The sequence below is a fragment of the Chitinophaga sp. MM2321 genome, assembly GCF_964033635.1.
GTDB lineage: Bacteria > Bacteroidota > Bacteroidia > Chitinophagales > Chitinophagaceae > Chitinophaga.
The window spans coordinates 4,036,997-4,094,667 of record NZ_OZ035533.1 but is presented as its reverse complement, the minus strand read 5'-3'; the positions used below and the strand labels follow the sequence as shown (position 1 = coordinate 4,094,667).

Sequence of the window (57,671 nt, the reverse complement as noted above, 5' to 3'; positions counted from 1 at the left end):
GCTTGTTATATGGACAGGGCAACCCGGGAGCAGTAACTACCTACCGGCTGAATAAGATTGGGGGGCTTGTAAAAACATCTGATTTCCAGACGGAAACGGTGCAGGTTTTTACCAAAGTGAATGATGATCTTTTATTGATGAAAGTACCCCGCAGCGGTAATGAGTTTGCCGCTATGTTCCGTATCAGTGCAGATTCTTCGCGGATTGTGGGCGAAAAGCAGGTAAATATTGTGGAGCTGGCCGGCAATGGCGAGCGGGCGCATTTTACCTGGGCTACACAGGTAGGTGATAAAGTTTTTGCACCTTATATGAGCATTAAGGGATGTTGCAGTGATGCCTTTGGTACGGCATATCCCGACAGCGCCTGGGTTGCGGTGTTTTCATATCCTGATCTGAAGCTGGAAAAAGTAATCCGGGATAACCGCACCAGTTTTATAGGCGCTTATTTTACCGATGGTATGGCGGTAGTGGAAAACGGAGATGTATATGCATTTTCACCTTCCTCAGCTACTAACAACAGTATCCCGGTTTCTACAAAACCTTCTGCTTTTATACGGATACTCAAAGGCACCACTGAGTTTGATAAAAGCTACTTCTTCAACGTACAGGAGATATCAGGCGGGCATCATATTTCTACACAAACGTATATGGGCAATGGCAAATTTTTGCTGATGATGTATGGAGATGCAAATGCATTAACAGGTGATAAGAAAATGGCGCTGATAGATGTTTATGAAAAGAATTTCTCCTGGGTGAAAGGTGCGCCGGACCATATTCTATCTTCTTCGGCGGCATATAATAACAATACGGTTTCCGCCGATGGTAAAATGGGTTATATCGGTCTTAATACCGCTGATGGTAGCTGGGTGTACAAAATTGACATTGCTACGGCAACGGCTACACGCGGACTTAAAGTAGATGGTGGCAAAATAACGGCTATCACCAAAATGGATTACTGATTTTGCAGGAAAGCTCCGGTAGTTGGTATTAGCGGATGTATGCAGGAAAAAAACTTAAGGTCATGACTTTTGTCTCAAAAAAAACAGCTGGAAAGAAAACAAATTCACGGTCGCTGTTCTATCGTATTTCAGCATGGCTGCATTTGTGGCTGGGGCTTGTATCAGGTATTGTGGTCGTAATTGTGTGTCTTACCGGCTGTATATGGGTATTTAACGAAGAAATTACCGGGTGGATGGAACCCCATACTTTTATAGCTAAGCAGGATAAAGCCATTATCAGTCCTTCACAGATTATAGCGATTGCCGGGAAGGAGTATCCGGGCAAGCAGGTAGGATATGTGCTGTATCGGGAAGGAAAAGTGATTGAAGCCAATATCGGTGGCAGAAGGGGAGGATCTACCCTGAAACTGAATCCCTACACGGGTGAAGTTATCAGTAAAGTAGACCGCAAAGAAGGCGAGGTCAGCTTTTTTCGATGGGTATTGAATGGCCACCGGTTTTTGTGGATGCCTTTTAAAATAGGCCGGCCTATTGTAAATTATAGTACGCTCATCTTTGTCATTACCCTTATCAGTGGTATGGTATTATGGTGGCCAAAGAAGTGGAATAAAAATACCCGTAATCAGAGCTTTAAAATAAAGTGGGGCGCCAGCTTCAAACGGGTGAATTATGATTTGCACAATGTATTTGGGTTTTATACCCTGCTGCTTTTATTTGCGATTGGTATAACGGGTATGGTATGGGGAATAGAATGGTTTAGCAAAGGACTGTATTGGGTGACAGCTGGTGGTAAACAGCTGCCGGCAATGACAGAAGTAAAATCTGATTCATTACAGGCGCCCAATAGAAAACATACACTGGCGGAATCGATGGATATTACCTGGCATAAAGTAGCCGCTAATAATGCCACAGCAACTGGTTTTTATATGGGTTTTCCCGATACGGCCAGGTTACAGTCTACTATATCTATTATTGTTTATCCCAGTAAAGGACAGTATTATAATAACAAGCGGTATGTTTTTGATCAGCATACGTTGGCAGAACTGAAAGGCAATAAGCTGTATGCAGAAAGTTTTGAGGAAGGAACTTTTGCTACCAAACTACGGCGTATGAACTACGATATCCATGTAGGGAGCATCTTAGGGCTTCCCGGAAAATTCCTGGCTTTCTTTGCCAGCCTTATTGGCGCTACCTTACCAGTTACCGGGTTCCTGATATGGTGGGGGAAAAAGAAAAAGAAGAAACCGGAGAAAACCGTGGTAAAGAAAGCGGCTGAAAAGGCGATGCCGGTATGATGAGCCATTAGCAACTAATTTAACCCCGGAAAGAGCAGCGCCCCTTTGGGAATTATTCCAAAAGGGGCGCCGTATTTTATAAATAGAAACATTTAAATCATGGTGCAGCTAGTTTGTCCGTTCTTTTTTGCCGTTCCGCAATGATATCTCCCAGTCTGTTGAATAATCCTTTCACTTCAACATCTTTGCTGAGCGCCATTTCCAGCCAGGCGCCCCCGCCTTCATAGTAGGCAACGGGGAGGCTATCCCATGCACCGTATTTCTGAAATTCGCTGATGTAATCGACGTACTTTTTACGGTAGGCGGATTGGGTCATCAGGCGGTTGTCAAATTCCATTTCCAACGCCATGTTGTGTTTTTTCGAAAAATCAATGGCGCCGGTAAGGATGGAGTAGGGGGATGCAAGATTAAAGAAGTAATTGGGTTGCTGATAGGCAATATCAAATCCCATTTCCTGCCAGTTGGCCGCACCGGTAGCCCCGTAATAAGGAATCCAGTAGAAACGCTGTTGTTTGGATTGTATAAACTTTGCTACGGTGGGTAAGATCTCTGCTGCGCCGGTATTCTGTTCGGCTACCCAGTAGAATCCCATCAGTTCTATGTGTTTGAAATTGGCCGCTTTCCATTTCGCCAGCGCCGTTTCCACGTACCAGTTGCAGGCTGCTATCCGGTCTTCCGTGTTTTCAAAACTGAGTTGCTTACCATTGAGTTCTCCCCAGTTGGTGAGTTTGCGGATAGGTTCTGGCAACGTGAGTACTACCTTGCGTTTGCGGGTGGGTTGGATATTCTTTTTTGCGAGACTGTCCAGCACATCTTCGAGTGCATGTAGTGCTTTACCGGGTTCGAAATTTCTGTCGAGCAACCATTCCCATTCTTTTTTTCCGGCAGGTGTGGGCTCATAGCCTTCTGCATATTCATTGCCCATGCCATCTTTGAATTCGATGAACAGGAAGCCGTCAAACAACCATTCGGGGCCTTTAGCCGTGTTGCGGAAAATGTAGGGTGCCAACTGATCTTTGGTCCAGGGTTGCCGGTGTGTGCCACCCTGATAGATCAGTGCAAGATCGGAAATGTACGTAGCCGGAAGTGTAGGCTTTTCCGGTACTTCCGGTGTAATGATCTTCTGTTGATCTTCTTTACAGGAGGTGGTTGCAGGTAAGGCCGCCACTGATATGATCATCATTAAAAGGAAAGATATTTTAAGCATATCGATTTCTTTTTTTAAGGTAATTGGTATAATAATATGTCTGCGGCACGGAAATTCTGTGCATCAAAACCCAGGTGGGAGGGTACCAGAATAGTCTACTTTACGGACGGTGGCAGCAGCATAGAAAGTATCAATGGCAAAAGAGTCCGGACGGAATAAAGTACGGTAAGAAAAATCACTACCGGGTTGATAGGCCTCCAATACGGTGGAGGATTCGGTGAGTGGTATTTGCAATAAGTGCTGTACTCCGCTACTGTTGGTAAATGTCACCTCCATGCCGATTGTTGTTTCTTCCGCCTGGCTCCAGTTGATAATAGCATTCCCGTCGTCTTTTAATTCAGCGTCGGTGATGGCCCTGTTGAGCAACCCGCTTTTGTAATTGGGGCCATAAGACCTGCCGGTAATGTAAGTAGGTACGGAACGGATGCCTGCTGTATTCCAGGTGTAGACTTCAAAACTATAAGAGCCTTCCGGCATGTTGGAGAAAAGGTACTCCATGGAATCAATACCGCCTGTTCTGTTTACAGGGATGACAACAGAATCACTTTTGCTGTTATAGTAGATCGTTACACCGGATATTTTGGGATCTGCTATCAGTAGCCAGGAAAGTTTTATCCTGTCGTCTCCGGAAAGGGCTTTAAGCGAATCTACTTTCCCGGTGTAGGTGAGTTCCTTGTGGCCGGTATAATCGAGGTATTGGTCCATTTTTGTGCAACCAGCCACCACGCATACACCCAGTAGTATATAAAGTATGTTGGATATTTTTTTCATGCTGAATATTTAAATCTGAACAATATGATTATTGGGTATCACCCCAGAAGGTGATTTCTGAGAAACTGAGGTTACCGAGCCCCTGCCAGTTCTCCAGGCATTTTATCCGGATGTACCGGAAAGGAGGCAGCCCGTCAGGGAAATTTGCCTGATCACCTCTTAACCATACTTCCTGATCTGCGTCTGTATATTGTTCCACAGGAAGACCGGAAGGTTTTATCTGTTCATAGTACAGGATCTTTGTCCAGTTATTCCAACTACCGTCTGCCGGTGGATTATCAGAACCCCAGAGCTCATATTTCCGCATGCCCCTGTTGAAAAAGCGGTAGTAGTGGTTCAGGCGGAAACGGCTGATATGCGTAGTAACACCCAGGTCGATGGTGATATGAACAGGCTTACCATCGTCAGGGGCATTAGTGGTAACGTTTAGCCAACCGTTGCCGTTGCCATCATAGGGATTGCTGAAAGTGGATGACCATTTTCCGTCCCACGCAAAACGTTTATTGACGTTCCATTCTGAGGCGTAGATAGAACCGTCTCCAGGGAATGTAACATCCCGGAACTTGGATTTATCCAGCATTTTTTCAAATAGTGGTGTGAGCTCCTCATACAGGGTATCCGAGGTGTTGCCCCATTTATCCCGGATAAAAACGCCGTATCTGTCTTGGGTAGCACGCAATCCGCGGAAAGTATAATTCCCTTCTTTGAGGTTGGAATAATAAGTATCCAGTAATCCGAATTGTTGCTGGATTGTATCCTTTCCACAGAAGCCGATTTCCAGATCAAGCCCGGTAGGATTTTCAAATTTAACGTTGATACCACCGAAATCCGCTTTCATCACGAAGGATTTGTATACTTCTGTAAATGGTGGTGGAAGTGGGTGGATCGTTATGGTTACCGGTTCAGACTTTACCTCACTTTTATTCACGGTATATAGTTTTACTTCATAAGGGTCTGTATCGCTGAGTCCTTCTACCAGGATAGAGTTGGTATAGTAGGAAGCCTTGAATTGTCTTGTTATACCCCGGTGTGTAGTTACTTCCGCCAGTACGTATAAAAGATTGGAATTACCAGGAAGTGAATAGGTGATTTTTGCACCACCCGGTGTGGGCGCTGAAACAGGTTTGATTACCTGTTCCGGTGCTGTCGGATCATTTTCTATGGGCTTGAGTTTTTCCTGTTCACAAGCTGAAAGCAGCAGGCTTGCAAAAAGAAAGTAAGTATATAGCTTCATGATGTTTGTATTAAAATTTAATGAGGAAGATTACCATCCGGGATTTTGCACCAGGTTAGTGTTAACGGTGAGGTCGTATTCCTTGAGCGGCCACAGGTAATCCCGTGGCGCCACGAATGTCTGGTTATGCAAAGTCTTGGGACGATAGTACTCGCTGGTAACGCGCTGAAACACATCCCAACCTACTACTGGCTGGTTTTGATAGGCGACGGCCTCTTTCCATCTTCTGATATCCCAGATGCGGGAGCCTTCGAAAGCCATTTCTATGAGCCGCTCCTGGTGAATAATACTCCGCAATCCTTCTTTGGTCGTGTATTTACCCGGGCTGGTGGAATAGTTGGACCAGGATGCTACTACGCCCTGGAGTCCTGCTCTCTGCCGTACTTTATCCAGCCATATGATCGCTTCTGTGCTTTTACCTGTTTCGTTCAGGGCTTCTGCATAGAGCAGATAGAGGTCTGCGAGGCGCATTTCCGGCCAGGGGTAGCTTTCGGTGGTGAAACCTGTACTGGTTTGCGTGTATTTCCAGTTCACCAGCTTCTTGGGCCAGTAACCGGTTACAGAATAAAATTCATCATGCTGCTTGCCTTGTGGTTGTCCGAATTTTGCCTGAATAGTCCAGGCGTTTTCATCTGTACGGTTACTTTGCAGGAACCATACACCTCCGTCAAATCCGAGGCTGGCATAGAAACGGTTTTCACGGTCGAAGTGAAGACGTGCTGTAGTTTGGCCTTCCTGGACATTGAAACGCTCATCATGGGTGGCTGTTCTTAATTCGTACCGGCGACTGTAATTCCAGGTTTTATCTTCATTGATAGGAACGCCATTGTTGCTGTAAAAGGTTTCCGCCATGCGCATCGTGGGCGACAGGTAAGAGCTGAGATAGTTACCATCTGTAAAAGAAGGATCTATTCTACCGATGATACTATACTGCTGGAGTGTATTATCTGTACGACCAGATAAAGACCAGATGATTTCTGTATTCCACCTTTCTGTTACGCTGCCCCGGATACTCAACTGGGTAGTAGTGCCGGGTGAAATCGTCACAAAGGGATCTGCAAATTCATATAGTTTTATACCCACACCTGCACAGGTTTGAAGGGCTGCGTCACATGCCGCTGCTGCTTTTTCCCATTTCGAAGGATCAACGGTGGGATTGAATAAGAGCTGCCCACTTTTGTCTTTAAAAGAAGCATAGTCCGGGTTGCCATTAAAAAGTGGGCTGGCCGCCATTACCAGTAATTTCGCCTTCAGCATTTGCGCTGCGGTTTTGGTGGCTCTCCCCAGTTCTGTTCCACGGTTGGTTATTTCTGCGGGTAATTCATTGGCTGCTTCATCGAGCAGTCCGCTGATATAATCTACCACAAGATCTACCGGTTCCCGTTTTACCTTTACCTCGTCTGGTGTGGCAGAAATAGGGAGATTTTTATCCGTGATGGGAATAGGTCCGTACATCCGTAACAGGTAGAAGTGATAATAGGCTTTAAGGAACTTTACTTCTGCTATCCACCTCTTCTGCATAGCGGGGTCGAGATAGGCAATGTGGCGGGTAGACTCGCCATCCATCATGTTTTCAAGGAAGATATTACAGTCGCGGATGGCCTTGAAGTAAGGTTTGCCATGATTTTCCCCGTCCCAGAAATTCACTAAAGGACTCACGATATTTTGTTCACCCAGCGAAATTTTCCAGGGAGATTGATAGGAGTAGTTGTTCCACCGGTACGTCCACATATCATCTGCTCCCATAAAGAGGATATTGGAAACCGGACCAGCATCAGGCAGATAAGAATAGCAGGTATACAGGTATTTTTCTGCTTCCGTTTTATTGGAAAAGGCATTATCGAGGGTTACCATATTATCCGGCACAATGTCCAGGAAAGATTTTTTACATCCTGTGAATAGTAGTGCTGCTGATAATGCCATCCCACATATACTGTATAAGAAAGTTCTTTTCATGTTGAAGTAATTAATCATTTTGATCGCTTAAAATCCGATGTTCATTCCTATGTTGATGACCCGTTGAACCGGGTATGCGAGACCATTACCTCCCATTTCCACATCCCATAGTTTGAATTTGCTGAGCAGGAACAGGTTGAGTCCATTGGCATAGATGCGACAGGTGCTCAGGCGATATTTCCGCATGTAGCTGTCTGGCAGGTTATAAGCGAGTTCCATTGTTTTAAGACGGAGAAAAGCGCCATTACGCATCCACCAGTTGGAGGTTTGCAGGTTATTGGCCTGCATTTCATGGCTTAACCGGGGCCAGAAAGCGTAGAGGTTGCGGTTATCCTCAGACCAATGGTCGTCTGCTACTACCTGTAATAAGCCCTGTTGCTCTGCAAAAGGAGAAATTGCACGGGGATTAATAAACAGGGAGGAACGGCCGGAGCCCTGGAAGAAGGCGCTGATATCAAATGCGCGGTAAGTGAATGTAAAGCCGAAGCCATAGTTAATTTCCGGAACTGTTGGATAACCCATTGGCACTTTGTCCAGGTCTGTGATCTGTCCGTCGCCATTAATGTCCTGGTATTTGAGATCTCCTGCCAGATAATTTCCATAGTTCTGCCGGGGTGAGTTAGCTACTTCATGTTCATCTATAAAATAGCGTTCCGCTACCAATCCCCACGTCTGTTTGATAGGATATCCTATAGCCGACAGGTACCGGTTTTGCTGCGGATAATTCGGTTCTTCATTGACCAACATTTTACTGGTGGCATAAGTAAAGGTTCCGCGAATGATCAGGGAAGTGTTTTTATTAAAAGCATGTTTGTAATCTCCTGACATGTCTATTCCTTGTCCTGCTGCTTCGCCCACATTGGCTTGTGGTATAGCATTCAGTCCTAAGGAAGTAGGAATGTAGGCACGGCTCATCAGGATATTGGTACGCTTCTCCCGGAAAAAATCTGCTTCCAGGTGAAAACTTTTAAATAGTTCCAGTTCAAATCCCAGGTTCGTTTTATAGGCTTGTTCCCAGGTAATATCTTTGTTTTCATAACGACGGATGGAAACACCGGGTTTACCTTCTGTGAAATTTTCCCCAAACGTATAGGATTTGCCAGGATCGTTGATGACTACATCCGATAAATAGAAAAAGCGGTCGCCTTCGTTCCCGATCTGATCGTTCCCAACCAGTCCGTAAGTACCTCTTAATTTCAGGCGCGACACAACCGGTAACAGGGCTTCAAAGAATTTTTCATTGCTCACGTTCCAGCCGGCACCGATGGAGGGGAAGAAACCAAAACGGTGGCTTCTGTGAAAACGCTCGGAACCATTGTAACCGAAGTTAAATTCTGTCATCAGGCGGTTATCATAATCGTAAGTCAACCGGCCGGAAAGCCCCTGGTTACGGTGTGGAAGGGACATGATCAATGTTGTCTCATTGGCGGATAGCTGGTTGTTCATAATAGTGATCAGCATCGCACCGATATTATGTTTCTCCCTGATCGTAGTATTGTAATTCAGCGCCGCTTCCATGTAGGTATATGTGTTCAGCACTTTTATACCCGGCGTATAATTGAGGTATTCCGTACCATCTTTTTCATTCAGCAATGTAAGGCCCCGCATGCCTTCCTCCGGATCTATGCTGGCACTGTAATAGAAGGGATGATACTGGCGGCTCATATTGAAAAAGGAGTAACGCTTGGTATAGGTCATCAGGCGTGCAGAAAGCCCTTTCGTCAGAAAATGAAGGTCCTGCTTCAACTCCAGTTGTGCAATGAGTGTAGAGCTGGTTTCCTGTTGAAATCCAGCTACGGAATTAGCGAAGGGATTGTTATAAAAACCACCATCGCCGGTTTTCATGTTACCAAACAAAGGATGTTTTTCATCCGGCGCGAAGCTGGAAGGGAAATAGGCAGGAAACAGTACGGGATTGGCTGTCATTGCCTGTCTGAATATTTCAGAACCACCTCCTATTGGGCCGTTATAATCATTGAAGCGACCGGAAGTTCTCACGATAGCCTCAGTGGTGGGCGTGAGTTTTATGTTAATATTGGAACGGATCTCGTAGTTGCGGGTTTTGACATTACTGTTGAAATTATTTTCCGAGATGCTGCGCAACACGCCGTTATCAATATTGTAGGTGCCGGAGATATAATATTGCGCGCGGTCTACGCCGCCGGTTACGTTGGCGTTATACCGCTGGTTGTTGGTATTGTCTTTCGCCAGTTGTTTGATCCAGTTATTATTTGGATAGAGATAGGGGTCGTCTCCGGCAGCGGTATGTGCAATCTTGCTTTGCGCATATGGCCTGCTGGTAAGTGGATTCCTGGTCAGCACTGCTTCATTGGCGAGATTCATATAATCGATGTTATCTGCCAGTTTAAAATTACTGGTATTGGAAGAGGTGGAATTCTCTACCCGTACATTGAATTTTGTATCTCCTTTCTGTCCGGATTTAGTGGTGATCAGTATCACCCCGTTTGCGCCCCTGGCGCCATAGAGGGAGGATGCGGTGGCATCTTTCAGGATAGAGAAACCGGAGATATCATCTGGTTGTATGCGGGCGAGATCGTTGGTCGTCATTTCCATTCCATCAATCAGGATGAGCGGATCTACTTTACCGGTACCAAAGGAAGTAACGCCGCGGATAAAGAATTCCGCATTATCTTTTCCCGGTTCCCCACTGCGCTGGTAAGAAATGACACCGGCCAGCCGTCCGGCGAGCATCGTGGTAAGGTTGCTGGTAGGACCTTTCAGTTCTTTGGGGTTAATGGTGGTGACAGCGCCGACCATGCTCGTTTTCTTTTGCGTGCCGAAAGCAACGATGGCCACTTCGCCCAGTTTACTGTCTATTGTTTGCAGGATAGTATTCAACACGGTACTCCGGCTGATAGCTACCTCTTTCTTTTCGAACCCGATAAAACTGAACACCAGTATATCCTTCATGGGTATACGAAAACTATAGTTGCCGGCAGCATCTGTTTGTACTCCTTTCTGCGGGGCCGATTTCAGCGTGATAGATACCCCGGGCAAAGGTAGCCCGGTAGTATCGGTCACCTTACCCCTGATGAGGATACTGGTATCTGCTACAGTGGCATCGCCCACGCCCGTTGGCAGTTCGTCCCATTCTTTTTCTTTGATGATGATGGTTTTGCCGATAATAGAATAGGTAAAAGGTTTGTTTTTTAAACAAACTTCCACCGCTTCCCCCAGGGATACATTGGATACGGCTATATCAATATCCTGCACCTGTTGCAGCATTTTTCGGTCGCCGATAAAACTGCAGCCTGTTTGCTTCCTGATGGATTTAAGTACTTCCAGCAGGGATGCATCCTTTTTATAAATGGTTACTTTCTGAGCAAAAGCCCCGGCAGTAACCTGTAAGGTGGCTGCAATCATCAAGACCAGTGTCAATTTCATAAACAACAGTGTTGTGGCAGGCAGGCGGTATACCCACGCGCCAGGTTTGACCTTTCGTTTAAAAAGCATAATTTTGATGTGCTTGGTTTAATTTAAAAAATTTCATTCAGTCCATTGGGTGGAAGGATTAGTTCAGGCAATACAAATCCGGGCGCGTCGTAAGCGCGCCTGTATTTTTTACCTGCTCCTTCATGTTTGTTGAGGAATTACATCATATTTGTTTGGTTGATACTGTTGGTGACGTACGTTTAAGGCTGCACAATTATTTCATTGTTCACTGTTTTGAAATGGATTTTCCCGGTCATCTCCAGCATTTTTAATACGGCTGTTAAATCTTCTTTCCGGGAAATATCTCCTATAAAAGCTTTGCTACTTATATTTCCTTCGTAGGATACGCGTACATCATACCAGCGTTCAATCTGCCGCATGATGCCCTTGATATTGTCATTGAAGATAAAGCGGCCATCTTTCCAGGCCATTTCCTGTTCCACGTCTGCTGGATGTATCTCAAAACCGGTATCGTTGTGTTGCAATACTGCCTGCTGACCAGGCTGCAGTGTTTTTATGGCGGTACCGCGGGACACTGCCACGGCGCCTTCTGCCAAAGTGGTGCGGATGCAATCTTCTTCGGGGTACGCCATGATATTGAAATGCGTGCCCAGTACATGCACCTGCATATCTCCGGCCTTTACAATGAAAGGTTTCGCCGCGTTTTTTGCTACTTCAAAATATACTTCTCCTGTCATCTCCACTATTCTTTCATTGCCGGTAAATGAAACCGGGAAACGGATAGAAGATGCTGCATTCAGAAAAGCCCGGGTACCGTCCTGCAACAACACTTCGTATTGGCCGCCACGTGGGGTGGCCAGCGTGTTGTATGCCATTGTTTCCTGGCCATGCTGCGGGTTATATTGTAAAACCCCTGCAGTTATTTTCAGGATCTGGCCCTTTCCGGTCAGTGCTGCGTTGCCGGTGCTATCCAGTTCTACTATGCTGCCGTCCGCCAGTTGCAATGTCGCTTTATTGCTTCCTGGCCGGGTGGTGTGCGCATATGTTCCGGTTGGCTTTTTTTTATGTTGCTGTTGCCATATCATATAGCCGCCACTTAGCAGCAACACCGTGATGGCAGCTGCATAGACCAGTTTCTTCTTCCAGTTCAACAGGGATACAACCCCCGGTTCCTGCTGATCAATTTCTTTCAGGATGCGGCCCAGTAATTGTTTATCTGCCGGCAGCCATACCCGTTGTTGTTCCAGGAGTTCCGTATATTCAACCAGCAGGCCTTGTACTTCCTGTAGTGGCTGACTGAAGATCCATTGCTCAAATGATTCATGCTCCTCCGGGGTATAGTTCCCGGCAGCAAACCTTTCCACAAAATGTCGTGCTTCATCTTTATTCATTAGAAAGCTTGATTTTTGTTACACCTGCAGATATAAGACACCCGGGGTGAAGAATAAGACAGGTCAGGGATTAATTTTTTTTTATTTTTTGAATAGCGAGAGAAAAATAACCAGGGATACGGTAAGATCTCCGTGCTTCTGAAGATATTCCCGGATAAAATCCGATGCTGCGTAGAGGTGTTGCTTTACAGCAGAAGTAGATATATTTAACTGTTGGGCAATTTCATGTGTATTGAGCCCGCTTTCATGGTTCAGCCTGAAAACTTCCTGCCGGCGTTTCGGGAGTTTATTAATGGCGTCTTTTGCGATTTCATAGTATTGTTTGTATTGCAGGAGTTCGTTAGCGTCAGCATCTTCGCGTGTATCTGCCGATGTCATCAGGTTATGCACCCGCATCTTTACTTTGCTGCTCCTGAAATAATTGAGTACCTGGTTCCGGGTAACCCTGAAGAGGAAACTGCGCAGGGACCTGATTCCTGCGAGGGTATCCCTTTTGAGCCAGATTTTGGTGAATACATTCTGGAGAATATCTTCCGCATCTTCCCTGGAGCGGATAAACAAATAAATATACCGGTACAATTCTCCCGCATACTGTTCATACAGTTGTATGAAAGCAACTCTTTCTCCCTTAACCAGGCCATCCAGTATATCAGCTTCAGTAGATAAATTGTTCATATCCGGTGTGCGCAATAATTGATGCCGTCACTTTGCAGCAGTTATTTTTACGGCCTTTAAATTTAGTCAAAAGGGTTTGAAATCCAAATAATTGGGGATTTTTTGGTTGGTAAACAGGTCTTAATAAAAAAATAAAAGAGTTTTTTATCTTTTATTATGGTGGAATATTATACCTTTGTTTTGAAAAAGGAAAATCAATGTTTTCAAAGACCTGCGAATATGCGATTCGTGCGATGATTTTTATTGCACACAAATCGAAAGATGGTAATAAAGTTGGGATTAAAGAAATTGCAAAAGGGATTGACTCACCGGAATCTTTTATTGCCAAAATATTACAGGATCTGAGCAGGAAAGGGCTGGTGCAATCTCTAAAAGGACCAAATGGCGGTTTTTATCTCGATAATAAATCTTTAAAATGTTCATTGGCTGATATCGTAACAGAGGTAGATGGGGATAAACTTTTTTCCGGTTGTGGGTTAGGACTTAAACAGTGTTCAGAATCCCATCCATGTCCCATCCACCACGAGTTTAAGAAAGTGAGAGCAGAAATTAAACAGATGCTTGAGAAAGCAAAGTTGGGTGAATTTACCGCCCAGCTGGACCTGAACCTCACATTCCTGAGACGGAAATAGTTTTTTTTGATATAATAAAAGATAAAAAGGTATTAATATCGTTTAATATGAATAGAAGAAAATCAGCTGGCATTATCTTTTTAACCTTTGTCGCTTTCCTGGCACAACCTTTATCCGTTTGTGCGCAGGGCATGAGTCCCTATACCTTTTCCTTTCATTCAAAAGAAGCACGGTTAATGGTCCTGTACGGACTGCTGCTGACATTGATCCTGGTTGTACTGGTACTCAGCAACAAAGTGAATAAGATGCGGGCTGTAAACAAAAAGGAGCGGAGCAAAGAAGGGGCGCAGACCTTTAAGGAGTATTTCAACGACTTTAGCAGTGAGCAGATCGATGCCTGTCTGCAATACAAACAAAGAAAAAACAAACACCCGCAAAGTGGCAGCGGCGCCTCATCCGCATTGCTGGTACTGGGACTGACAAGCATCTTTACTTTTTTCAGTAACAGTGTTTCAGCACAGGGAGAGGCATCTCCCTCCCTGTTGAACGAACCGGGGATCATCATTACCATTGTACTCCTGCTGATTCCCATCATCCTGGGGGTTATCTTCCTGGTGACAAAAGTGATGTATGCGTTAAAGCAACACCGCAACAAACTAAACCTGGAGGCAGCGGAGAAGCTGGCAGCTTATATCAGTACCCAGCCGGAGGAGGAAATAGAAGCGGCCTTAAAGAAGCGTAAAGCCGCTTTGGACTACCAGCTGAAAAACCAGGAACTGGCCGGTTCTCATAAAGCCGAAGATGAAAAAGGCTTGCTGCACATCAATGTTAATAAAGGATTGCCCATAGTGGCTATCAAAAAGAAAGCAGTAAAACGCCCCAATATAGATCCGGCGCTGTCCAGGCTTATACTTTGGTATATTGGCTGTGCTACCTTCTGGCTGCTGTTTGGCACCACGGTGGGAGAATATATCGGGATCAAATTTGTGGCCCCGGATGCAGACCACGTCAGCTGGTTAAGTTTTGGCCGTTTACGTCCCGTACATACCAATGCAGTCTTCTGGGGCTGGGCATCACTGGGTATGCTGGGCCTGGGATATTACGTGGTACCCCGGGTAAGCAACACGGCGCTGGCGAGTCTTAAAAAAGGCTGGTATACCCTTTACCTGATCAATGCGGCGGTTATTTTAGGTACCCTCTGCCTGTTGGCAGGGATCAACAACGGCGGTGGTGAATACCGTGAATATATATGGCCGGTAATGCTATTGTTTGGTATCGGGCTGGCATTAACACTGGTCAACTTTTTACAGACCATCGCCAGGCGCACCACCAAAGAAATTTACATCGCCAATTGGTATATCGTTTCTGCCATCATTTTTGCCATCGTGATAGCGGTGGTTGCCTATGTTCCTTACTGGCAGGACGGCCTGGGCGAAACCATTATCCAGGGCTATTACATGCACCAGGGCGTAGGCATGTGGTTCATGTTATTTACTCTGGGGATCGTTTATTATTTTCTGCCGCAGCAACTCAACAAGCCTATTTATTCCTATAGCTTAGGGATCCTTGCCTTCTGGACGCAGATCCTTTTTTATACGCTGATCGGTACGCACCATTTTGTATTCAGTGCTATTCCCTGGTGGTTACAAACCATTGCTATTGTAGGTAGCGGCGGGATGGCGATTCCTGTGATTGCAGGTACCACCAACTTCCTCATGACCTTTAAAGGCGCGTGGTATAAGATTAAAGACAGTTATACGCTGCCGTTTTTCCTGGTAGGGATCATCTTCTATTTCACGGGGTCTATGCAGGGCACCGCAGAAGCCTTCCGCTCCACCAACCTGATCTGGCACTTTACCGATTTCACGGTGGCGCATTCTCATCTCACCATGTACGGTATTATCTGCTTTTTCCTTTGGGCGGCTATTTATGCTGTAGTACCGCGTCTCACCGGTAAAGAGGCGCCGCAGATAACCATCGGCGCCCATTTCTGGCTGGCACTTATCGGGATGCTTTTTTATACCATCCCGTTAATGTATGGCAGCACGCTGAAAGGACTGATGTGGTTAGCCGGCAAGCCATTCATCGACAGCGTGGTGATGATGGCGCCCTACTGGCTATGGAGGGCAATCGGCGGCAGCCTGATGTGGTTGTCTCACCTGTTCTTTGCATACAACATGTATAGGATGCTGGTAAACGATGGCGTGGTGGATGTAACGGAGAGGACTATACGTCAATTAGCAGAAAAGGAATCCGGCGCACAAACTATTTAAATAAAATATTCAGTTCAGCATGGAATTATTCGATAATCATAAGAAACTTTTTACCACTGCATTTTTATTTTTTGCAGGACTTACGATACTCGTTGCCATTATGCCGGCGATCAGTAATCAGCAAAACAATGCGCCCCTGCCCGATGCAAAGCCACTGAGCGAAGATGCAGTGAAAGGAAAGGCCATCTTCGTAGCGAATGGCTGCGTGGCCTGTCATACCCAACAGGTGCGCAATGTGGACATGGATAAAATGTGGGGCGAACGCCCGGGTATGGCGGCAGACTATGCAGATAACCACCGCACAGATATATGGCGCAACACTGCTACCCTGATGGGAACAGAGCGCACAGGACCGGATCTCACAAATATAGGAAGCCGGCAGCCCAGCAAAGACTGGAACCTGGTACACCTGTACAATCCGAGAATAGTAGTGAAGGAATCTATCATGCCTTCCTATGAGTGGTTGTTCTCCATCAAGGAAACACCCGCGAAAACAGATGTAGTGGTAAACGTGCCGGAAGCCTATCTGAATGGCGCAACAGGAAAAGTAGTTGCTTCAAAAGATGCCTTATACCTGATCGCTTACCTGCAATCGCTCAAACAAACCAAACTATCTGATAGCAGCGCAACACCAGGTTTTTTATATAAAAGAACAGTGGAAAAAGCACCAGCCAATGGATCACCAGCAGGACCGGATGGTAAAGCAATTTTTACAGCTAACTGCCAGAGCTGCCATCAGGCCAACGGAGAAGGATTAAAGGGTGCTTTCCCTCCACTGAAAGGAAGCCCGGTTGTATTGGGCGACAACCTGGAATTATATGTGGACATTGTAATGAACGGATATGATGCGAGAGCCGACTATGGCGTCATGCCACCGGTAGGCACCAACATGAACTTTACCGAAGAAGAAGTAGCCGCCCTGATCAACTATGAGAGAAACAGCTGGGGAAATAACGGTCAGCCGGTTACATCGCAGGAAGTTAAAAAGATCATGGATTTTGTAAAACTGAAAGCCAGCAAGTAATGAAAAGAATCATCCTGACAGCTTTTGTCGTATTAACAGGTTTACAAGCATTGGCCTGCCCGGTTTGTGAAAGACAGCAGAAAGGGATACTGGGCGGCTTTACACATGGAGGTACGCCCGGCAGTAACTGGGATTACCTGATTGTATGGGTCACCGTTATCATCGTGCTCTTCACCCTTTTCTTCTCCGTAAAATGGCTGGTCCATCCCGGAGAAAAATCGGATAGCCATATTAAAAGGAACATTTTAAACAATGAATAACATGGATGAAGAAAGCACCATATTTATTTTTATAGATGATGAGCCAAGGCCCATTGCCGAAGTAAAATCACCGGTAAATTTTGAGCTGGACACACGTAAGCTGGTAGATGGTAATCATACGTTGAAGGTGGTCAGCAAGGATCCCTCCGGCAAAGAAGGGATCCGCCTTATTCCCTTTGTAGTACGCAACGGCCCCGCCATTGCGATTGAAGGGATCAGGGAAAATGCGGTAGTAGATGGTGTATTGCCATTGATGATCAATGCGTATGGAAAAGGAGATCAGAAATCTTTCCTGATTGAAGGCAGTGAAACCCCGCAAAGTATCCCCGCGTGGGTATGGACGCTGATCATTGGCTTCGCCGGATGGGCGATGTACTACCTGGCAAGATATATTTCCTTAACACAATAAAGGGTTATGCAAGACACAAAAGAGATCACAACAATGGACGATATACGGCTCCTGGTAGACACCTTTTATGGCAGGATACGGGAACACGCATTGCTGGGCCCCATCTTCAACGGTATCCTGGAGGGCCGCTGGCCTGCACACCTGGAGAAGATGTACCGGTTCTGGCAAACCGTTCTATTGCAGGAGCATACCTACTATGGCAGCCCTTTTCTACCACATGCCAAACTACCTGTACAACAGGAACATTTTGATGCCTGGCTGCAATTGTGGTATGCCACCATCGATGAATACTTTGAAGGAGAGAAAGCCAGAGAAGCGAAATGGAGAGGAGATAAGATGGCTATCATGTTTCTCTCAAAAATTAACTATTACAACAGCAACCCCGGAACACCACTGCTATGATAACAAAAGTAGAACAACCACTGGTGCTGATTTGCATCTTTACCTGGCTGGGTTTCGTATTGTCAATCAGCTTTATGGAAGCCTGGATAAAGTTCAGGGCGCCCGGCGTCACACTTCCTATCGGGCTGAGTATCGGACGGCTGGTATTTAATGCATTGAATAAAGTAGAATGGGGATTTGCTGTTGTTGTGATGATCGGTGCAGTCATGAGCAATACACCGATTCTTTCGGGACGGAATATTTTCCTGCTGATTATACTCATTATATTAATCGTACAAACATGCTGGCTCTTGCCCTGGCTGGGTCAGAGAGCAGCATTATATATCTCCGGAAAACCGGTACCATCTTCCAGTCTGCATCTTTATTTTATAGGAGTGGAAATCATCAAAACGGGTTGCCTGATCATTTCAGGAATATCACTTTTTAAACAATGAATGATCTTTAAAAAAACAAAACATGTCTACTACACTCGAAAAAACGATAGGAGAATGGGTAGCTTCCGACTACCGCACCGCCGCAGTATTTAAAAAACACAACATTGATTTCTGCTGCAATGGCAACAGGTCTGTTGAAGAAGCTTGCAGACCCATTAATACGGACGCCGTGCAGGTGAAACTCGAAATCCTGCAGGTTATAGAATCGGCGGCCAACAAAGAAAATGCTACCAACGATTACAAATCCTGGCCGCTGGATCTGTTAGCAGATTACATCGAGAAAAAGCACCACCGCTATGTATCAACACAAATACCCGTGCTGGAAAATTACCTGGATAAACTATGCAAGGTACATGGGGAAAAGCACCCGGAACTTTTTGAAATAAGAACATTATTTGCCGGGGGAGCAGGCGAGCTGACCATGCATATGAAAAAAGAGGAACTGATGTTATTTCCTTTTATCCGGAAAATGGTGCAGGCAAAAGAACAGAAAAGCGGTGCTGTTGCAGCGTCGTTCGGAACCGTGCAAAACCCTATCCGCATGATGATGCACGAGCATGATGCGGAAGGGGAAAGATATAGAAAGATCAGGGAACTAGCGGATAGCTATACACCGCCGGCAGATGCCTGTAATACTTACCGGGTCACCTATGCGTTGCTGAACGAATTTGAAGAAGACCTGCACCTGCATATCCACCTGGAAAACAATATTCTTTTCCCTAAGTCTATAGAAATGGAAACGGCCATGACGGCTTAGTTGTATATAGTCACCCTTAAATGATTTACATATGGCCAGTAGCAGACCTATAAAAAGAAATGAGCACATCATGCCGCTTTCCAGGGAACATCATATGGGGTTGCTGTTTTGCTGGAAATTAAGACAGGGCGTAAAAAGAGAGATTGCACCTGACAGGATCAGAAAGTATATCAATTACTTTTGGGACACCCATTTGAAACAACATTTTGAAGAAGAAGAGAACATCCTGTTTAACCAGGTGAAACATAAATTTTGTGATGAAGCTATTGTGCAACACCAGCAGATAACGGATATGATACAACGTATCAATACTGCCGGAAAGGAGGTTCCTGGTATTTACACCTCGTTGGCCGCATTGATAGACCAGCATATCCGTTTTGAAGAAAGAGAGCTGTTTCCTTACCTGGAATCTGCATTGTCTGCAAAAAGCCTTTCCAATATCGGGATTCAATTAAAAAACATGCACGCAGTAACCCCGGTAGATAATTATCAGGATGAATTTTGGGTTAAAGTGTAATTTAGGGGATATGATGGAGGCAATAACAGATGATATTATTATAAAGGTACTGCATGACGGGGAAGAGAGTGAACTGAAAACGCATACCGGCGAATACAGGAACCTCATGATGTTGATCAGTGACAAAATTTATGTAGAAGATTTTGGTGAATGTAGAGGAATAGGCAGGTGTGGCACCTGTCTTGTTGAAATAATATCGAGTGAGCTTCCTTTATCGAAATTAGGCAGGAATGAAGAAGCAACTATTTATAAGGCCGGGATCGAAAATGATAATGTGCGGTTGGCTTGCCAGATCCTGGTCGATCATTCCTTGAATAACAGCACTATACGGTTGTGGCAGGAGTGAGGTGTCATAAATGATTTTCCAAACCAGCCGGATAAGTGCTGTGGTATTGTTAATCTTCAGTTTTGGTCAGCTGCTTTTCCAGCAAATTACCATCAATCATAGCCCATTGCTCAATGATCTTACCATCTTTCAGCCGGAAGAAGCGGTAACCTTTTGTGGATACTTCTTTTCCGGTTGCAGGTATCCCTCTCCAGGTACCGATATGTTTCATGCGCATGGTAATTTTTATTATGCTTTTATCTCCCTCTGTTACCTGATCCTCCACAATGGTGTGGTGAGCAAAAGATGCGGAAGTAACCCTGATCCATTTTTTTACCCCTTCGGCGCCGGCGGGGAAAGTATCGGGAAGCGAATGATCAATAAAATCAGGATGCAGATAAGATTCCGTTAAGTGTATGGCTTGTTGGTTCCATACTTCTTCTATAAATTTCAATACGATTGGTGCGGTCATAAATATATTTTTATAACCACAAAAGTAGACCGGCAGCAGTATATTCACCTGTGACGAACGTCACAAAAAAGCGGGGTTGGTTTATTTTATTCTTTTCCGGATGCGGCTCAACGATTCCCGGGTGATGCCCAGGTAAGAAGCTAACTGGCTCACGGGGATCCGTTGAATAAAGAAGGGAGCATGCGTAAGCAGGTAACTGTATCGCTCTTCGGGGGAATACAGTTTGAAGAAGTTGGCATGTTCTTCCTGTTCTATCAACAATGATTCCAGCAGGCTTCTGCCAAAAAGCTCTATCTCAGCGGAAAGTGTATACAAACTAAGAAGATTCTGCTTTTCAAAACTATACGTCTGCAATGGCTCCATCGCCTGTAGATTGTATGCGGACGCGGCTTCTGACCGTAGACTTTTGAGATTGGTTACAAAGGTATCTTCAAAATAAAAACAGAGATTGATCATCTTCCCATCTTTATCCTGAAAAGCCTTGATAGCGCCTTTTTCAATAAAATAAATCTCGCTGCACTTTGCTCCTTCTTTCAGCAGGAGAGCGCCTTTCGGCCATTGTTTTATCTTTCCATGCTGCAATAAAAGTGTAAATGACTCCTCAGATAACGAGGAGATGCCTGATACTTTCTCTCTTAATTTTTCAGTATGAATATTTTCCGGCATGAAGCAGCTGACTATTGATCAGTACGAAGATAAGTGAAAAAGGCGGCCCGGGAAGCCCCCATGATGCAGCAGTCAGCAAAAAACATTATTGATCTATTTCCTGATAAGATGCCCTGTCTATTTGAATGTTTAATCTTTTAAGCATGCCGGCCAAATCGAAACCCTGTTTTTCATATGCGGCTGTTGCGGCTTGTCTGGCATTGATAAAAGCCTCCTCATTTTCCCATATAACCACGGTTACAAAGCTGAATTGAGCTTCCGTTGTGAGTTGTTCATAGGCATGGTCTGCTATAAAGCCTGGCAGGCTTTTGATAAAGGCCCGTCTTACCCGCACCTGGTTATAGAATTCTTCTTTAGCAGCGGAAGGAACGATGAATTTGTCAATTAAGATATGTGCTTTCATTTTTGTGTCTTTTAATCTTTTTAAAGAACACAAAATTAGTGGGATGAAGTAAGCCGTAATTGTAAAAAATCATTTATTTACCAATAGGAAGCGGATGCAAAAAAGAGATGTGGTGTTTGTCCTGTAAATGATTTGAAGTCTTTAATAAAGTGTGCCTGGTCAAAATAGCCTGCCGTATAAGCCGTTGCAGCAAGACTTTCCGTAGGTGAATAGGTATCGATCAGGTTTCTTAACCGCAGGATGGAGGCAAATTGTTTGGGAGAAGCACCTGTTACCCGTCTGAACCTTTTTTCAAAAGGGTCCTGACTAATATGCAGATCGGTTGCAAGGTCTTTTATGCGGAGATTTCCTTTGGCCTGGTGTATTTTTTCAATTGCATGGGTGATAAGCTGGTCTGACTGGTATGCTGGTATGATTGAAAGCAGGTATTTTTCAATAACCGCTATCCTTTGAAGATGACTCTCTGCTTCGGCCAACCGGGCTTCTATATCATTTAATTGCTGACGGCCAATCAGGTAATCCAGTGGCAGGCTGATGCCGAATAGTTCATGCAGTGGTTCTTTAAAAAGCGTTGCTGCACCACCTTCCCGGAAAACGACAAGTAGGGTGGCGGTTTCCCTGGTATAATGTAATAAGCGGGGGGATTTCCGCAGTCCTGTAATAACGGATGGGGGTAGCTTTTCTTCGATGCCCTGTTCTGAATAAGTTATTCCTCCTTTTAAGCGTAGGGCTATTACAAGTGAGGTGCCTGGCAATATCGTGCTTTCCATACCATTTTCGCTTTCAATGATCATGAAAGTTTTGATAAACGGTTTTAGAAGGCTGGATGGAAGATATTGCTCGATTTTCATGCTGGTAGCTGTTTTGCAAATTTATGCAATTCAGATGAACGGTGCTGTCAGTATTTTGATATATTTGAGAGAACTAAAATTGTATATCAGGCAAGTATGAGGTCCGTCGTACAGAAAAGCACGATTCCCGCGTCGCGGATATTTGTAGCGCATGACCTGCGCGAGAAGCATTTTGATCCTACCTGGCATGCGCATGAGGAATACCAGATTTTCCTGGTGCTGAAAGGCACCGGCACACGGTTCATTGGCAATACGGTGACCTCTTTTTCTCCCGGTGATTTTACTTTGCTGGGCCCTCATGTTCCTCATTTGTGGCGGAGCGATGATCTTTATTTTGATAAACAGAATAACGAGTATACCCACGGGTTAGTGATTTATTTTAAAGAAGATTTTCTGGGAGAACTGCTGGAAAAAGATGAGATGACACATATCAAAACGCTTTTTGTCAAAGCACAGCGTGGTATTGAGTATTATGGAAAGATCAGGGATCTGGGGAGCCGGCAGATAAACAATATCCTGGCGGCTCATGGTATGGAAAGCGTGATCCTGCTGCTCTCATTGCTGGATAGTTTCGCCCATTCAAAGGATTTCCGCCTTTTACACAATGCTGATTACGTCAATACCCTGAAAGAAACAGAAACGCATCGTATCAACCTGGTTTATAATTATGTTTTACAACACTTCAAAGAGCCCATCGCACTGGAACAGGTAGCGGCATTATTACACATGACACCCACTTCTTTCAGCAGATATTTCCGCATTAAAACCAGTAAATCATTTACAGGTTTCCTGTCGGAGTTGCGTATCCGCCATGCCTGCAAACTGCTTTCAGAAGAAGACGGTAAAAGCATTCATGAGATCTGTTATGAATGTGGCTTTAACACTTTGTCAAATTTTAACAGGCAGTTTAAAACATTCATGAAAATGCCCCCCAAAGAATACAGACAAGCATTCCTTTCCTTATAAAGCCTCTTACCCCCACTCTTTTTTCATCAAATAATCAATTTTGTGCTTTTTGAGATATAATACAGTCGGTTTCTGACATAATCCGCTAAAAGATACTACCGGAGAGCGGCTATTTTGTGTTATTATTTCACGTTAAGTCAAGTCAATACTTATGTCTTTACAAGTTAGCTTTGGCGTTAGTACCTGGTTGTGGACTTCTCCTTTTAGTACATCAAATGCGCGGGATCTTTTTGCAAAGATCAGCGGTATGGGCTATGACATGGTAGAAATTGCTGTGGAAGATCCTCAGCTGATAGACACGGCTATTATCAAAGAAGAACTATTCCGGAATAACCTACAGGTAGCTATCTGCGGCGCATTTGGCAGTACCCGCGACCTGAGCAGTGATGATGTGGCCCTACAAAAAAACGGGTTACAATATATAGCTACGTGCCTGGATATTGCACAACAATTGGGGGCTTCTTTTTTTGCCGGTCCAATGTATGCTGCAGTAGGAAAGGCGCGGATGGTAGCTGCAGAGCAACGTAAAACAGAGTGGGAGCGGGCGGTAAAGAACCTGCGCATCGTTAGCGGCATGGCTGCAGACAAAGGGCTGCAGCTGGCGCTGGAGCCGCTGAACCGCTTTGAATCGGATCTCATCAATAATGTACAGGATCTGCTGCAACTGATTAAAGATATTGACCATCCTGCCGCCAGAATAGGACTGGATGGCTTTCATATGAATATTGAAGAACGGGATGCAACCCAGGCGATTGTGGATGCGGGGGAGAAACTGATCCACTTCCAGGTATCGGAAAATTACCGCGGCACACCGGGTAGCGGGCAAACTAACTGGAACGCCTATCTGAAAGGATTAAAGGAAATAAATTATAAAGGCGCCGTTTCCATTGAAAGCTTTACACCCGATAATAAAGAGCTGGCAGGCGCCGTATGTATATGGCGTAAGCTGGCAGAAGATCAGGATACTTTTGCAAGAGAAGGGTTGGCATTTCTTAAACAATGGGCACAGGGATAACAAATAAAATCTTTAGCTATGCAAGCAAATAAAGTTAACATCGCCATCGTTGGATTGGGTTTCGGAGCGGAATTCATTCCTATCTACCAACGCCATCCCCAGGCGGAGATGTTTGCTATCTGTCAGCGCAATAAAGAGAAACTGGACCAGGTAGGAGATGCTTTCGGGATAGCGAAAAGATATACAGACTATGATGAGCTGTTGAAAGACAGCACCATCGATGCGGTACATATTAATACACCGATCCCTGATCACGCTGCCCAATCACTGAAAGCCCTGAGAGCAGGCAAACACGTGGCCTGCACCGTGCCGATGGCTACTACGGTGGAAGAGTGCAGACAGATTGTTGAGGCGGTAAAGGAAACCGGGCTTACTTACATGATGATGGAAACAGTGGTATATGCCAGGGAGTTTCTGTTTATGAAAGAACTGTATGAAAAAGGGGCACTGGGCAAGATCCAGTTTCTGAAAGCCAGTCACCAGCAGGATATGGACGGATGGCCCAACTACTGGCCGGGACTGCCGCCTATGTATTATGCCACGCATTGCGTAGGGCCGGTACTGGGATTAACAAAAGCAGAAGCGGAATATGTTTCCTGTTTCGGTTCCGGTACTATCCGTGAAGAACTGCATCCGTTTTATCATTCATCATATGCGGTGGAGAGCACACATATTAAATTCAGAAATTCAGACCTGAGTGCGCATGTATACCGTTCTTTGTTTGATACAGCCAGGCAATACCGGGAAAGCTTTGAAGTATATGGTTCAGAGAAATCTGTTGAGTGGCCACTGATAGAAGGAAGGCCACTGGTACTGCATACGGCCAAACGCCCGGAGCCGGAAATACCGGAAGAAGTGGTGTCACCGGATTATGCGCACCTGTTGCCGGAGCCGATACAGCTTTTTACAACAAGAGGCGTGTATGATAGTGATGGGTCGCAACATCTTTCATTTACGCAGGGCGCTGGTCATGGTGGTTCGCATCCACACCTGGTACACGAGTTTGTAAGTGCGCTGACAGGGCGGCGGGAGCCATTTCCCAATGCGCGGCAGTCGGCCAATATCACCTGTGTGGGCATCCTGGCACATGAGTCGGCGCAACAGGGCGGGGCTATTGTACCGTTGCCCGCTTTTACAATGCTGTAAGTCACCACGATATAAATAATGTAAAGAATTTTTTTTGATAGTAATGCTAATCACATTTGCCTAATGAAAAAAAATAATTGGTTATATCTCTTTGTATTGGCATTGACGGGTGCCCTTTTCTCTGCATGTAATATGGGACACGATAAAGCCCCCCGCAAACTGGAGATTTTTTTCCTGGGACATCAAAGCAAGCATCATAATTCCGAAAGACTGGCGGAGATGCTCTCACAGGAATATTTTAAGCAGGGTATCAACATTACCTATTCTGCCAATCCTGATGATCTTGCCGGGGAGGATCTTAAATTATATGATGGCCTGATCGTATATGCCAATTACGATAGTATTACACCTGCACAGGAAAAAGGATTGCTGGAATTTGTCCGTTCCGGTAAAGGTTTTATCCCGCTGCACTGTGCTTCTTATTGTTTCCGTAATTCGCCGGAAGTAGTAGAGATGATAGGCGGACAGTTTAAAACACATCAATATGATTCCTTTCCTGCTGTGATCGTGAAACCGGAACATCCTGTTATGAAAGGGATTCCGGCTTTCCGTACGGAAGATGAAACCTATGTGCATGACAAGATCAGCAAAGATATTGAAGTGCTGACAGAGCGGGTGGAAGGGGATCATCATGAGCCTTATACCTGGGTGCGCCCTTATGGTAAAGGCCGCGTTTTTTATACAGCTTACGGACACGATGAAAAAACATGGAACAATCCTGATTTCCTGAACCTGGTACGTAATGGTATATTATGGGCGGTAGGAGACCATGTAAAAGCTTTGCATGATAGCCTGCATTTACCGGTACCAACCTATACTCCCGCTAAAATTCCTAATTACGAGCATCGTGATCCGGCGCCTCAGTTGCAACAACCGCTTACGCCTGCGGCCTCTGTAGCGTTGACGCAGCTGCCTCCCGGATTTGAAATGCAGTTGTTTGCTTCCGAACCTGAAATCAGTAAACCTATCTGCATGAACTGGGATGAACGTGGTCGTTTATGGATTGTGGAAACCGTGGATTATCCGAATATGGTGCGGGAGAATAAAGCTGAAGGCAGAGACAGGATTAAGATTCTGGAAGATACAGATGGCGATGGGAAAGCGGATAAGTTTACTGTCTTTGCAGATAAATTAAATATCCCTACCGGCTTCACTTTTATAAACGGAGGTGTTGTGCTGGCACAACCACCGCATTTTCTTTTTCTGAAAGATACCAATGGAGATGATATTGCCGACGAAAGAAAAGTAATTATCACAGGCTGGGGTACGTTTGACACCCATGCGGGACCTTCTAACCTGCGTTATGGCCCCGATAACAAGATATGGGGAACGGTAGGCTATTCGGGCTTCAAAGGTACTATTGGCGGCTCTTTGGATACGATGAGGTTTAGCCAGGGATTATATGAATTTACGCCGGATGGGAAAGAACTGAACTTCCTGGGCAGCACCAGTAATAACACCTGGGGCCTGGGATTTTCCGAAGACTTTGATGTGTTCTTATCTACTGCCAACAATACCCACAGTGCGCATTACGCCATACCCAAACGATATCTGGATATGGTATCCGGCGAAACGGAGCCGGGAATAGAAAAGATCGATGGGCATTACGGGATGCACGTAGTGACCAAAAACCTGCGGCAGGTAGATGTACATGGAGGCTTTACCGCAGCGGCAGGGCACAATTTGTATACTGCCCGCAAGTTTCCGAAAGAATACTGGAACAGGATCGCTTTTGTTTGTGAGCCAACCGGGCGCGTCATTCATCGCGCTATCCTGACCCCCCATGGTTCTTCCTTCAAAGAACAGGATGGATGGAATTTTGTGGCCAGTGCGGATGAATGGTTTGGTCCGGTACAGGCAGAAGTAGGGCCTGACGGCGCGCTCTGGATGCTGGACTGGTATAACTTCATCATCCAGCATAATCCTACGCCGGAAGGATTTGAAACAGGTAAAGGCAACGCTTATGTAAACCCGCTCAGGGATACACTGAGAGGCCGTATCTACCGCATCAAATATAAAGAAGCAAAGGATGATAAAATATTATCCCTCAGTAAAGATAAACCGGATGATCTTGTAGCAGCGATGCGCAGCACCAATATGTTCTGGCGTACTACCGCACAACGTTTGCTGGTAGAATCCGGTAATCGCAAAGTAGCGGATCAGCTGTATAAAATTATCCAGGATACACATGTAGATGAAGTGGGTATCAATGCACCTGCAGTGCATGCACTCTGGACATTGCAGGGACTGAAATTATTGGATGGCCAGGATAAAAAAGCAATCGACGTAGTTACAGGTGCGCTCCATCATCCTGCCGCCGGTGTGCGCCGCGCCGCTATCCAGGTGCTGCCGCCCATAGAAGCCACCGGTAAGGCATTGTTGGCATCAAAAGTATTTGAAGACAAAGATCTGCGGGTGGTGCTGGCTGCCGTACTGAAAGTAATTGATCTGCCCACCTCTAATGAAATTGGGCATCAATTATTTGAGATGGCCAACCAGAAAGGACGTGTGGTGGAAGATAAATGGATACGCAAAGCATTGTCTATCGCAGCAGTGAAACATCATGCAGGTATTGCTGCGGCCTCTAAGGAAAGCGGGATCAGTGAAAAAGTAGAGATCGCCGAACTTGGAAAGCCCGACCAGGTGATCGTACTTAAAACACTGCCGCATGAAATGAAATATGATAAGACCGTGCTACATGCAAAGGCAGGCACCATCCTGGAAATCGTTTTTGATAATGTAGACTTCATGCAGCACAACCTGCTGATCCTGAAACCTGGTAGTCTTGCCAGGGTAGGGGAAGCGGCTGATCAGTTGGCAGAAACACTGGATGGCGCAAGCCGGCAATATGTGCCGCGCATCCCGGAAGTACTGCATGCCACGCCGCTGGTGAATCCGGCAGAAAAATACAGCCTGAGGTTCAGGGTACCGGCAGAACCGGGCGCATACCCTTATATCTGCTCTTATCCGGGGCATTGGCGGATTATGAACGGGGTACTGAATGTGGTGCGGTAGCGGAAATTGGTGGTTGTCGCAATTAACCCCTTAAATTGTCGCTTCTCCACCTCCTGGAAGTGAATTTCTGCAAGTAAATTTGGTTTATCAACCTCCGGTAAATGGATGGACAATATGTTCAACCGGCCGGAGGTACTTTTGCAAAGAGGTAATTGTATTCAGCGTAAACCCAAAAAACATTTTATGAAAAAGATCACACCATTCCTCTGGTTTAATGATAACGCCGAAGAAGCCGTGAATTACTATGTCTCTGTTTTTAAAAATTCAAAAATCACAGCTATAAACCGTTATGGAGAAGGAGGCCCTGCGCCCGCAGGAAGTGTACTAACGGTCAGCTTCCAACTGGAAGGAGAAGATTTTGTGGCTTTAAACGGCGGCCCGCATTACACTTTTACCCCGGCCATATCGCTTTTTGTAAACTGCATAACACAGGAAGAAGTAGATGAGTTGTGGGAAACGCTTTCTGAGGGTGGAGCTAAAAGTCGCTGTGGTTGGCTGGAGGATAAATATGGCCTGTCGTGGCAGATCATTCCCGCTACTTTAATGGAGTTGATGAATGATAAAGATCCCGTGAAAGCAGGAAGAGTGATGAAGGCGATGATGAAAATGGATAAAATTGATATTAAAACTTTACAGGAAGCATACGATGAAAAATAATCCCGGACTTCCATAAAAAAAACGCTCACTTCGACATCACCTGTTCATCTTCCCCTTTTAATTTATAAATATTTTGCTATAGTTTTGTAGAAGGGACGGCAGTATAATATCTTGCTGACCGGAATACACCGAACCGGTGATGGTTCGGGGGTATCATTATCAACCATAGAATAAGAGGGAAGAACAGGAGTGACCCGCCTCCTTATTGCGGGATAACAATTTATTAATGATGATTGCCTGGCGGCTGTGTTGTATTTTACAACATTGTAATTATATATGATGGCCAATACCGGCTAAAATAAAGCGGGGATAATAATCTTTTAAATTTTGTATTATTGACGTATGCACCGTATTCCCGTATTGGATGAGAAGTTATTGCTGAAGCAAACCGCGGAAGGTGATGAGCGAGCCTTTGAGCAGTTGTTCCGGGCTTATCATCAGGAGCTGGGCGCTTATGTATTACGTGTTACAAAGTCAGTAGCACTTGCGGAAGAAGTGGTGCAGGAGGTGTTTATCAAGATCTGGACAAAGCGCACACAGTTGCAGGAAGTGAATAATTTCCGGTCTTATTTATTTATCGCTTCCCGTAATCATACCTACAATGTGCTCCGGCAACAGGCCCGTGAGGCCATGAAGCAGCAAACCTGGGCTTCGGATACCGCGCAGGGGTCAGACCATGCTGCCGGTGAAGACATGGAAAGATATTATACTTTAATAGAAGAAGCCGTGAAAAAACTCCCTCCCCAGCAGCAAAAAGTATGGCTGCTGAGTCGCAGGGAAGGATTAAAACATGAAGAGATAGCCTCCCGGCTGCTCCTTTCACGGGAAACTGTAAAAAGACATATCAGCCTGGCGATAGGTGCTATCACCCGCTATGTACAGGCACATGCCGGCAAGATGATCCCGGTATTTGTCATTCTTTTTGAAGATTTAAAAAAATAATCTTCCGGCATTGACCCTTTCTCTGATCTCCGGTGTCTTATAACCGGAAAATAAAAACATTTAATGGCTGATAAAAGGATTACCTGGTTATTCCATCGTTATTTCGACAACACGGCTACCCCTGAGGAACAGGCTGAGTTGATGGCGTTGCTGTATGAGAATAATAATGAAGAAGAAGTACAGGCGCTCATGGAAGAAGCATGGCAGTCATTTAATGCAACCGATCCCGTTTTTTCGCCGGAGCAAAGCGACGCTATGTTGCTGCGGGCCTTACAATCAGCTACTACCCCCGTTGTACAAATGAAACGGAGGCTGTGGCCGAAACTGGCAGCAGCAGCGGCCATTACGGTATTACTGAGCGTAGGTGCGTATCTGTTATTTGAACACAACACCACACCATATGCAGCAAAGAAGCTAGCCGCGCCCATAGAAAAAAATGAGACGCCTGAACCGGGGGGGAATAAAGCAGTACTAACCCTGGCAGACGGTTCACAGGTAACGCTGGACAGTACCGGCAATGGTGTACTGGCCTTACAAGGCAATACACAGGTATCAAAATCAAAAGACGGAGAGCTGGCATACCAGGCAGCTACCGGCGACGCCGCAACCGCCATCTCTTATAACACACTATCCATTCCGAGAGGAGGACAATATAAAGTGGTACTGCCGGACGGCACCGGCGTATGGCTGAATGCCGCCAGTTCACTGAAATATCCTGTATCATTCACCGGTAAAGAGCGCACCGTGACGCTCTCCGGCGAAGGCTATTTTGAAGTAGCCAGGAATGACAACCAACCTTTTTTTGTAAAGGTGGATGACATGGAAGTAGCGGTACTGGGAACGCATTTTAATATCAATGCTTATCATGATGAAGCAGCGGTTAAAACCACGCTTTTTGAAGGCGCCGTAAAAGTGAGCAATGGCGCTGCCAGTAAACAGATTAAGCCAGGTGAACAGGCTGTTATAAACGCAGATGCTGCCAATATACGGGTGGTTAATGCAGATATGGATCAGGCATTGGCCTGGAAAAACGGATTTTTCCTTTTCAGGCGTACCAGCCTCGAAGCGGTGATGCGGCAACTTTCAAGATGGTATGATGTAGACATCCGTTATGAAAGAAAGATCCCTGCCAGGGAATTCAGCGGTGAAATACCCCGCAATGCCGGCCTGCCGGAGATTCTAAAGATCCTGGAACTGAGCCGGATACAATTTAGGGTGAAAGGGAAACAGATCATTATCATGTGACAATAATTTATTCCTAACGAAATCAAAATTGTATGAAGAAAGATTTACATCCTTCATAGTAGAATGGTATGCCTGGAATAAAAAAAACAGGATTCCGGCTTAAACGGAATCCTGATCAGTACAGGCTTAAAAAAAGTAAATAATCGGCACTATTTAGTATTTCCTAAACCAACTCTAATGTACAAAAAATTACTTGCCTTTAAACGCAGGGGTTATCCTGGTATGCCAGTCGGCATCCTCCTGAAGATGAAGCTGGCTATTGCGATCATCATCATAGCCAGCCTGCACGTAAGTGCCAGCGGTTATTCGCAGCCGGTAACGCTGGCAGAAAAGAACGCTCCACTGGAAAAGATCTTTCAGTCTATCAGAAAACAAACCGGCTACGTTTTCTTCTATGATTATTCCTGGTTATCGGATACCCATCCGGTAAGTATGAATGTGAAAAGCATTCCCCTGGAAAAGGCGCTGGACCTGTGTTTTGTTGATCAGCCACTCACGTATGCGGTTGTAGGCAAAACCATTGTTATCAGTCCGAAGGATAAGAAAGCAGACCTGTTCCAGGATTCTGTGATCACCTTACGTGGCAGGGTCACCGATCCCAATGGCAACCCTTTGCCCGGTGTTACAGTAAAAGTAAAAGACCAGAATAAAGGTATTTCCACAGATGCTGATGGAAATTTTATACTCCGCCCTGCCCCCGGCAACATCGTACTGCTCGTTTCTTATATTGGATATAATCCGAAAGAAATAGCCGTAACGAATGTAAACAGTGCGGTTATGATCAGGCTGGAAGAAAACACCACGCAGTTAGACCAGGTGATGGTAGTTGGTTATGGTACACAGAAGAAGAGCAGTGTAACAGGTTCCATTGTACAGGTAAGTTCCAAAGAATTGAGTACGGCGCCTACCTCCAACTTGTCTGCTATGCTACAGGGACGGCTGCCAGGATTGGTAACCAGGCAGTCCAGCGGACAGCCCGGTTCTGATGGTGCTTCTTTGCTTGTAAGGGGATACAGTACGCTGGGAAATAGCAGCCCGCTGATCATTGTAGATGGGGTGGAACGTGATTTCCCTTCCTTGAATCCTGATGAAATTGAATCCGTAACAGTGTTGAAAGACGCGGCTGCCGCAGTATATGGTGTACGCGCTGCCAACGGCGTAATTATGGTAACATCCAAAAGAGGGAATAACAATCAGAAACCAACCATCAATTTTAATTCATCCCTCGCTTTAAGTACAAATACTAATTTCCCGAAATTCCTCAACGGCCAGGACTATGCTTACTGGTACAACAGGGCGCAGGAACTGGATGGTATCGGCGAAAATGCGCGCAGATTTACCGCGGACGAAATGGACCGGATAAAGAATGGCGATCCCCAGGGCGTATTTGGAAACACGGATTGGTTTGATCTGCTGTTTAAAAGCAGCGCCCCGATATACACTAATAATCTGTCCATCTCCGGCGGAACAGACAGGTATAAATATTTTGTGTCTATAGGCAGCTATAGCCAGGACGGTATTATTGACCGCACTTCTTACAAACGTTATAATGTAAGAGCAAACCTGGACGCTACTATCACAAAAAGATTAAGCGCCGCTGTAAACCTGGCCCTGAGAGATGATAATACCAAACAACCCGGATTAAGCGCCGGTATCGGTAACTCCTATGCGTCTATTTTCAGCCAGGCGATGTTGTCATATCCATTTCTGCAGCCGTATAATGCGGCAGGAATGCCGGTAGGCAGCCAGAACCCTGGTAACGGGAATCAGAATGCTATCGCTGCAAGAGATCTTTCCGGAGAACAGAATACGAGATCCAGCAAATTCCAGGGAAGCATCGCATTGAAATATGATGTACCTGGTGTAGAAGGGTTAAGTTTGAAAATGAATACTGCTTTTGATAAGGGGTATAGTATGAAGAAATCATACCTGCTCCCTTATTTATTGTCCGTATATAATCCTGCTTCCAGAGCATTTACTGAAACCTATGCCCGTCATGCCCTTACCGGTGATGCCACCCTTAACCAGTGGTTTGCAGATTCCTGGCAGACAACCTTACAACCTTCGGTGAATTATGACCGCAGCTTTGGTAAGCACTCCGTAAGCGGCTTATTCCTGTACGAGTATATGCGCAATGATAATTCGTCTTTGTCGGGTGGAAGAAGAGGTTATCCGATTACCGATATCATGGACCTGAATTTTGGTGAAGAAGTAATAGATGATCTTGTAAAAGGCGGCCATGGCATGTTTCACAGAGCGGGCTATGTTACCAGGCTGAATTATGATTTTGCCGGTAAGTACCTGTTTGAATTTACCGGAAGAGTAGATGGCTCTCCAATGCTTCCAAGTCAAACCAGGTGGGGGATTTTCCCGGGTGCTTCATTGGGATGGCGTATATCTGAAGAAGATTTTTTCAAAAACAATGTGTCATTCGTAGACAACCTGAAATTGCGTGCCTCTGCCAGTAAGCTGGGTAATGACAGGATAGCGGACTATCAGTATTTAACAACAATGAGCCTGGGACCGGATCCTGTAGTGATGATCGGTGATAAATTGTCGCGTCCTTTGTCTCCCGGCAGCATACCTAACCTGGATATTAAATGGGAAACCACCATGGTATATAACGGTGGTATAGAAGGTAGCTTGTGGAATGGCTTACTGGGTGTGGAAGCAGACGTGTTCTATAAAGTAACCAAAGATATTCTCCAGGGTCAATCCAACCTGATGCCATCATCTTTGGGTGGATATTTTCCTGCTTATGTCAATTCAGGGATAGTGGACAACAGGGGATTTGAATTGACATTACAACACAGGAATCATATCGGTCAACTCAATTACCAGGTGAGAGGAAATGTATCCTGGGCCAGAAATAAAGTGATTCAAACAACAGAAGATCCGAATGTTCCTGATTATTTACGCAAAACAGGCAAGCCGATTGGTATGAAGTACGGTTTTGTGGCAGACGGATTATTTCAGTCACAGGAAGAAATTGACAACAGCGCATTGTTCGGACCAACCCGTGTAGGGGAAGTGAAACTGAAAGACCTGAATGGTGATGGACGTATTACCTGGGATCAGGACTGGACCATGATCGGAAGAGGTGATCTCCCGGAAGTAATGTTCGGATTTAATGTGAGTGCAGACTACAAAGGATTTGATTTCAACATGTTCTTCCAGGGCGCTGCAGTATCAGACGTCGCGCTGTCTGGTTTGTATTCCAGCTCCGGTATTTATGATAACACCTTTTATACCATGCCTTTTTACCAGGATGGTAATGCACCCAATTACCTCGTGGAAGGCGCCTGGACGCCGGAGAATCCAAATGCAAAATATCCGCGTCTCAGTACCACTCCTGCGCAAAGCGGTGGAAAGTTCTCTTCCTTCTGGATCAGGAAAGGTGATTATCTGCGCCTGAAAAGTGCCCAGATCGGTTACACCTTGCCTGCTACCGTAACAAACAGGATCAATATACAACGTGCACGTATACACGTATCCGGCAGTAACTTATTTACGGTGAGCGCGCTGGGTTTTCTGGATCCGGAAATGCCAAGCGTAAATCAGGGATATTATCCGCAGCAACGCTTGTTTGAATTTGGACTGAATATCACGCTTTAATCCATTACGACATGAAAATTAAAAGACTTACATATACTTTATTATTGTCCGGGTTCTTATTCACCACGGGTTGTAGCATTGATCCGGAACTAACGGACGTGTACACCAGTGAAGTGGCGTGGACAAGCGAGGCAAACCTGGAACTTTCACTGAATAAGTTTTACCCGCTGATCGGACAAACCTACTATAGTTCACACGTAACGCAGGATGCTTATGCAGATGTATTGAAAATGAATACACCCGGTGATGAAGTGAACCTGCTGGTATTAGGTTCCTCTGCCATCACACCCGGCGCCAATGCCATGGATAACTGGGCCTGGGGATATACCTGGGTGAAGAGCTGCAACCAGTTCCTGGATGGATTAAAACAGTTTGGTACAAAACTGTCGGCCGAAACCACCGCAAGAGCTGAAGCGGAAGTACGGTTTTTCAGGGCCTACGTTTATTTTGAACTCGCCAAAAGATATGGCGGTAGTGTGATCCTCTTAAAAGATCTTCCTACAGAAAAATTTTATGCAAGGAGCACACCGGATGAAGTATGGAACTTTATTGCAGAAGACCTTGATTTTGCTGCCGGCAATCTTCCTACAGAAGTGCCTGCCAATAAAAGAGGGAAGCTCACCAAAGGCGCTGCATTTGGCCTCAAAGCAAGGGCCATGCTCTACGCAAAAAGATGGAAAGACGCTTCTGACGCAGTGGTAAACCTGGATAAGCTGCAACTGTACGATCTGTACCCCGACTATGAAAAGCTGTTTAACCTGAAACGGTCCGGTGGTGGAGAGAATAAAGAAAGCATCCTGGAATTCGGCTATAGCTCACCAAACTTCGGCTATTCCTTTGATTACTTCTTTTGCCCTCCCGGTGATAAAGGCTATGCACAGGTGAGCCCAACGGAAAACCTGGTGTCTGAATATGAAATGGCCGATGGTAGCAAATTCAGCTGGAGCAATGCCACACAGGCCGCCTCCCCATACGAAAACCGCGAACCCCGTTTCTATGCTTCCATTTTATATAATGGTGCATCCTGGAAAGGAAGAACCGTGGAAACTTTTGTAGGCGGCGTTGATGGATATGCCATCGGTGGTGGTACTACCTGCACCGGCTATTATATGAAGAAACTGTTTGACGGTAGCATCAAAACACAAACCGAAGGATTCCGCGCAGGTGAACTGACTTTCTATTTCATGCGGTATGCAGAAGTATTGCTGATCTATGCGGAAGCGATGGCTGAGCAGCAACAGTTAGGAGAGGCATTGAAAGCATTAAATAAAGTGCGTGCAAGAGCAGGTTTTACTACAGACGTATCCGCTGGTAGTAAAGATGAGTTTATGAAACTGTTGCGTCATGAAAGGATGGTGGAACTGGCTTTTGAAGGACACCGCTACTGGGATCTGCGCCGCTGGGGACTGGCTACTACCGTATTAAATGGCACAAATGTTACCGGCACCAAGGTCACTAAAAATGGAGACGGTACTTTCAGCTATGTAGAAGTAGACAGTGATAATGGCAAGAAGCGTGTTTATCCTGAAAAATATAATCGTTTCCCTATTCCTGTCGACGAAATTCAGAAGAATCCGTTAATGGAACAATTTGATGAATGGAAATAGTTTAAAACTAACTACAATGAAGAAAAATATTTTTTTATATAGTTTACCAATGCTGTTCACTTTGTTCCTGGCTTCTTCCTGTGAAAAAGTGAACCTGCACGAAGGGATTACCTTTGAGAAAGGGTTATTGAACTTCCAGATAGAAGTTCCGGGTCAGCCTGCGCAATACAATGCCACGGTAGCAGGCCCGTATAACGATGGAGATACTATTTATATAAAAGTACCTACCACAGATGAAGACCCGCTGGATGTAACAAAGCTGAAACCTTTGGCCAGCCTGGAAAATAACAGTGAAATTAAACCCGGTTTGCCCGGTTTGGCAGATTTCACCAATCCAATGGAGATAAGCGTGGTGGATGGATCAGGCAACACGAAACGCTATATTGTAAAAGTGGTGCCTACCCTACCAAGAACAGTATTCAAGAGCCTGTGGTTCAAAACCGCCTCCACACTGGGTGTATTAAGAACCAATATTTCTGGTCTGACCGTAGCGGGTGATAACCTGCTGGTAGCAGATTATAATGGCGGAAATATGGGTGCTGATGCAGGTGTGCGGGTATTTGACAAAGTAACCGGTGATTATAAAAAGATCATTGCCCCGCCAACTACTTTCTGTATGCAAGTAGTAGCGGATGATGCCGGTCATTTTGTGATGAACAGGTACAACGTTTACGGCGCCGGATTTATGGTATACTACTATGAAGATGTAGACAGTGCGCCACAGCTCATCCTGAACTATACAAATGCAGCGGGTTGCCCGGCTGATCTGGGTAAAAAGATGAGCGTAATAGGTAACCTCAAACAAGGTAAGGCGTATGTGTATGCCACCACGGCTAACAATAATAACTGTTACTATTGGGAATTTAATGATGGTGTTCCTGTTGATGTGTTGCCTACTGTTATAAAGTATACCAATGCAACGCCATGGAACTTTGCCACCATAAAAAGGAAATCGCTGGATGCCAACTCCGATCATTACATCACCTACTGTAACTACGTATCACCGGATGCAAACCTGGAAAAAGGAAGCCGCTTTGCCTCTTTTACACCTGATATGGATGTAACTGAAATGAATACACAGAATCACTATTATAAAATTCTTGATTTTGAAGTATTTAATATAGGCGGTACCGTATTTATGGCTGCACTGACACAGGGTTATTTTGCCTGGGATGCTACGCACATAAAAGTATATGATATCACAGATCCTGCAAAGATGAAACTGGTACCGGGAAGTGCAGGATACGATGATTTCATGTTATTCACGTCACCCATGTACGGTGGTACCAACTACAACAGGTATGGCGATGTTGCCGTAGATGTAAAAGGTAACGACATCACTGTTTATGCCACCATGGCTACCAATGACGCCACTACAGCAGGTGTGATGGCTTACAAGATGAAATTCAATCCTTAAAAAAATTATACAGGAATTGCAGGATCTCCCTGCAATTCCTTATTTTAAACTATTATGAAGAAGATTTTTTTATCTGGTATCTGTATCACCATCATGGCCGGCCTACTGTCATGTAGCAGGCATACAGCCACACCTGATACGCCGGGCAAGGAGCATCCTGCAGATAGTATAGGCGCTCAGGACAGCACCTCCCTTAAATACCGGGCGCTTCATGGCGCCACCATACAAATAGATCCTTCCTTCCCTTATTATCAGCACCGCTCCAATGAAAGTATCGTGGATGAAATTGCGCTCGCCGGTTATACAGGCGTGCATTACTTTGTTGTGAATGAGCAGGAAGTAAATGGTCCGTTAATAGCCGCATTTCATAAACGTGGGATGCCTGTATGGCTGATGGTAGTAGGAAACGGAACGTATTCTACTAAAGGATTGCCGGCAGGATGGGAACAATGGAAGATGGAAATGACGAGAGAAAAGAACGGGGAAGGATTTACCTTTTTCTCTTTGTTTAATAAAGATTTTGCTGCCTGGAAAAAGCAGTCATTGGTGAAACTCCTGACGGATTATCCCTTTGATGGCGTAGAAATGGCGGAAACTTATTTCCCGGAATGGGATGCTATCCGTACCGGGAGGTATGGAGATGTGGGCCCGGTGGCGCAGGCGGCCTTTAAGGAAAAATATAACCTGGGAATACCGGAATTTAATAACGCTTCCGCTGCCAACTTCTACACTAAAATACCAGAGATTTATAAGAAGTGGATGCAGTTCAGGGTAGACGGCGTGACTGATTTCCTGGATGAAATTTATAATGGCGCCGGTGGTGTAAGAGCAACTCATCCAAATGTACTGGTGGCCACCTGGAGCCTGGTAGTGGATGCAGGACTCAATTCCGTTGAAAAGGTTAGAGAAGATCATGGACTGGATGTGGTGGAAATTGTAGGCAAGGTAAAACCTGATGCACACTTTTTTCAGACACATTGGCCCGACTGGATAAAGACAGAAAAGCAACTGCCACCGGATTATATGAAAGCATACAACATCTTTACCGGGCCGGTGCATGCGCCATTCCCCGACCTGCCTTTAGGTTTCCAGGCAGATCAAGGATCAGGCAAGGATATGATAAAATCAGCAGCCTGGGTACATCAGTTTAATGAAGCCGTGCCTAAGTATGGCTACGCTACCTGGACAACCTATGAGTATCATCTGGGTGGCTATATTTATGCCGGTGCGCCTGTGCCATTGAAAGCAGTGCAACAGGGGAATGATTCAGTGATTGTTTCCTTCAGCAAGCGGATCGATGAAACGAGCGGTAGCAACCTGGCAAATTATAAACTGATGAAAGAAGCCAGGCTCCAGGATCAGGTAATAAAAAAGATTACGGTAGATGGCAACCGCGCCATTATTGAGCTGAATACGTCCCTGACTGGCACTTACAGCCTGGTCATCAACAATATTGGTGATACACCTGCGCTTCGCCTGTATAAAGACACTCCATTGAATACGATGGAAAAACAACAGGAGATCGCAATCACTAAGGAATAAAACAGATCAGAAAAATTTCTTTATCAGAACGACCGCACCCGCTCACGTAGCGGGTGCGGTCGTTTTGATAAAAACGGTGCAAAAATGAGAAAACCTGCATAAAATTTCGTAGTATTAAATAAGTATATGCCAGTAAAACCCGAAATCCTTAGTTATGAATTCACGTCGTGATTTTTTACAGAAAATAGCCGCTTCGGCGATCGCTTTGCCCCTGCTGCCACTTGCCGGATGGGCAAACAGCAGCAACTATGAAGGGCCGGTATTGCGTGTAGCCATCATGGGCCTGGGTGGTTATGGCACCCGCGTAGCGGAAGCCATGCAAGCCTGTAAGAAAGCAAAGCTGGTGGGTGTAATCAGCGGCACGCCAGCAAAAATAACGGACTGGCAGGGCAGGTTTTCCATCCCCGAAAAGAACTGCTACAATTATGAAAACTTCGACCGCATAAAAGATAACAAGGACATTGATGTGGTATATATCACCACACCAAACGGGTTGCATCATGACCAGGTGATACGGGTAGCCGCAGCAGGCAAACATGTTATCTGCGAAAAGCCGATGGCATTGAACGCTAAAGAAGGGCAGGAGATGATCGATGCCTGCAAAAAGGCGAACGTGACGTTATTGGTGGGATACCGGATGCATTTTGAACCCAAAACACTGGAGATCATCCGCATGCGGAAAAATGATGATTTCGGGAAAATTTTGTTCTTCCAGGGATTATGTGGTTTTAAAATAGGCGATCCTACACAGTGGCGGTTAAATAAGCAACTGGCTGGCGGCGGCTCTCTCATGGATATTGGTATATACGCCATCAATGGCGCCCGTTATATGGTAGGGGAAGAACCGACATGGGTTACTGCCCAGGAAACCAAAACAGACCCTGTTAAATTTAAAGACGGCGTTGATGAAACCATTCAATTTCAATTTGGCTTTCCAAGCGGGGCAGTGGCTTCCTGTTTATCAACCTACAGCATGAATAACCTGGATCGCTTTTTCTTAAATGGCGAAAAAGGATTTGCCGAATTGCAGCCTTCTACTGGCTATGGCCCTATTAAAGGGCGTACCAGTAAGGGAGAATTAACCCAGCCCCACGTCACCCACCAAACCGTTCAAATGGAAGAAATGGCAGGCATCATTTTAGAAGGGAAGCAACCTATAGTACCGGTAAACGGGGAAGAGGCGTTGAAAGATTTAAAGATTATCGATGCGATTTACCTGGCAGCTAAAACAGGACAAAAAGTAGATTTAAAATTGACCTGACAGGAAGTTGCTCAACTTTTTTTCCTGGAAACTGAAAATAGTTAATTAGCGAATTGTTGTAAAATCGCATTTACATATTTTGTTGCGCCAAAGTGTTGCAGAAAGGGCTGATAATAATTTTTTGAAATAGCAATAAAGTGAGTGGTTGTTTTAGCCTCGCTCCAGGCAGATTTTAAACCACTGAAAGCAAGGTTGTTTGTTTTATCCAGGTTGATCAGTTCTTCCGTGATCTTCCGTTGCAGCTCCTTATTGAGTTTGGTATTGATCAGGGCAGGTCCCAAAGGAATTTCCGGCGATGTCCAGATCACACGCAGCTGGCTTTTTTCCTGCGGTGAAAGCTTCTCCAGTTCGGCGCTTCCCATGGCGGCCAGGTCGGCAGAATCCTTTAATAAATATTGCAGTGCATTGGCGTGTGTGCCGGCATAAGATACCTTTTTAAAATATTGTTCTGCATCATTAATGTTCAGGGCTGTCAATCCGAGCCGTGGCACCAGGTTTCCCGCTGTTGACCCGGTAAACACCAGTGCAAGGTGTGTTTGTCCGGCATAAGTTTTTACATCCTTCCAGGTTTTAACAGGAGAAGTAGCAGCGGCCACAAAAGCTGTTTTATAATCCGCCTTTACGGTGTCGGGCCCTTGCATGACCAGGGAAGGAACCATGACATGTTTTTTATGGCTGGTTTCTAAAAGCAGGTAACCAAAAGTATTAATAAAAGCTACATCTACTTCACCCTGCTGGATCGCTTCAATAAACAACTGGATCGTCGGATAGCTTTTTACCTGTGTTTTTATACCCATTCTCTCCTGCAGATGGTTGGCTAAAGGCTCCAGGTTCTTTATCCGGGGGTTATCTGCATATTGATAGGTGGCAATCGTGATGCTTTGTGCAATGGCGCAATTAGCTATAAGGACGAATAGCAGGGTAATGGTGATCTTCATTTTTAGCTTGTTTTTTGGGGTAGCTACTTGTTTAATTATTATTCAATTTTAAGCTAAAAATAGGAGAAAATGAATATTGATATATTTTAATGTGTGATCAGAGAATAGCCATCTTCTTTTGAATAGCCTGCTTTTGAGATGCTGTCTTCGCCAATGAAAATGCTTTCCTGTAATTTGTTTTTGCCTTTTCATGATCAATATCTGTATAAAGCAGACCAAGGAGTGCAAAGTAAAAATGATTGTCTGTCAGGCTTAATTCTTCCGCTGCTGTTATCGCTGCCTGTTTTCCGTTTACTTTTGAAAGTGCGTACATTTTGTTGAGAATGGCTATGGGGGAATAGGCTATCTGTAATAACCGGTTATAGAGTTGTAAGATGTTTTCCCATTTCTCATTCTCATCAGATGGCTGGGTATGCCAATAAGCAATGGCTGCTTCTATATGATATTTTGAAATGATATTCCCGTTGGCCGAACAATGCAGGAAATATCCTCCTTTGCCAATAAGGTCTGCGTTCCAGCGACTGATATCTTGTTCTTCGTACAAAATAAGTTCACCATTTTCATGGAGGCGTGCTTCAAATCGTGATGCATGAAAACACATCAGCGAAAGGAGGGCATTGACCTGTGGTTGATTGGTGCTTTTATTTTCAACAAGCATCGTGCATAACCGCATGGCTTCAAGACAAAGCTCCTCCCGAAGCGTTTTGTTTTGGCTGACAGAATAATATCCTTCATTGAATAATAAATAGATGGTCGTTAGTACGGGCGCTAACCGCTCATCTATTTCCGACGGGTCCGGCAGACTGATGATATTTTTTTGCTGCCGCAGTTTTTCCCTGGCCCTGAATAATCGTTTATTGATGGTTTCTTTGTTGGTAAGAAAAGCAGCTGCAATTTCTTCAATACTAAAACTACAGAGGATACGGAGTGATAAACCGATTTGCGCTTCAGGAGGAATAGCAGGATGACAAATGGCAAACATCATCTGTAACTGACTATCACTGATATTTTGTGGAGACAGATCAATATCGTCAGGGTAACTGTCCGAAGAGTTGTTTTTTAATTCCGGTGCTATTTTATTTTCGAAGAAATGATCCCGCTGTAAATGATTTTTTGCTTTGTTCTTTGCCGCATTGTACAGCCATGCTACCGGGTTTTGCGGAATACCTTTCAGTCCCCAGGTTTCTGTTGCTGTGAGAAAGGTATCGCTGGCAATATCTTCCGCAATTGCTATTTGCCGGAGTCCAAAATGCCGGCACAGGACGGAAACTATTTTTCTGTATTCCGTCCTGAATAAATGTGGTATTAACTCCTTATTTTCCATAAAGAAGAGGTCCGCCAAAGGTATGGCAGCATTTATAATTACATTGGATCCACTTGCCTTACTTCTACACTGTTGCCTGCTCCCGCGAGGATCGGACAAGTTTTTGCGATGCTGACAGCATCTTCAAAGTCCGTTGTTTTTATAATAATATAGCCGGCAACTGATTCCTTAAGTTCGGCATAAGGGCCATCTGTTACCACATTGCCCGACTTAACCACCCTGCCTTCACTGGAGAGGTGATTGCCTCCGGATGACAATTTATGCTGCGCATCGATACCATTTACCCATTTTTGCCATTCTTTCATATACGCCTGCATTTGTTCAGGAGAAGGTTGCGCTTCTTTTGTGATGATGTCTAAACGGAATAATAATATGAACTCGTTCATCTTGCCTGATTTTAATTGTTATTGAATATATTATCTACATCTATAACAAATGAGACGGAAGAAATTGGACATCATTCCCAAAATATTTTCTGAAGTATTCGCATTTCTTTACAATGCTACACCCTTTACTAATACTATCTTTTTAACCGATGCATTTTTCAGGTGCAGCACCTGATCCCGTTCTTTATCGGCTTTAAAGGCTTCGAAATCAGCTTCGTTGTCAAAAGTTACCAGGTGTATTTCATAAGGGTGGTCAATGGTGGCCTCAATGTAGTGGTCCGGTGCAGGCCGCAAACGGAAGAGAAGCCGGCCATTGTACCTGCTGATGATGGGAATGGCAACGCTTTCAAATTGATCAAACTGCGCTTCCTGCCCCTGGTTGATATAAATGAGCTGGGTAATGTAGATCATGATTTTTTTGAGTTATGATGATGAGGTATTTTCCGGAATTTCTATACAAGTTTAAACAAATTCTGAATGAATAACGCCGGTATATTTACATCTGGATTTGAATATGTTAACTATTACCTTTGAGGTAGTATAAAAAGCGTACCGATGGAAACAAGCAACGCAGATACTTTACTGCAACAATTCAATGAAACCATTGAGAAATGGATCACTAACCTGGATGGCTACACGTTAGCAATGCTTTGTCAGCAACCTCACCCAGGCTCCTGGTCATTGGGGCAGGTGTATGTGCATATTATAGCCGATACCACCTATTTTGTTGAACAAATGAAAGCTGCGCTATTGTTAGATAATATTAACAGCGAAAAAGAGATGCACGAAGATGCAAAAGCTATGTTTGAGAAGAATGCATTTCCGGATATGTTGCTTGCTAACCCTTCTAATGACCCCAATTTAAGGCAGCCACAAAGTAAAGATGAATTATCACAAGGCTTGTCATGCATAAAGGAGGAAGTAAATAAGCTATATACGACTACTGATTTTTCAACATCAACGGGTAAAACTGAACATCCGGGCTTACGATTTTTTAGCGCCCTGAATTGGCTTCAGTTTGCAGAAATGCACATGAGGCATCATTTCAGACAACAGAAAAGAATTGATGAGCAACTTTTTTTGCATAAAAATGAGACAAAGAAGAGATGAGAATGGCATATGCACCGGGCGATTTTTTATGGTGTAGCCGCGGTGCATCAAATAAAGGAATAGGATTACTTCAGTTCCAGTTCCATTTGAATATTGCACCGTGCATACGGTGTGGATCTGCCTACCACTTTTTTGAATCCTAACTTGTGATACAGGTTGATGGCGGGTTTCAAAGCGGTATTGCTTTCCAGGTACACTTTGGATGCCCCTAACGCTTTTGCAGCATTTACAGCAGCCTGGCCAAGCAACCAGCCAATACTTTTACCCTGGATCTTGGGCGAGACCGCCATTTTTGCCAGTTCAAAGTCGTAATCAGGGTCGTTCATTTTGATCAGTGCACAAACACCAACAGGTTCGTTGTTGTATAGTGCAACAAATATCTTTCCGCCTGTGTCCAGAATGTATGCTTTAGGATTGTCCAAAGCCTTGTAATCCGCTTCTTCCATTTGGAAATAGGTAGAGATCCATTCCTCGTTGAGCGATCTGAAGGCCGTTTGATATTGGTCTTCATACGCCACAATCTGCACGTCTTTACTTTCGCGCAGCTTCTTTTGTTCCTGCACCCTTCTGAGCAGCGACTTTTGTTCCAGCAGAAACTCCCACTCTTCAATCGCTTCCCAAAGGTTATGCCTGGCTTCCGAAATAACGCTTTCGATGGCAGCATCCACATCAGCGGCTTGTACTTTTATTTTCGCCGAAAGTGCTGTTCCCTTTGTAGTTAATGCAACCATATTTCTGCGTTTATCCTGCGAATTCCGGTTTTCCTGCACCAATCCGGCTACCGTCATTTCCTGGATTATTTTGCTTACCGAGGGTTGGGAATGTCCAATCTCATTGGCGATTTCCGTTATGGTCTTTTCGCCTTCTTCTGAAAGGACAAAGAACACCGGGAACCATTTTGGAGAGAATGCTACCTTATATAACGCATAAATCTGGGCGGCGTCTTCCGTCACCTTTGAGGTCAGTAATCTAAGACGACTGCCTAAAGCCATTTTCCCTGTTTTTTCAAATAGTTTCATATGTATAATCAATTACATAATCAGTTATGCAAATATAGAAAATATGAAACAAACTGCAAATAATTTTTATTGATAAGGTACTTCTGTAAGGAAAACTATGTAGTCGCTACTAAAAATTCTTCTCCGCTTGCAGGAGTTAGGTTATCTGTTCTGTCAGCAAAATAGCGTTTGGCAAGATTGGCTGTCGATACAATCTCTACAGCTTTAAAACCAGCTTCACGTGCCAGCGCCAACATATCTTCCGGGGTGAAAAAGCTGATAAAAGGTGTGCCAGCTGCCCGGGCGCCTTTCTCTGCTATCAGTTGTAAAGGTTTGTCTTCTTCATCCTGCAGGTCCAATGGTAAATAAAATGTCATAGCAAGTTTTGAACCTGGTGCCAGCGTGGCAATCTGGCGTAGCGTAGCGAATACTGCGTCTTTTGTAAGATATAAGCTAACGCCTGTACAAGCCACAACGGCAGGTTTGCTGGTATCGAAACCTGCTTTTATTAATTGCTCCCACCACGAAGAAACTTCAAAATTAACGGCAACAAAATGCAGCCACTTTGGAACGCCAAAGCCAAGTTCAGTTAATCGTTGTTGTTTCCAGGCCTGGGTATCAGGTTGGTCAATTTCAAATAGCTGTAATTGAGAAGCAATCTCTGGTCTGCGTTGAGCAAAAGTATCAAGTCCCGCACCGAGTATCACATATTGATCGATCCCATGTTCATGTTGTTCTATCACTACATCTTCAATGAAACGGGCACGGGCCACAATGGATGCCCGAAGACGTTTGGTGAAATCAGGGCTCATGTCAGGACGTTGTCGCCATTCACTATCTGGTGCTATAAGTTTCAACCCAACTTCATCTTCAATTATATAAGGTGCTGAATCAGTCTGCACATGCATAGCTCTCCATAAAGCTACGCGTACAGCAGTATTGTCGGGTTCCACAGTTTTTTTATTTTGTTCCATGTTATATTTGACTGGCTTATTTTATCAAAATAAGAAAATTATTTTATTGAATACAAGCCAATCATATTTCCTTCCGTATCTTCTATCAGCGCCATAAAACCAAAGTCACCTATACCAGGTTTCGGACGGATTATTTTACTGCCGGCGGCTTCTACACGACCTAATTCTGCATTAATTTCTTCAGAAGAAAAATATACCAAAGCAACATTTCGTGTTTTCATTCCGTATTCTCTCTGAATAGGAGTGTTGCCTTGTATATAGCTTTAAGAAAGCAGTGCTGGCCATTCCGCAATTAAAGGTTAAATCATCATGGGCGTAAAAATGAAATGCTAAAAGGCCTCGCCCTCGGTTGGAAAGTGGAAACCGGCGGGCATGTATTTCATATCGGTTTCAGCAATGCAACCGCCCTCTTGGAAAAATAGAATACGTAAATTTTTTTGCGTAGTTAAATAACTACATTTATATTTGTAGTCAAATAGCTACGCAATGAATTTAAGACGAGATGTATTTCAAGCTATAGCAGACCCCACCAGAAGGGCTATACTGCTGTTGGTTGCTTCGCAATCCATGACAGCAGGCGCAATAGCCTCAAACTTTGATACAGCAAGACCAACAGTTTCAAAACACCTGCAAATACTTACCGAGTGCGAATTGCTTGAACAAAAGCAAAACGGCAGGGAAATTCACTATCACATCAATGCAAAAAAAATGAAAGCGATAGCCGATTTCATTGAGCCATTCCGCGAAATGTGGGATGACAGGTTCAATAAATTGGAAACCATTATGAAAAAATATAAAAACAAATAACATGGAACGAAAAACAAAAGTCAGTGCCGAAGACGGCAAACAGGAATTAGTGATTACAAGGGAGTTTGATTTGCCATTGGAATTACTTTTTAAAGCCTATGTAGAGCCCGAAATTGTTGAGCAATGGATGGGGACGAAAGTGCTGAAACTTGAAAATAAAAAACACGGCGGCTGGCAATTTGAAACAACAGATGCTAATGGAAACGTAGTGTTTCAGGCCAATGGGGTGATCCATGAGTTTGTTCCGGATCAGAAAATCACGCGGACATTTGAAATGGGGAATGCGCCTTTTGACGTCCAGCTGGAGTTCCTGGAATTTGAAAAACTCACTGACGACACCAGCAAACTCAATATGCATATAGTATACAGGTCGGTCGAACTCAGAGACCAGGTATTAAAACTACCCTTTGCCCAAGGCATTAATATGGCACATAACCGGTTGCAGGACATCGTAAGCAAATTAAAATAACACTTTATGACAAAGAGAAATAAAATCATCTATTGGATTGCTACGCTCTGGCTTGCATTAGGAATGCTGTCAACTGGAATAGTACAGTTACTCAAAATGAAGGAGGAAACAGATTTTATTATAAATTTGGGCTATCCTGTCTATATTCTGAAAATACTGGGTATCTGGAAAATTCTGGGAGTTATAGCATTGCTGGTTCCTAAATTTCCTTTACTAAAGGAATGGGTGTATGCAGGCTTTTTCTTTGCCATGTCAGGAGCGATATTTTCGCATATCGCATCGGGGAATACCATTAAAGAAATAGCTCCGCCGTTGTTATTGCTTGTCCTGACTATGATATCGTGGTATTTCAGGCCTGCGGAAAGAAAAGTTATTTTAGTCAAAAAATAAATGAATAACATGAACCCTAAGGTTGATTTCTATTTTAAGAAAGCCGAAAAGTGGCAGAAAGAATTAGAGAAATTGAGAAGGATCATTCTTGACTGTCACCTGGCTGAAGAATTGAAATGGGGCGTTCCTTGTTACACGTTTGAGGGTAGCAACATCGTTTTAATACATGCGTTTAAGGAATACTGTGCGCTTTTATTTATTAAAGGATCTTTGTTGAAAGATGACAAAGGTATTCTGATCCAACAAACGGAGAATGTGCAGTCGGCGCGCCAGGTCCGGTTCACCAGTGTGCAGGAAATAGTTGAGGTGGAGCCTATTTTGAAGGCCTATATTTATGAAGCCGTTGAAGTGAAAGAAGCTGGTCTGAAAGTGGATTTTAAAAAGACACCGGAATACAACATCCCTGAAGAATTTAAAAACAAACTGGATAAAAACACAGCCTTGAAAACGGCATTCCATGCATTGACACCGGGGCGGCAAAGAGGATACATCCTTTATTTTTCTGCAGCCAAACAATCCAAAACCCGCGAGTCGAGGGTTGAGAAATATATACCGCAAATTCTCGACGGAAAGGGATTAGATGATTAAAGGAATAGGTTTGTGCCAATAGAGAAATCATTTCAGTTAATCAATAAATGAATAGCATGAATCCGAAGGTGGATGCATATTTTAGTAAAGTCGAGAAGTGGCAGAAAGAGCTGGAGAAATTGAGAATGATCCTGCTTGACTGTATGCTGACCGAAGAATTGAAATGGGGTGCCCCTTGTTACACGTTTCGGAAAAGTAACATCGCTATCATCGGTGGATTAAAAGAATACTGCGTACTTAGTTTTTTCAAAGGCGCCTTGTTAAATGATGCCAATGGTATACTGGTCAAACCCGGAGATAATACGCAGTCAGCACGCGTGATCCCGTTCACCAAAGTTCGGGAAATAGTTGAGATGGAACCTATCCTGAAAGCCTATATTTTTGAAGCCATTGAAGTGGAGAAGGCCGGTTTGAAAGTGGATTTTAAAGAGAAAACAGCACTCATATTTCCGGAAGAACTTCAACGTAAATTAGATGAAAACCCTGCCTTTAAAAGAGCTTTCCATGCATTAACACCAGGACGGCAAAGAGCATATAATCTTTATTTTTCTGCCCCCAAACAATCCAAAACCCGGGATTCGAGGATTGAAAAATGTATGCAGCAAATTCTCAATGGAAAGGGATTGAATGATTGGTAAGTTTGATCTTCATCATTTATTTCTTCATTCTCGAAAAAATAAGTTAGCTGCTTATCATTTAGCTCATAGACTTTTTGTACGGTGAATATACATTGCCCGTTTTATCGGCACATTTTCCCGACATGTCTACTTTCAATAAATGGCTATGGGTTGCGGGTTATTTTTGTGTAACAAACATTTTTATGAAAGCAGCTACAGAACGTAAGATAATCCGCTGGTTACACATTATACTCAGCATCCCCATCCTGGGATATATCTATGGGCCGGTAGCGGCCAATCCTCCTGCCGCAAATACAGTACGCTGGGTATTTTTGCCGGTGGTGGTATTAAGTGGTCTTTGGATGTGGAAGGGACATTTGCTAAAGAAGAAGTTAAATAGACAGAGAAAACTGTAATCAATGACCTTTCCATTATCTCCTAAAATTTCTATTTTTTCTTCATTTTCTTACCGGTACTTCATACTAGTATCCATTACACCCCAAATATGCTATCTTGCAAAATGCAGCACCAAGAATTTGAGTCCCCTGAAGAGCTACGGGATATTATAAAGTGCTTTTGGTACAACAGAAGAGACTCCGGAGAACTACAAACGAGTTTTGAGGTAAGACCGGTTAGCTGTAAGCGCCTTACTTATAAGCATCAAAAAATGCCCGTTGTAGAAATTGAACCAAAGCGATCACGTATACCGAATTAACTTTGCGTACACACTACACACTTCAAAAAAACCTATGTTATCAGAAAAATATTATTTTTAACTCCGGTTTGTATGAAGCAGCTAACTTGAAAGAAATACCACAATATGAAGAAACGCATTTACTCTCTCGCATAGCCGGAGGGGACGAGCATGCATTCAGATCCCTTTTCGATCTCTATAAGGGACGGGTGATAGTGTATGCGCTCAGGTTGTCCAAGAGCCGGTATGTGGCAGAGGAAATCGTGCAGGAGGTGTTCCTGAAACTGTGGACCAACCGGGTGCAACTGCCCGAAATACAGAGCATCGGGACCTACATTTTTGTGCTGGTGAAAAACCGCACGCTGGATCATCTCAGGAAAATAGCCAACGAAGGCCGGTTGTTCGAGAAAGTATGGCATACTATCAGCGAACGGCAGGAAGCGCCCGGGCACCTCGATGTCAAAGACAGCATACGCCTGATAGAAAAGGCTGTAGGCCAGTTATCCCCCCAAAAGCAGAAGATTTTTTACCTGAGCCGTTTCGAAGGGCTTAGTCATCATGAGATCGCGGAAAAATGCGCGCTCTCAAAAAATACCGTCAAGAACCACCTGGTGAAAACCCTCCGCCACATCAGGCTTTTTTTGATGCAGCATGACATTACCCCCGTCATTTTCTCCCTCATTATATCTGCATCAGATATTTTTTTCCTGTAGGTAGTCCTTCCTTCAATTTCAAACGTCCCTCTTATACAGAATTGGGCTAACCTTTAATTTAAAACGGCTATTAAATGAAAATTGATCAGGCCCGGCTCCGCTTTCTGCTGCAGCGTTATGGTAATGATACCTGCACCAGGGAGGAAATGGAAGAGCTGTTCGAATATATTCGCCTGGCAAAACAGGATGCGCAACTGAATGAAGCGTTTTTGCAGGAGTGGAAACAGGTGAACCCTGACGAACTGCCAGAGGGGCTTGATTGGGATGAAGCGTTCAATCAGATTATTAAACCTGCTCCCGAAACGGAGATTATCCCTATACCTCTATACCGGCGCCGTTTTTTTGCAACTGCCTGGTTTCGTTACGCGGCAGCCTTTTTACTGATAGCCGGAGCGGCAGGCTACTATTTTTATAACCTGTCACAAAACCAAAACCTGCCCGGCAAGCCTCATCTGGCCAAGTTGGAAGACATACCGCCAGGCGGAAACAAGGCCATGCTCACGCTTGCCGATGGCTCCGTGATCATGTTGGACAGTGCGCAAAACGGAACGATCGCGCAGCAGGGCGGCGCAAAGATATCAAAACCGGATGCGGGCAAACTTTCTTACGAGGGAGTTGGCGAAGCCCCTGCCGGCTATAATACGGTGAGCACGCCAAGGGGAGGGCAATACGAGGTTACACTGTCTGACGGTACCAGGGTATGGTTAAACGCAGCTTCGTCCCTCCGCTTCCCAACATTGTTCACAGGGAAACATCGCAAAGTGCAGGTGAGTGGCGAAGCCTATTTTGAAGTAGCCAGCAATGTGCAGCACCCTTTCCTGGTGGACCTGAACGGAGAATGCGAGGTGGAAGTGCTGGGAACACATTTTAACGTGAATAACTATCCAAATGAAGGAAGCGTGCGCACTACCCTTCTCGAAGGAAGCATAAAAGTAAGCCGTGGCAAGGATATAAAATTGCTGCGACCCGGCCAGCAGGCCGTGGTAGACGAGCATATCGTGATCGATAAGTCTGTTGATATGGACGAAGTAATGGCCTGGAAAAACGGCTTCTTTAACCTGGAGAACAAAAGCCTGGGTGAAGTAATGAAACAACTGGAACGGTGGTACGATATCGATGTCAGGTATGAAGGAAAGATACCGGCAATACGGTTTACAGGGGATATGGACAGGGGCGTGAACCTCTCGGAAGTGCTGAAGTTCCTGTCAGAAAGCGGCATTAAGCTTAGACTTGAAGGAAGAACGGTGATAGTACAATAGAAAAAACATTAGGCAAACACTATAAGGCATTCAGAAAAAAGCCAGGGATGGTGGTACATCCCTGGCCGAGTATCTGTTTAATTGTAAACAAGGTCTGGGAAGACTTCTTATTACTCAACCAAACATCGCAAAAGTATGCTAAAAACAGCAATTTGTGGGAGCCAGGCTCGGGGGAGCGACTCCTGCATCACTAATTTTCTGCCAGCTAAGGCTGCTATTAACAAAAGGCGCCATGGCTGCAGCAGAGGAGTAATCTGGCTAGCCATGAAGTTAACTTTCGTATTATTGACTGCTGCCATTCTGAATGTGAGCGCCAAAGGCTTTTCACAAGAAAAAATCAGTTTTTCCGGGAAAAATGTGCCGCTGGAAAAAGTGTTTACCGCCATCAAAAAACAAACCGGCTATGGCATCACCTATCAGGCCAACATCTTTAACGATACACGGCCCGTATCCGTGGAAGCGAGAGGCATTTCCCTGGAGCAATTCCTGAATATGGTCCTGAAAGGCCAGCCCATCAAATACACGCTAGCGTCGAAAACAATTCTCCTGACCCGCAAGGTCAGCGACGAACCGCCTGCTCCAGGCAAACAGTTCTTGTTGCTGGATTCATTGTTTATGCCTCCTCCCATAAATGGAAAGGTGACCGATGAAAAAGGCGCGCCGCTTCCCGGCGTTTCCGTATCAGTAAAAGGAAGCGCGGTTTCCACGACGACAGCAGGCGACGGGACCTTTACACTCCAGAACATACCCCCGGACGCTACCCTGGTATTTTCTTTTATCGGCATGAAAACGCAGGAACAGAAAATAACGGGCAGGAGCAACCTCGTCGTGAAAATGGAAATCGAGATCAAGTCGCTCGGGGAAGTGGTTACGGTAGGTTACGGACAGGCCAGAAAGCAGGACCTGACCGGCGCCGTAGGACAGGTATCCGTGAACGATCTGAAAAAAGCGCCCGTACGCTCTTTTGACGAAGCTCTCGCAGGCAGGGTGGCAGGTGTTACCGTTTCTTCCACCGATGGCCAGCCCGGGTCCGCCATCAGCATCGTGGTAAGAGGTAATAATTCCATCACGCAGGAAAACTCTCCCTTGTACGTTGTAGACGGCTTTCCTATCGAAGACCCCGACAATAACGTGATCAACCCGGAAGATATCGAATCACTGGTGGTATTAAAAGATGCCTCTGCAACCGCTATCTATGGCGCGCGCGGCGCGAACGGCGTCATCCTGATCACGACAAAAAAAGGAAAAGAGGGCGCGCCAGTCGTAACGTTGAATGCCTGGTACGGTTTCCAGCAAATACCCGAAACCCCTGCGCTGTTAAGTCCTTACGAATTCGTGAAACTGCAGTTGGAGCGGTCTCCCGGCGATACAACTACGGAAAACACCGCCGCTTACCGCTACCTGCGTGATGGCAATACGCTGGATACCTATAGGGATACAGGGGTGATAGACTGGCAGTCCAAAATGTTCCGGGTAGCGCCCATGCAGAACTACAGCATATCCATCACCGGCGGTACGGCTGTTACAAAATATGCCATCTCCGGTTCTATTCTCAACCAGGACGGCGTTGTTATCAATTCGGGGTATAAAAGATACCAGGGCCGGATTGTATTGGATCAGTTGATCGGCAAACACATGAAGGTCGGCATCAACACCAATTACAGCTACATGCAACAAAGCGGTGTTTCCCCTTCTGCTTCCGCAGTGTCCGGGGGCAGCGTGTCCAGCGCCATGATGTACAGCATATGGGGATACCGCCCCTTCGGCGACGGCCTGGATATAGACGAACGGGATGAAGATGTTGATCCCAGTGTGGACTTCCGGTATAACCCCGTAGTTAACCAGCAAAATACGGTAAGGAACAATAATTTCAACAATCTTACCGCCAACGCTTACGCAGAGTACAATTTCACGCCGGAATTGAAGTTCAGGGTTACCGGCGGCATCACCAATAATCAAAGACAAGCCGTTCAGTTCAACAACGAGCACACTTATATGGGCAACCCGAAGCTGCGGCAAGGCGGGATAAACGGGTCCGTTGTATATTACCATGACAACTCCTGGGTGAATGAAAACACGCTGACGTACAACAAGCGGTTTAACCGGGACCATTCCCTCATCTTACTGGCCGGCTTTACCGAACAGGCCGTCAAAACTTCGGCCTATGGCGGATCGGCCAGCATTCTTCCGGAGCAGGCTACGGATATCAACTGGTTGGATAACGGCACACCCTCATCGATTACCGCGCGCAGCTCATCCAATACGCTGGCTTCATTTTTATGGCGCGCCAATTACAACTTCCGGTCAAAATACTTGCTTACAGCCAGTTTCAGGGCAGACGGATCATCAAAATTCGCCCCGGAGAACCATTGGAGCTACTTCCCCTCAGGCGCAATAGCCTGGAGAATCACCGAGGAAAAATTCATGAAAAATATCCGGGTCGTGTCCGATGCGAAGCTCCGCGTAAGTTATGGCGTAACCGGGAACAACAGGGTAGGAGATTTCCCTTACCTGTCACAGTTCAGTACCTCCCCGATCAGTCAGGGATACACGTTTAACAACGAAAACGTGCCGGGCACCATTCCCTCTACGCTGGGCAACCCCAGCCTGAAATGGGAAACCACCTCCCAGGTGGATATAGGATTGGACCTGGAATTGTTCAACGGCCGCATCAGCTTCACAGCAGATGCATACCGCAAAAAAACGATCGACCTGATCCTGAACTCAACGATACCGGCCTCTTACGGGTACACCACGATCTATAAAAACATTGGCAGTGTGCAGAACCAGGGATTGGAATTTTCAATCAATACGGTAAATGTCAAAACACCAGATTTCACCTGGGGCAGCAGCTTCAACATATCCTTTAACGCCAACAAAGTGCTGGCATTGACTGAAAACCAGGAATCAATTACCAACCTCTATGCACCGTATGATAACGGTTCCAAAACAGTACCGGCGTTTATCGCTAAAGTCGGCAGCCCGCTGGGCCTGATGTACGGGCCAGTATGGGACGGCATTTTCCAGGTCGGCGATTTCAATGAAGTGTCCGGTAATTATGTCTTAAAGAACTCAATGCCGACGAATGGCAACGTCCGCACCTCCATTCAGCCCGGTGATATTAAATACAAGGATATCAACGGTGATGGTATCGTGGACAGCCGCGATTTTGTCATTACCGGCAGGGGAATCCCTGTTCATACCGGCGGTTTCGGCAACAATCTCGTGTACAAAGGATTTGATCTGAATATCTTCTTTCAGTGGTCCTATGGCAACGATATTTTAAACATTAACAGGCTTGTGTTTGAATCGGGCACCAAAAACGGGTTGAATCAATTTGCCAACTTTGCGGACAGATGGACGCCTGAAAATGCCAGCAACACGCTTCACCGCACAAAAGGAGAAGGCCCTGTTGCGAACGAGTATTCTACGAGGATTATCGAAGACGGCTCTTATCTCAGGTTAAAAACAGCCGCATTGGGTTATACGCTGCCGGCCAGCATCATAAAGAAATTAAAGATCAGCTCTTTGAGAATATATACGTCTGGCCAGAACCTCATCACCTGGACGAAGTATTCAGGCATGGACCCTGAAGTTAGTATTTATAACAGTGTATTGACCCCCGGTGTTGACTACTCCGCTTATCCCAGGGCGAGAACGATCACGTTCGGCGCGAATGTTACTTTTTAATTGCTAAAATTTTGTTCTATATGAAACGCATACATTACTTTTCCATACTATTCCTTCTTGCCGTAGGCTTATTCTCGTGCAAGAAGTTCTTAACCACCACACCTGCTGATTTCGCAACGCCTGTTGCCAATTATTCCACTCCGAAACAGTTGCTCAATGCGCTGGCCGGCGTGTACGATGTGCTGGGTGCGGACACGCGCGACATGTACGCAGACAAGTTATACGACCAGCTAGGCGCCTGCACCGACGAAGGGTTTTATGCCAGGGCTTCCAAGGTAAGTGGCCCGCAGGTGTACAACTTCGATTACACTGACCCCGAGATCGCCTCCCTTTGGGCAAGCTGCTATCGCGGTATTGAAAGAGCCAACAACCTGATTGCGAATATCAATGTTCCAGCCAACATGGACGATGCAGAAAGGCAGGCGATATTAGGGGAAGCGATGTTTCTTCGCGGGTTCTTCTATTTTACGCTGGTGAGCAGGTGGGGCGACGTGCCGCTGCGGCTTGAGCCGACTACGGTTACGGGCGCATCCAGCATCAACGTTCCGGCTACGCCCGCGAAAGAAGTGTACGCCCAGGTATTGAAGGATATGACGGAGGCCATTGATAAATGCCGGACCGCCGACTTTTTCAATTATTCCAGCCGGGTATCCAAAACTACCGTGCAGGGCATACTGGCAAGGGTAACTTTAACGATGGCAGGATATCCTTTGCTGGATAAATCAAAATACGAGGAAGCACTTCATTGGGCCAACGAAGTGAAAAACTCCGGCCTGCATTCATTGAACCCCAGCTACAGCCAGATATTCATCAATCAGTCCAGTGATATCTATGATATCAAAGAATCGATGTGGGAAGCCGATTTCTCCGGGAACGGGCTGGATATTTACAAAGAAGAAGGAAGGGTAGGCAATACCAATGGTATCGCATATTCTGCCTCCAACCATCCTGATACCGGTTACAGCTATGGTTTTATCAATGCTACCGCCAAATTGTATAACCTGTATGGAGAAGGCGATCTGAGAAGGGATTGGGCTATCTCACCTTATAGGTATTCAGGCACTCAAAGGCAACTCCGGGGCTCGCTCATATACGACCGTAACTGCGGTAAATGGAGAAGGACCGAAGAAGCGCATACCCCCAAGAATCTCAACTACACGCCTGAGAATTTCCCGATACTCAGGTATGCCGACGTGCTGCTGATGCTGGCAGAAGCGGATAACCAGGTAAACGGTCAGGCGCCTTCCAACGCGGCGTATGATGCGATCAACCGCGTAAGGAGAAGGGCATATGGCTTGCCGGTGGACATTCCCAATGCTACGGCGGACTTAACGCCCGGGCTCAACCGGGAGCAATTCCAGTTGGCCATTGAAGACGAACGGGCGCGTGAATTGTGTTATGAAACCCTGCGCAGACCTGACCTGATAAGGTGGGGTAAATGGACGCAGACCATGGCAGCCCTGGCCGCGCAGATGCAAACCGATCTCGCCAATCAGTCTTCCTTGAAATATGCGTTACTCGGCCCCATAAACGCCGCATCATCCCCGAAATATTTATTATACCCGATACCTTCCTCCGAAATATCGGTGAACAAGGCGATCATCCAGAATCCTGGGTACTAATTCATACAATGTTTCAATTAATTAAGATAGTCACTATGCGAATTTTATCTTTCATTACCATATTAGCAGTATCGGCTATGCTGGCGTCCTGCGAAAAGGAGCTAAAGCCAAAACCGATCTCTTTCGACGTCGCCACCACGGGCAATACGTATCACGCCGGGGATACTGTTTTCTTTACCTTATCCGGCAACCCGGACATCATCACTTTTTATTCCGGCCAAGCGGGAGCCGACTATACCTTTAAGGACAGGGTGCCTGATCCCGACAGAGGCGTCGCTATTAAAGACATTAGCCAAAGGCTGGACAGATATTTTTACATCTATCCCGATCCGGGCGTTTATAAGGCGGTTTTCGCAGCTTTTAATGCGGCAGGCACCAAACAGGTAGATGCTGCCAA

General features: G+C 45.2%; 54 protein-coding genes (2 of these 54 running past the window's edge). 36 read left to right on the top strand and 18 right to left on the bottom strand.

Going from position 1 to position 57,671, the window contains the following annotated elements; translation table 11 throughout:
- Positions 1-959 carry the 3' portion of a DUF4374 domain-containing protein gene (locus ABQ275_RS15820; protein ID WP_349314119.1) on the top strand. Its footprint begins 283 nt before the window's first position, so the window shows 959 of its 1,242 coding nt (coding positions 284-1,242); its start codon lies beyond the left edge, outside the window; its stop codon occupies positions 957-959.
- Positions 960-1,021: 62 nt separating this feature from the next.
- Entirely contained in the window at positions 1,022-2,254 is a 1,233-nt protein-coding gene (locus ABQ275_RS15815; protein ID WP_349314118.1) for a PepSY-associated TM helix domain-containing protein, read from the top strand.
- 97 nt (positions 2,255-2,351) lie between these two features.
- Here ABQ275_RS15815 and ABQ275_RS15810 read toward each other — a convergent pair whose 3' ends face one another.
- From ABQ275_RS15810 to ABQ275_RS15780, 7 genes are all read right to left on the bottom strand, one after another.
- On the bottom strand, positions 2,352-3,461 hold the full coding sequence (locus ABQ275_RS15810) for a DUF4855 domain-containing protein (protein WP_349314117.1): 1,110 nt from the start codon (positions 3,459-3,461) through the stop codon (positions 2,352-2,354).
- A gap of 63 nt (positions 3,462-3,524) precedes the next feature.
- The gene (locus ABQ275_RS15805) at positions 3,525-4,232 is read right to left on the bottom strand and encodes a DUF4998 domain-containing protein (protein ID WP_349314116.1); all 708 of its coding nucleotides are present in this window, start codon (positions 4,230-4,232) and stop codon (positions 3,525-3,527) included.
- Between the two features lie 28 nt (positions 4,233-4,260).
- Complete coding sequence (locus tag ABQ275_RS15800) at positions 4,261-5,466, bottom strand: DUF5000 domain-containing lipoprotein (RefSeq protein WP_349314115.1); 1,206 nt, start codon at positions 5,464-5,466, stop codon at positions 4,261-4,263.
- A gap of 30 nt (positions 5,467-5,496) precedes the next feature.
- Positions 5,497-7,422, bottom strand: a complete 1,926-nt coding sequence (locus tag ABQ275_RS15795) for a RagB/SusD family nutrient uptake outer membrane protein (protein ID WP_349314114.1) — start codon at positions 7,420-7,422, stop codon at positions 5,497-5,499.
- Between the two features lie 27 nt (positions 7,423-7,449).
- A complete protein-coding gene (locus tag ABQ275_RS15790; protein ID WP_349314113.1) occupies positions 7,450-10,827 on the bottom strand; it encodes a TonB-dependent receptor in 3,378 nt (1,125 codons plus the stop codon).
- Positions 10,828-11,075: 248 nt separating this feature from the next.
- Positions 11,076-12,227 carry a FecR domain-containing protein gene (locus ABQ275_RS15785; RefSeq protein WP_349314112.1) on the bottom strand — a complete coding sequence of 384 codons (1,152 nt, stop codon included), beginning with the start codon at positions 12,225-12,227 and terminating at the stop codon, positions 11,076-11,078.
- A gap of 81 nt (positions 12,228-12,308) precedes the next feature.
- Entirely contained in the window at positions 12,309-12,902 is a 594-nt protein-coding gene (locus ABQ275_RS15780; protein WP_349314111.1) for an RNA polymerase sigma-70 factor, read from the bottom strand.
- A gap of 197 nt (positions 12,903-13,099) precedes the next feature.
- On the opposite strand from ABQ275_RS15780, the gene ABQ275_RS15775 reads away from it, so the two are divergent.
- The 10 genes from ABQ275_RS15775 to ABQ275_RS15730 are packed head-to-tail and all read left to right on the top strand — an operon-like array spanning position 13,100 to position 19,896.
- Complete coding sequence (locus ABQ275_RS15775) at positions 13,100-13,534, top strand: Rrf2 family transcriptional regulator (RefSeq protein ID WP_349314110.1); 435 nt, start codon at positions 13,100-13,102, stop codon at positions 13,532-13,534.
- A gap of 47 nt (positions 13,535-13,581) precedes the next feature.
- On the top strand, positions 13,582-15,747 hold the full coding sequence (locus tag ABQ275_RS15770; protein WP_349314109.1) for a cbb3-type cytochrome c oxidase subunit I: 2,166 nt from the start codon (positions 13,582-13,584) through the stop codon (positions 15,745-15,747).
- 19 nt (positions 15,748-15,766) lie between these two features.
- On the top strand, positions 15,767-16,771 hold the full coding sequence (locus ABQ275_RS15765) for a cbb3-type cytochrome c oxidase subunit II (RefSeq protein WP_349314108.1): 1,005 nt from the start codon (positions 15,767-15,769) through the stop codon (positions 16,769-16,771).
- Positions 16,771-17,031 (top strand): hypothetical protein, encoded by a 261-nt coding sequence (locus ABQ275_RS15760; protein WP_349314107.1) that lies wholly within the window; start codon positions 16,771-16,773, stop codon positions 17,029-17,031. Before ABQ275_RS15765 ends, ABQ275_RS15760 begins: the two co-directional genes overlap by 1 nt.
- 1 nt (position 17,032) lies before the next feature.
- Entirely contained in the window at positions 17,033-17,440 is a 408-nt protein-coding gene (locus ABQ275_RS15755; RefSeq protein WP_349314106.1) for a cytochrome C, read from the top strand.
- Between the two features lie 6 nt (positions 17,441-17,446).
- Entirely contained in the window at positions 17,447-17,842 is a 396-nt protein-coding gene (locus ABQ275_RS15750) for a group III truncated hemoglobin (RefSeq protein WP_349314105.1), read from the top strand.
- Positions 17,839-18,276, top strand: coding sequence for a hypothetical protein (locus tag ABQ275_RS15745; protein ID WP_349314104.1), 438 nt, complete (start codon positions 17,839-17,841; stop codon positions 18,274-18,276). The genes ABQ275_RS15750 and ABQ275_RS15745 overlap by 4 nt, the downstream gene beginning before the upstream one ends.
- A gap of 22 nt (positions 18,277-18,298) precedes the next feature.
- Positions 18,299-19,033 carry an iron-sulfur cluster repair di-iron protein gene (gene ric / locus ABQ275_RS15740; protein WP_349314103.1) on the top strand — a complete coding sequence of 245 codons (735 nt, stop codon included), beginning with the start codon at positions 18,299-18,301 and terminating at the stop codon, positions 19,031-19,033.
- Positions 19,034-19,064: 31 nt separating this feature from the next.
- The gene (locus ABQ275_RS15735) at positions 19,065-19,550 is read left to right on the top strand and encodes a hemerythrin domain-containing protein (protein WP_349314102.1); all 486 of its coding nucleotides are present in this window, start codon (positions 19,065-19,067) and stop codon (positions 19,548-19,550) included.
- A gap of 10 nt (positions 19,551-19,560) precedes the next feature.
- On the top strand, positions 19,561-19,896 hold the full coding sequence (locus tag ABQ275_RS15730) for a 2Fe-2S iron-sulfur cluster-binding protein (RefSeq protein WP_349314101.1): 336 nt from the start codon (positions 19,561-19,563) through the stop codon (positions 19,894-19,896).
- A gap of 49 nt (positions 19,897-19,945) precedes the next feature.
- On the opposite strand, the gene ABQ275_RS15725 is transcribed toward ABQ275_RS15730, so the two are convergent.
- From ABQ275_RS15725 to ABQ275_RS15710, 4 genes are all read right to left on the bottom strand, one after another.
- A complete protein-coding gene (locus ABQ275_RS15725) occupies positions 19,946-20,347 on the bottom strand; it encodes an ester cyclase (protein ID WP_349314100.1) in 402 nt (133 codons plus the stop codon).
- A gap of 81 nt (positions 20,348-20,428) precedes the next feature.
- Entirely contained in the window at positions 20,429-21,013 is a 585-nt protein-coding gene (locus ABQ275_RS15720) for a Crp/Fnr family transcriptional regulator (protein WP_349314099.1), read from the bottom strand.
- Positions 21,014-21,098: 85 nt separating this feature from the next.
- The gene (locus ABQ275_RS15715; RefSeq protein ID WP_349314098.1) at positions 21,099-21,416 is read right to left on the bottom strand and encodes an antibiotic biosynthesis monooxygenase; all 318 of its coding nucleotides are present in this window, start codon (positions 21,414-21,416) and stop codon (positions 21,099-21,101) included.
- A gap of 77 nt (positions 21,417-21,493) precedes the next feature.
- Complete coding sequence (locus tag ABQ275_RS15710; protein ID WP_349314097.1) at positions 21,494-22,267, bottom strand: helix-turn-helix transcriptional regulator; 774 nt, start codon at positions 22,265-22,267, stop codon at positions 21,494-21,496.
- 96 nt (positions 22,268-22,363) lie between these two features.
- On the opposite strand from ABQ275_RS15710, the gene ABQ275_RS15705 reads away from it, so the two are divergent.
- The 12 genes from ABQ275_RS15705 (at position 22,364) to ABQ275_RS15650 (ending at position 40,695) form a co-directional block, all read left to right on the top strand.
- On the top strand, positions 22,364-23,233 hold the full coding sequence (locus tag ABQ275_RS15705) for an AraC family transcriptional regulator (protein ID WP_349314096.1): 870 nt from the start codon (positions 22,364-22,366) through the stop codon (positions 23,231-23,233).
- Positions 23,234-23,384: 151 nt separating this feature from the next.
- Entirely contained in the window at positions 23,385-24,248 is an 864-nt protein-coding gene (locus tag ABQ275_RS15700; RefSeq protein ID WP_349314095.1) for a sugar phosphate isomerase/epimerase family protein, read from the top strand.
- Positions 24,249-24,266: 18 nt separating this feature from the next.
- Positions 24,267-25,394, top strand: coding sequence for a Gfo/Idh/MocA family oxidoreductase (locus ABQ275_RS15695; RefSeq protein WP_349314094.1), 1,128 nt, complete (start codon positions 24,267-24,269; stop codon positions 25,392-25,394).
- 63 nt (positions 25,395-25,457) lie between these two features.
- Positions 25,458-28,409 (top strand): PVC-type heme-binding CxxCH protein, encoded by a 2,952-nt coding sequence (locus tag ABQ275_RS15690; RefSeq protein WP_349314093.1) that lies wholly within the window; start codon positions 25,458-25,460, stop codon positions 28,407-28,409.
- Between the two features lie 183 nt (positions 28,410-28,592).
- Complete coding sequence (locus tag ABQ275_RS15685; RefSeq protein ID WP_349314092.1) at positions 28,593-29,066, top strand: VOC family protein; 474 nt, start codon at positions 28,593-28,595, stop codon at positions 29,064-29,066.
- 342 nt (positions 29,067-29,408) lie between these two features.
- Positions 29,409-30,008 (top strand): RNA polymerase sigma-70 factor, encoded by a 600-nt coding sequence (locus ABQ275_RS15680; RefSeq protein ID WP_349314091.1) that lies wholly within the window; start codon positions 29,409-29,411, stop codon positions 30,006-30,008.
- Positions 30,009-30,071: 63 nt separating this feature from the next.
- Positions 30,072-31,253: a FecR domain-containing protein gene (locus ABQ275_RS15675; protein ID WP_349314090.1), complete on the top strand. Its 1,182-nt coding sequence runs from the start codon at positions 30,072-30,074 to the stop codon at positions 31,251-31,253.
- Between the two features lie 177 nt (positions 31,254-31,430).
- Positions 31,431-34,868, top strand: a complete 3,438-nt coding sequence (locus tag ABQ275_RS15670; protein WP_349314089.1) for a TonB-dependent receptor — start codon at positions 31,431-31,433, stop codon at positions 34,866-34,868.
- A gap of 11 nt (positions 34,869-34,879) precedes the next feature.
- Positions 34,880-36,475, top strand: a complete 1,596-nt coding sequence (locus ABQ275_RS15665) for a RagB/SusD family nutrient uptake outer membrane protein (RefSeq protein ID WP_349314088.1) — start codon at positions 34,880-34,882, stop codon at positions 36,473-36,475.
- A 16-nt stretch (positions 36,476-36,491) separates the two neighbouring features.
- Positions 36,492-37,892: a hypothetical protein gene (locus ABQ275_RS15660; RefSeq protein WP_349314087.1), complete on the top strand. Its 1,401-nt coding sequence runs from the start codon at positions 36,492-36,494 to the stop codon at positions 37,890-37,892.
- 54 nt (positions 37,893-37,946) lie between these two features.
- Entirely contained in the window at positions 37,947-39,434 is a 1,488-nt protein-coding gene (locus tag ABQ275_RS15655; RefSeq protein WP_349314086.1) for a hypothetical protein, read from the top strand.
- A 154-nt stretch (positions 39,435-39,588) separates the two neighbouring features.
- Positions 39,589-40,695 carry a Gfo/Idh/MocA family oxidoreductase gene (locus tag ABQ275_RS15650; protein ID WP_349314085.1) on the top strand — a complete coding sequence of 369 codons (1,107 nt, stop codon included), beginning with the start codon at positions 39,589-39,591 and terminating at the stop codon, positions 40,693-40,695.
- A 41-nt stretch (positions 40,696-40,736) separates the two neighbouring features.
- Here the strand turns inward: ABQ275_RS15650 and phnD are convergent, their stop codons facing one another.
- From phnD to ABQ275_RS15630, 4 genes are all read right to left on the bottom strand, one after another.
- A complete protein-coding gene (gene phnD / locus ABQ275_RS15645; RefSeq protein ID WP_349314084.1) occupies positions 40,737-41,633 on the bottom strand; it encodes a phosphate/phosphite/phosphonate ABC transporter substrate-binding protein in 897 nt (298 codons plus the stop codon).
- Positions 41,634-41,730: 97 nt separating this feature from the next.
- Complete coding sequence (locus ABQ275_RS15640) at positions 41,731-42,957, bottom strand: sigma-70 family RNA polymerase sigma factor (protein WP_349314083.1); 1,227 nt, start codon at positions 42,955-42,957, stop codon at positions 41,731-41,733.
- 38 nt (positions 42,958-42,995) lie between these two features.
- A complete protein-coding gene (locus tag ABQ275_RS15635; protein WP_349314082.1) occupies positions 42,996-43,343 on the bottom strand; it encodes a YciI family protein in 348 nt (115 codons plus the stop codon).
- A 108-nt stretch (positions 43,344-43,451) separates the two neighbouring features.
- A complete protein-coding gene (locus ABQ275_RS15630; RefSeq protein WP_349314081.1) occupies positions 43,452-43,754 on the bottom strand; it encodes a DUF1330 domain-containing protein in 303 nt (100 codons plus the stop codon).
- Positions 43,755-43,898: 144 nt separating this feature from the next.
- Here ABQ275_RS15630 and ABQ275_RS15625 point away from each other — a divergent pair, with 144 nt between their 5' ends.
- Complete coding sequence (locus ABQ275_RS15625; RefSeq protein WP_349314080.1) at positions 43,899-44,453, top strand: DinB family protein; 555 nt, start codon at positions 43,899-43,901, stop codon at positions 44,451-44,453.
- A 65-nt stretch (positions 44,454-44,518) separates the two neighbouring features.
- Here ABQ275_RS15625 and ABQ275_RS15620 read toward each other — a convergent pair whose 3' ends face one another.
- The 3 genes from ABQ275_RS15620 to ABQ275_RS15610 all read right to left on the bottom strand — a co-directional run bounded on the left by ABQ275_RS15620 (position 44,519) and on the right by ABQ275_RS15610 (position 46,646).
- Positions 44,519-45,472 carry a helix-turn-helix domain-containing GNAT family N-acetyltransferase gene (locus ABQ275_RS15620; protein ID WP_349314079.1) on the bottom strand — a complete coding sequence of 318 codons (954 nt, stop codon included), beginning with the start codon at positions 45,470-45,472 and terminating at the stop codon, positions 44,519-44,521.
- 95 nt (positions 45,473-45,567) lie between these two features.
- Positions 45,568-46,425, bottom strand: a complete 858-nt coding sequence (locus ABQ275_RS15615) for a class I SAM-dependent methyltransferase (RefSeq protein WP_349314078.1) — start codon at positions 46,423-46,425, stop codon at positions 45,568-45,570.
- Between the two features lie 38 nt (positions 46,426-46,463).
- Complete coding sequence (locus ABQ275_RS15610; RefSeq protein ID WP_349314077.1) at positions 46,464-46,646, bottom strand: hypothetical protein; 183 nt, start codon at positions 46,644-46,646, stop codon at positions 46,464-46,466.
- A gap of 265 nt (positions 46,647-46,911) precedes the next feature.
- On the opposite strand from ABQ275_RS15610, the gene ABQ275_RS15605 reads away from it, so the two are divergent.
- The 11 genes from ABQ275_RS15605 to ABQ275_RS15555 form a co-directional block, all read left to right on the top strand.
- Positions 46,912-47,232, top strand: coding sequence for a metalloregulator ArsR/SmtB family transcription factor (locus ABQ275_RS15605; protein WP_349314076.1), 321 nt, complete (start codon positions 46,912-46,914; stop codon positions 47,230-47,232).
- Position 47,233: 1 nt separating this feature from the next.
- Positions 47,234-47,701, top strand: coding sequence for an SRPBCC domain-containing protein (locus tag ABQ275_RS15600; protein ID WP_349314075.1), 468 nt, complete (start codon positions 47,234-47,236; stop codon positions 47,699-47,701).
- A gap of 6 nt (positions 47,702-47,707) precedes the next feature.
- Positions 47,708-48,091 carry a DoxX family protein gene (locus ABQ275_RS15595; RefSeq protein ID WP_349314074.1) on the top strand — a complete coding sequence of 128 codons (384 nt, stop codon included), beginning with the start codon at positions 47,708-47,710 and terminating at the stop codon, positions 48,089-48,091.
- Between the two features lie 9 nt (positions 48,092-48,100).
- Positions 48,101-48,679 (top strand): YdeI family protein, encoded by a 579-nt coding sequence (locus ABQ275_RS15590; RefSeq protein WP_349314073.1) that lies wholly within the window; start codon positions 48,101-48,103, stop codon positions 48,677-48,679.
- 56 nt (positions 48,680-48,735) lie between these two features.
- The gene (locus tag ABQ275_RS15585; RefSeq protein ID WP_349314072.1) at positions 48,736-49,317 is read left to right on the top strand and encodes a DUF1801 domain-containing protein; all 582 of its coding nucleotides are present in this window, start codon (positions 48,736-48,738) and stop codon (positions 49,315-49,317) included.
- A 182-nt stretch (positions 49,318-49,499) separates the two neighbouring features.
- Positions 49,500-49,712: a hypothetical protein gene (locus ABQ275_RS15580; RefSeq protein WP_349314071.1), complete on the top strand. Its 213-nt coding sequence runs from the start codon at positions 49,500-49,502 to the stop codon at positions 49,710-49,712.
- 385 nt (positions 49,713-50,097) lie between these two features.
- Positions 50,098-50,703, top strand: a complete 606-nt coding sequence (locus ABQ275_RS15575; protein WP_349314070.1) for an RNA polymerase sigma-70 factor — start codon at positions 50,098-50,100, stop codon at positions 50,701-50,703.
- Positions 50,704-50,777: 74 nt separating this feature from the next.
- The gene (locus ABQ275_RS15570) at positions 50,778-51,962 is read left to right on the top strand and encodes a FecR domain-containing protein (protein WP_349314069.1); all 1,185 of its coding nucleotides are present in this window, start codon (positions 50,778-50,780) and stop codon (positions 51,960-51,962) included.
- Between the two features lie 264 nt (positions 51,963-52,226).
- A complete protein-coding gene (locus tag ABQ275_RS15565) occupies positions 52,227-55,652 on the top strand; it encodes a TonB-dependent receptor (protein WP_349314068.1) in 3,426 nt (1,141 codons plus the stop codon).
- Between the two features lie 20 nt (positions 55,653-55,672).
- A complete protein-coding gene (locus tag ABQ275_RS15560) occupies positions 55,673-57,274 on the top strand; it encodes a RagB/SusD family nutrient uptake outer membrane protein (RefSeq protein ID WP_349314067.1) in 1,602 nt (533 codons plus the stop codon).
- A gap of 35 nt (positions 57,275-57,309) precedes the next feature.
- Positions 57,310-57,671, top strand: the 5' portion of a protein-coding gene (locus ABQ275_RS15555) for a DUF5017 domain-containing protein (protein ID WP_349314066.1). The gene runs 25 nt beyond the window's last position; 362 of the gene's 387 nt are visible here — the first part of the coding sequence; the start codon lies at positions 57,310-57,312; its stop codon lies off the right edge, out of view.

Excerpts from the sequence above, each read along its gene's own strand:
- ABQ275_RS15815 (WP_349314118.1), top strand. The coding sequence starts at position 1,022 with ATGACTTTTGTCTCAAAAAAAACAGCTGGAAAGAAAACAAATTCACGG.
- ABQ275_RS15810 (WP_349314117.1), bottom strand. The coding sequence starts at position 3,461 with ATGCTTAAAATATCTTTCCTTTTAATGATGATCATATCAGTGGCGGCC.
- ABQ275_RS15805 (WP_349314116.1), bottom strand. The coding sequence starts at position 4,232 with ATGAAAAAAATATCCAACATACTTTATATACTACTGGGTGTATGCGTG.
- ABQ275_RS15800 (WP_349314115.1), bottom strand. The coding sequence starts at position 5,466 with ATGAAGCTATATACTTACTTTCTTTTTGCAAGCCTGCTGCTTTCAGCT.
- ABQ275_RS15795 (WP_349314114.1), bottom strand. The coding sequence starts at position 7,422 with ATGAAAAGAACTTTCTTATACAGTATATGTGGGATGGCATTATCAGCA.
- ABQ275_RS15790 (WP_349314113.1), bottom strand. The coding sequence starts at position 10,827 with ATGAAATTGACACTGGTCTTGATGATTGCAGCCACCTTACAGGTTACT.
- ABQ275_RS15785 (WP_349314112.1), bottom strand. The coding sequence starts at position 12,227 with ATGAATAAAGATGAAGCACGACATTTTGTGGAAAGGTTTGCTGCCGGG.
- ABQ275_RS15780 (WP_349314111.1), bottom strand. The coding sequence starts at position 12,902 with ATGAACAATTTATCTACTGAAGCTGATATACTGGATGGCCTGGTTAAG.
- ABQ275_RS15775 (WP_349314110.1), top strand. The coding sequence starts at position 13,100 with ATGTTTTCAAAGACCTGCGAATATGCGATTCGTGCGATGATTTTTATT.
- ABQ275_RS15770 (WP_349314109.1), top strand. The coding sequence starts at position 13,582 with ATGAATAGAAGAAAATCAGCTGGCATTATCTTTTTAACCTTTGTCGCT.
- ABQ275_RS15765 (WP_349314108.1), top strand. The coding sequence starts at position 15,767 with ATGGAATTATTCGATAATCATAAGAAACTTTTTACCACTGCATTTTTA.
- ABQ275_RS15760 (WP_349314107.1), top strand. The coding sequence starts at position 16,771 with ATGAAAAGAATCATCCTGACAGCTTTTGTCGTATTAACAGGTTTACAA.
- ABQ275_RS15755 (WP_349314106.1), top strand. The coding sequence starts at position 17,033 with ATGGATGAAGAAAGCACCATATTTATTTTTATAGATGATGAGCCAAGG.
- ABQ275_RS15750 (WP_349314105.1), top strand. The coding sequence starts at position 17,447 with ATGCAAGACACAAAAGAGATCACAACAATGGACGATATACGGCTCCTG.
- ABQ275_RS15745 (WP_349314104.1), top strand. The coding sequence starts at position 17,839 with ATGATAACAAAAGTAGAACAACCACTGGTGCTGATTTGCATCTTTACC.
- ric (WP_349314103.1), top strand. The coding sequence starts at position 18,299 with ATGTCTACTACACTCGAAAAAACGATAGGAGAATGGGTAGCTTCCGAC.
- ABQ275_RS15735 (WP_349314102.1), top strand. The coding sequence starts at position 19,065 with ATGGCCAGTAGCAGACCTATAAAAAGAAATGAGCACATCATGCCGCTT.
- ABQ275_RS15730 (WP_349314101.1), top strand. The coding sequence starts at position 19,561 with ATGATGGAGGCAATAACAGATGATATTATTATAAAGGTACTGCATGAC.
- ABQ275_RS15725 (WP_349314100.1), bottom strand. The coding sequence starts at position 20,347 with ATGACCGCACCAATCGTATTGAAATTTATAGAAGAAGTATGGAACCAA.
- ABQ275_RS15720 (WP_349314099.1), bottom strand. The coding sequence starts at position 21,013 with ATGCCGGAAAATATTCATACTGAAAAATTAAGAGAGAAAGTATCAGGC.
- ABQ275_RS15715 (WP_349314098.1), bottom strand. The coding sequence starts at position 21,416 with ATGAAAGCACATATCTTAATTGACAAATTCATCGTTCCTTCCGCTGCT.
- ABQ275_RS15710 (WP_349314097.1), bottom strand. The coding sequence starts at position 22,267 with ATGAAAATCGAGCAATATCTTCCATCCAGCCTTCTAAAACCGTTTATC.
- ABQ275_RS15705 (WP_349314096.1), top strand. The coding sequence starts at position 22,364 with ATGAGGTCCGTCGTACAGAAAAGCACGATTCCCGCGTCGCGGATATTT.
- ABQ275_RS15700 (WP_349314095.1), top strand. The coding sequence starts at position 23,385 with ATGTCTTTACAAGTTAGCTTTGGCGTTAGTACCTGGTTGTGGACTTCT.
- ABQ275_RS15695 (WP_349314094.1), top strand. The coding sequence starts at position 24,267 with ATGCAAGCAAATAAAGTTAACATCGCCATCGTTGGATTGGGTTTCGGA.
- ABQ275_RS15690 (WP_349314093.1), top strand. The coding sequence starts at position 25,458 with ATGAAAAAAAATAATTGGTTATATCTCTTTGTATTGGCATTGACGGGT.
- ABQ275_RS15685 (WP_349314092.1), top strand. The coding sequence starts at position 28,593 with ATGAAAAAGATCACACCATTCCTCTGGTTTAATGATAACGCCGAAGAA.
- ABQ275_RS15680 (WP_349314091.1), top strand. The coding sequence starts at position 29,409 with ATGCACCGTATTCCCGTATTGGATGAGAAGTTATTGCTGAAGCAAACC.
- ABQ275_RS15675 (WP_349314090.1), top strand. The coding sequence starts at position 30,072 with ATGGCTGATAAAAGGATTACCTGGTTATTCCATCGTTATTTCGACAAC.
- ABQ275_RS15670 (WP_349314089.1), top strand. The coding sequence starts at position 31,431 with ATGTACAAAAAATTACTTGCCTTTAAACGCAGGGGTTATCCTGGTATG.
- ABQ275_RS15665 (WP_349314088.1), top strand. The coding sequence starts at position 34,880 with ATGAAAATTAAAAGACTTACATATACTTTATTATTGTCCGGGTTCTTA.
- ABQ275_RS15660 (WP_349314087.1), top strand. The coding sequence starts at position 36,492 with ATGAAGAAAAATATTTTTTTATATAGTTTACCAATGCTGTTCACTTTG.
- ABQ275_RS15655 (WP_349314086.1), top strand. The coding sequence starts at position 37,947 with ATGAAGAAGATTTTTTTATCTGGTATCTGTATCACCATCATGGCCGGC.
- ABQ275_RS15650 (WP_349314085.1), top strand. The coding sequence starts at position 39,589 with ATGAATTCACGTCGTGATTTTTTACAGAAAATAGCCGCTTCGGCGATC.
- phnD (WP_349314084.1), bottom strand. The coding sequence starts at position 41,633 with ATGAAGATCACCATTACCCTGCTATTCGTCCTTATAGCTAATTGCGCC.
- ABQ275_RS15640 (WP_349314083.1), bottom strand. The coding sequence starts at position 42,957 with ATGGAAAATAAGGAGTTAATACCACATTTATTCAGGACGGAATACAGA.
- ABQ275_RS15635 (WP_349314082.1), bottom strand. The coding sequence starts at position 43,343 with ATGAACGAGTTCATATTATTATTCCGTTTAGACATCATCACAAAAGAA.
- ABQ275_RS15630 (WP_349314081.1), bottom strand. The coding sequence starts at position 43,754 with ATGATCTACATTACCCAGCTCATTTATATCAACCAGGGGCAGGAAGCG.
- ABQ275_RS15625 (WP_349314080.1), top strand. The coding sequence starts at position 43,899 with ATGGAAACAAGCAACGCAGATACTTTACTGCAACAATTCAATGAAACC.
- ABQ275_RS15620 (WP_349314079.1), bottom strand. The coding sequence starts at position 45,472 with ATGAAACTATTTGAAAAAACAGGGAAAATGGCTTTAGGCAGTCGTCTT.
- ABQ275_RS15615 (WP_349314078.1), bottom strand. The coding sequence starts at position 46,425 with ATGGAACAAAATAAAAAAACTGTGGAACCCGACAATACTGCTGTACGC.
- ABQ275_RS15610 (WP_349314077.1), bottom strand. The coding sequence starts at position 46,646 with ATGAAAACACGAAATGTTGCTTTGGTATATTTTTCTTCTGAAGAAATT.
- ABQ275_RS15605 (WP_349314076.1), top strand. The coding sequence starts at position 46,912 with ATGAATTTAAGACGAGATGTATTTCAAGCTATAGCAGACCCCACCAGA.
- ABQ275_RS15600 (WP_349314075.1), top strand. The coding sequence starts at position 47,234 with ATGGAACGAAAAACAAAAGTCAGTGCCGAAGACGGCAAACAGGAATTA.
- ABQ275_RS15595 (WP_349314074.1), top strand. The coding sequence starts at position 47,708 with ATGACAAAGAGAAATAAAATCATCTATTGGATTGCTACGCTCTGGCTT.
- ABQ275_RS15590 (WP_349314073.1), top strand. The coding sequence starts at position 48,101 with ATGAACCCTAAGGTTGATTTCTATTTTAAGAAAGCCGAAAAGTGGCAG.
- ABQ275_RS15585 (WP_349314072.1), top strand. The coding sequence starts at position 48,736 with ATGAATCCGAAGGTGGATGCATATTTTAGTAAAGTCGAGAAGTGGCAG.
- ABQ275_RS15580 (WP_349314071.1), top strand. The coding sequence starts at position 49,500 with ATGAAAGCAGCTACAGAACGTAAGATAATCCGCTGGTTACACATTATA.
- ABQ275_RS15570 (WP_349314069.1), top strand. The coding sequence starts at position 50,778 with ATGAAAATTGATCAGGCCCGGCTCCGCTTTCTGCTGCAGCGTTATGGT.
- ABQ275_RS15565 (WP_349314068.1), top strand. The coding sequence starts at position 52,227 with ATGAAGTTAACTTTCGTATTATTGACTGCTGCCATTCTGAATGTGAGC.
- ABQ275_RS15560 (WP_349314067.1), top strand. The coding sequence starts at position 55,673 with ATGAAACGCATACATTACTTTTCCATACTATTCCTTCTTGCCGTAGGC.